The organism is Streptomyces sp. 4F14, from assembly GCF_048159485.1.
Classification (GTDB): Bacteria; Actinomycetota; Actinomycetes; order Streptomycetales; family Streptomycetaceae; genus Streptomyces.
In genome coordinates, this window is record NZ_JBLRVY010000015.1 from 110,482 (window position 1) to 168,152 (window position 57,671).

Annotated in this window: 43 protein-coding genes and 2 pseudogenes (2 of these 45 only partly in view); 24 read left to right on the top strand and 21 right to left on the bottom strand. The window is 71.9% G+C overall.

Annotation, left to right across the window (positions count from 1 at the left end):
• Positions 1–454, bottom strand: partial view of a pyridoxamine 5'-phosphate oxidase gene (gene pdxH / locus ACLZOT_RS25845; protein ID WP_416971449.1) — the 5' portion only. The gene continues 233 nt to the left of window position 1, outside the view; only the first 454 of its 687 coding nucleotides appear in the window; its start codon is at positions 452–454; its stop codon lies off the left edge, out of view.
• A 388-nt stretch (positions 455–842) separates the two neighbouring features.
• Between pdxH and ACLZOT_RS25850 the strand changes: the two genes are divergently transcribed.
• A complete protein-coding gene (locus tag ACLZOT_RS25850; RefSeq protein WP_416971450.1) occupies positions 843–1,940 on the top strand; it encodes a citrate synthase 2 in 1,098 nt (365 codons plus the stop codon).
• Positions 1,941–2,021: 81 nt separating this feature from the next.
• On the opposite strand, the gene ACLZOT_RS25855 is transcribed toward ACLZOT_RS25850, so the two are convergent.
• A complete protein-coding gene (locus ACLZOT_RS25855) occupies positions 2,022–3,038 on the bottom strand; it encodes an isopenicillin N synthase family dioxygenase (protein WP_416971451.1) in 1,017 nt (338 codons plus the stop codon).
• A 657-nt stretch (positions 3,039–3,695) separates the two neighbouring features.
• On the opposite strand from ACLZOT_RS25855, the gene ACLZOT_RS25860 reads away from it, so the two are divergent.
• A complete protein-coding gene (locus ACLZOT_RS25860; RefSeq protein WP_416971452.1) occupies positions 3,696–5,099 on the top strand; it encodes a PAS domain-containing protein in 1,404 nt (467 codons plus the stop codon).
• A 7-nt stretch (positions 5,100–5,106) separates the two neighbouring features.
• Here ACLZOT_RS25860 and ACLZOT_RS25865 read toward each other — a convergent pair whose 3' ends face one another.
• The gene (locus tag ACLZOT_RS25865) at positions 5,107–5,862 is read right to left on the bottom strand and encodes an SIS domain-containing protein (protein ID WP_416971453.1); all 756 of its coding nucleotides are present in this window, start codon (positions 5,860–5,862) and stop codon (positions 5,107–5,109) included.
• Positions 5,863–6,169: 307 nt separating this feature from the next.
• Here ACLZOT_RS25865 and ACLZOT_RS25870 point away from each other — a divergent pair, with 307 nt between their 5' ends.
• On the top strand, positions 6,170–6,862 hold the full coding sequence (locus tag ACLZOT_RS25870) for a metal-dependent transcriptional regulator (protein ID WP_010357798.1): 693 nt from the start codon (positions 6,170–6,172) through the stop codon (positions 6,860–6,862).
• Positions 6,863–8,163: 1,301 nt separating this feature from the next.
• The gene (locus ACLZOT_RS25875; protein WP_416971454.1) at positions 8,164–9,138 is read left to right on the top strand and encodes an alpha/beta fold hydrolase; all 975 of its coding nucleotides are present in this window, start codon (positions 8,164–8,166) and stop codon (positions 9,136–9,138) included.
• 140 nt (positions 9,139–9,278) lie between these two features.
• Here the strand turns inward: ACLZOT_RS25875 and ACLZOT_RS25880 are convergent, their stop codons facing one another.
• The gene (locus tag ACLZOT_RS25880; protein ID WP_355877408.1) at positions 9,279–9,941 is read right to left on the bottom strand and encodes a bifunctional DNA primase/polymerase; all 663 of its coding nucleotides are present in this window, start codon (positions 9,939–9,941) and stop codon (positions 9,279–9,281) included.
• A gap of 424 nt (positions 9,942–10,365) precedes the next feature.
• Between ACLZOT_RS25880 and ACLZOT_RS25885 the strand changes: the two genes are divergently transcribed.
• Both ACLZOT_RS25885 and ACLZOT_RS25890 read left to right on the top strand, forming a co-directional pair.
• Positions 10,366–11,751 carry a transcriptional regulator gene (locus tag ACLZOT_RS25885; protein ID WP_416971455.1) on the top strand — a complete coding sequence of 462 codons (1,386 nt, stop codon included), beginning with the start codon at positions 10,366–10,368 and terminating at the stop codon, positions 11,749–11,751.
• Positions 11,752–11,912: 161 nt separating this feature from the next.
• Positions 11,913–13,601 (top strand): hypothetical protein, encoded by a 1,689-nt coding sequence (locus ACLZOT_RS25890; RefSeq protein ID WP_416971456.1) that lies wholly within the window; start codon positions 11,913–11,915, stop codon positions 13,599–13,601.
• A gap of 3 nt (positions 13,602–13,604) precedes the next feature.
• Here the strand turns inward: ACLZOT_RS25890 and ACLZOT_RS25895 are convergent, their stop codons facing one another.
• Positions 13,605–14,915 (bottom strand): ABC transporter substrate-binding protein, encoded by a 1,311-nt coding sequence (locus ACLZOT_RS25895; RefSeq protein WP_416971457.1) that lies wholly within the window; start codon positions 14,913–14,915, stop codon positions 13,605–13,607.
• 140 nt (positions 14,916–15,055) lie between these two features.
• Between ACLZOT_RS25895 and ACLZOT_RS25900 the strand changes: the two genes are divergently transcribed.
• The gene (locus tag ACLZOT_RS25900) at positions 15,056–15,556 is read left to right on the top strand and encodes an SCO4402 family protein (RefSeq protein ID WP_416971458.1); all 501 of its coding nucleotides are present in this window, start codon (positions 15,056–15,058) and stop codon (positions 15,554–15,556) included.
• Positions 15,557–15,675: 119 nt separating this feature from the next.
• Positions 15,676–16,557, top strand: a complete 882-nt coding sequence (purU, locus tag ACLZOT_RS25905; RefSeq protein ID WP_416971459.1) for a formyltetrahydrofolate deformylase — start codon at positions 15,676–15,678, stop codon at positions 16,555–16,557.
• Positions 16,558–16,723: 166 nt separating this feature from the next.
• On the opposite strand, the gene ACLZOT_RS25910 is transcribed toward purU, so the two are convergent.
• Entirely contained in the window at positions 16,724–18,001 is a 1,278-nt protein-coding gene (locus ACLZOT_RS25910) for a zf-HC2 domain-containing protein (RefSeq protein WP_416971460.1), read from the bottom strand.
• A complete protein-coding gene (locus tag ACLZOT_RS25915; RefSeq protein WP_416971461.1) occupies positions 17,998–18,579 on the bottom strand; it encodes an RNA polymerase sigma factor in 582 nt (193 codons plus the stop codon). Before ACLZOT_RS25915 ends, ACLZOT_RS25910 begins: the two co-directional genes overlap by 4 nt.
• A 371-nt stretch (positions 18,580–18,950) precedes the next feature.
• On the opposite strand from ACLZOT_RS25915, the gene ACLZOT_RS25920 reads away from it, so the two are divergent.
• Positions 18,951–19,334 carry an STAS domain-containing protein gene (locus ACLZOT_RS25920; RefSeq protein ID WP_416971462.1) on the top strand — a complete coding sequence of 128 codons (384 nt, stop codon included), beginning with the start codon at positions 18,951–18,953 and terminating at the stop codon, positions 19,332–19,334.
• A gap of 63 nt (positions 19,335–19,397) precedes the next feature.
• Here ACLZOT_RS25920 and ACLZOT_RS25925 read toward each other — a convergent pair whose 3' ends face one another.
• Both ACLZOT_RS25925 and ACLZOT_RS25930 read right to left on the bottom strand, forming a co-directional pair.
• A complete protein-coding gene (locus ACLZOT_RS25925) occupies positions 19,398–19,862 on the bottom strand; it encodes a hypothetical protein (protein WP_416971463.1) in 465 nt (154 codons plus the stop codon).
• A 28-nt stretch (positions 19,863–19,890) separates the two neighbouring features.
• Complete coding sequence (locus tag ACLZOT_RS25930; RefSeq protein ID WP_416971464.1) at positions 19,891–21,396, bottom strand: class I adenylate-forming enzyme family protein; 1,506 nt, start codon at positions 21,394–21,396, stop codon at positions 19,891–19,893.
• Between the two features lie 133 nt (positions 21,397–21,529).
• On the opposite strand from ACLZOT_RS25930, the gene ACLZOT_RS25935 reads away from it, so the two are divergent.
• From ACLZOT_RS25935 to ACLZOT_RS25950, 4 genes are all read left to right on the top strand, one after another.
• Positions 21,530–22,723, top strand: coding sequence for an amidohydrolase family protein (locus ACLZOT_RS25935; protein ID WP_416971465.1), 1,194 nt, complete (start codon positions 21,530–21,532; stop codon positions 22,721–22,723).
• 5 nt (positions 22,724–22,728) lie between these two features.
• On the top strand, positions 22,729–23,859 hold the full coding sequence (locus ACLZOT_RS25940) for an acyl-CoA dehydrogenase family protein (RefSeq protein ID WP_416971466.1): 1,131 nt from the start codon (positions 22,729–22,731) through the stop codon (positions 23,857–23,859).
• 18 nt (positions 23,860–23,877) lie between these two features.
• Positions 23,878–24,771 (top strand): acyl-CoA dehydrogenase family protein, encoded by an 894-nt coding sequence (locus tag ACLZOT_RS25945; protein WP_416971467.1) that lies wholly within the window; start codon positions 23,878–23,880, stop codon positions 24,769–24,771.
• A 472-nt stretch (positions 24,772–25,243) separates the two neighbouring features.
• The gene (locus ACLZOT_RS25950; RefSeq protein ID WP_416971545.1) at positions 25,244–25,708 is read left to right on the top strand and encodes an ATP-binding protein; all 465 of its coding nucleotides are present in this window, start codon (positions 25,244–25,246) and stop codon (positions 25,706–25,708) included.
• 345 nt (positions 25,709–26,053) lie between these two features.
• Here ACLZOT_RS25950 and ACLZOT_RS25955 read toward each other — a convergent pair whose 3' ends face one another.
• The gene (locus ACLZOT_RS25955; protein WP_416971468.1) at positions 26,054–26,980 is read right to left on the bottom strand and encodes a cyclase family protein; all 927 of its coding nucleotides are present in this window, start codon (positions 26,978–26,980) and stop codon (positions 26,054–26,056) included.
• Positions 26,981–27,065: 85 nt separating this feature from the next.
• Between ACLZOT_RS25955 and ACLZOT_RS25960 the strand changes: the two genes are divergently transcribed.
• From ACLZOT_RS25960 to ACLZOT_RS25970, 3 genes are read left to right on the top strand one after another with little or no spacing between them, the layout of a single operon-like run.
• Positions 27,066–27,977 carry an SDR family oxidoreductase gene (locus ACLZOT_RS25960; protein WP_416971469.1) on the top strand — a complete coding sequence of 304 codons (912 nt, stop codon included), beginning with the start codon at positions 27,066–27,068 and terminating at the stop codon, positions 27,975–27,977.
• 9 nt (positions 27,978–27,986) lie between these two features.
• A complete protein-coding gene (locus ACLZOT_RS25965) occupies positions 27,987–29,126 on the top strand; it encodes an acyl-CoA dehydrogenase family protein (protein ID WP_416971470.1) in 1,140 nt (379 codons plus the stop codon).
• The gene (locus ACLZOT_RS25970; protein WP_416971471.1) at positions 29,123–30,172 is read left to right on the top strand and encodes a Zn-dependent alcohol dehydrogenase; all 1,050 of its coding nucleotides are present in this window, start codon (positions 29,123–29,125) and stop codon (positions 30,170–30,172) included. Before ACLZOT_RS25965 ends, ACLZOT_RS25970 begins: the two co-directional genes overlap by 4 nt.
• A 17-nt stretch (positions 30,173–30,189) precedes the next feature.
• On the opposite strand, the gene ACLZOT_RS25975 is transcribed toward ACLZOT_RS25970, so the two are convergent.
• Complete coding sequence (locus ACLZOT_RS25975) at positions 30,190–31,191, bottom strand: GlxA family transcriptional regulator (RefSeq protein WP_416971472.1); 1,002 nt, start codon at positions 31,189–31,191, stop codon at positions 30,190–30,192.
• Between the two features lie 278 nt (positions 31,192–31,469).
• Here ACLZOT_RS25975 and ACLZOT_RS25980 point away from each other — a divergent pair, with 278 nt between their 5' ends.
• Complete coding sequence (locus ACLZOT_RS25980; protein ID WP_416971473.1) at positions 31,470–32,720, top strand: MFS transporter; 1,251 nt, start codon at positions 31,470–31,472, stop codon at positions 32,718–32,720.
• Positions 32,721–32,739: 19 nt separating this feature from the next.
• On the opposite strand, the pseudogene ACLZOT_RS25985 reads toward ACLZOT_RS25980, so the two are convergent.
• Positions 32,740–34,239, bottom strand: a pseudogene (locus ACLZOT_RS25985) (ATP-binding protein); the annotation flags it as partial.
• 465 nt (positions 34,240–34,704) lie between these two features.
• Between ACLZOT_RS25985 and ACLZOT_RS25990 the strand changes: the two are divergent.
• Positions 34,705–35,145, top strand: a pseudogene (locus ACLZOT_RS25990) (DUF7008 domain-containing protein); the annotation flags it as partial.
• Between the two features lie 206 nt (positions 35,146–35,351).
• On the opposite strand, the gene ACLZOT_RS25995 reads toward ACLZOT_RS25990, so the two are convergent.
• Complete coding sequence (locus ACLZOT_RS25995) at positions 35,352–35,954, bottom strand: flavin reductase family protein (protein ID WP_416971474.1); 603 nt, start codon at positions 35,952–35,954, stop codon at positions 35,352–35,354.
• Positions 35,955–36,037: 83 nt separating this feature from the next.
• Here ACLZOT_RS25995 and ACLZOT_RS26000 point away from each other — a divergent pair, with 83 nt between their 5' ends.
• Entirely contained in the window at positions 36,038–36,973 is a 936-nt protein-coding gene (locus ACLZOT_RS26000; protein WP_416971475.1) for a hypothetical protein, read from the top strand.
• A 99-nt stretch (positions 36,974–37,072) separates the two neighbouring features.
• On the opposite strand, the gene ACLZOT_RS26005 is transcribed toward ACLZOT_RS26000, so the two are convergent.
• The 6 genes from ACLZOT_RS26005 to ACLZOT_RS26030 form a co-directional block, all read right to left on the bottom strand.
• A complete protein-coding gene (locus ACLZOT_RS26005; protein WP_416971546.1) occupies positions 37,073–37,822 on the bottom strand; it encodes an enoyl-CoA hydratase/isomerase family protein in 750 nt (249 codons plus the stop codon).
• Between the two features lie 257 nt (positions 37,823–38,079).
• Positions 38,080–40,305, bottom strand: a complete 2,226-nt coding sequence (locus tag ACLZOT_RS26010; protein WP_416971476.1) for an acetate--CoA ligase family protein — start codon at positions 40,303–40,305, stop codon at positions 38,080–38,082.
• 110 nt (positions 40,306–40,415) lie between these two features.
• Positions 40,416–41,276 (bottom strand): GNAT family N-acetyltransferase, encoded by an 861-nt coding sequence (locus ACLZOT_RS26015; RefSeq protein WP_416971477.1) that lies wholly within the window; start codon positions 41,274–41,276, stop codon positions 40,416–40,418.
• Positions 41,273–41,887: a GNAT family N-acetyltransferase gene (locus ACLZOT_RS26020; RefSeq protein ID WP_416971478.1), complete on the bottom strand. Its 615-nt coding sequence runs from the start codon at positions 41,885–41,887 to the stop codon at positions 41,273–41,275. The genes ACLZOT_RS26015 and ACLZOT_RS26020 overlap by 4 nt, the downstream gene beginning before the upstream one ends.
• 212 nt (positions 41,888–42,099) lie before the next feature.
• Positions 42,100–42,528, bottom strand: a complete 429-nt coding sequence (locus ACLZOT_RS26025; RefSeq protein WP_416971479.1) for a Zn-ribbon domain-containing OB-fold protein — start codon at positions 42,526–42,528, stop codon at positions 42,100–42,102.
• A 1-nt stretch (position 42,529) separates the two neighbouring features.
• On the bottom strand, positions 42,530–42,976 hold the full coding sequence (locus ACLZOT_RS26030; RefSeq protein WP_416971480.1) for a DoxX family membrane protein: 447 nt from the start codon (positions 42,974–42,976) through the stop codon (positions 42,530–42,532).
• A 161-nt stretch (positions 42,977–43,137) separates the two neighbouring features.
• Between ACLZOT_RS26030 and ACLZOT_RS26035 the strand changes: the two genes are divergently transcribed.
• The 4 genes from ACLZOT_RS26035 (at position 43,138) to ACLZOT_RS26050 (ending at position 48,540) form a co-directional block, all read left to right on the top strand.
• Positions 43,138–43,536 (top strand): hypothetical protein, encoded by a 399-nt coding sequence (locus tag ACLZOT_RS26035; protein ID WP_416971481.1) that lies wholly within the window; start codon positions 43,138–43,140, stop codon positions 43,534–43,536.
• A 294-nt stretch (positions 43,537–43,830) separates the two neighbouring features.
• The gene (locus tag ACLZOT_RS26040) at positions 43,831–45,453 is read left to right on the top strand and encodes a subtype B tannase (protein WP_416971482.1); all 1,623 of its coding nucleotides are present in this window, start codon (positions 43,831–43,833) and stop codon (positions 45,451–45,453) included.
• Positions 45,454–45,669: 216 nt separating this feature from the next.
• Positions 45,670–46,866, top strand: coding sequence for a flavin-containing monooxygenase (locus ACLZOT_RS26045; RefSeq protein ID WP_416971483.1), 1,197 nt, complete (start codon positions 45,670–45,672; stop codon positions 46,864–46,866).
• Between the two features lie 267 nt (positions 46,867–47,133).
• Positions 47,134–48,540: a flavin monoamine oxidase family protein gene (locus ACLZOT_RS26050; RefSeq protein ID WP_416971547.1), complete on the top strand. Its 1,407-nt coding sequence runs from the start codon at positions 47,134–47,136 to the stop codon at positions 48,538–48,540.
• A gap of 1 nt (position 48,541) precedes the next feature.
• Here ACLZOT_RS26050 and ACLZOT_RS26055 read toward each other — a convergent pair whose 3' ends face one another.
• Positions 48,542–49,210, bottom strand: a complete 669-nt coding sequence (locus ACLZOT_RS26055; protein ID WP_416971484.1) for a pyridoxine/pyridoxamine 5'-phosphate oxidase — start codon at positions 49,208–49,210, stop codon at positions 48,542–48,544.
• Positions 49,211–49,233: 23 nt separating this feature from the next.
• Positions 49,234–50,241: an expansin EXLX1 family cellulose-binding protein gene (locus ACLZOT_RS26060; protein ID WP_416971485.1), complete on the bottom strand. Its 1,008-nt coding sequence runs from the start codon at positions 50,239–50,241 to the stop codon at positions 49,234–49,236.
• A 219-nt stretch (positions 50,242–50,460) separates the two neighbouring features.
• On the opposite strand from ACLZOT_RS26060, the gene ACLZOT_RS26065 reads away from it, so the two are divergent.
• On the top strand, positions 50,461–57,671 hold the 5' portion of the coding sequence (locus tag ACLZOT_RS26065) for an LPXTG cell wall anchor domain-containing protein (protein WP_416971486.1). Its footprint extends 304 nt past the window's final position; only the first 7,211 of its 7,515 coding nucleotides appear in the window; it begins with the start codon at positions 50,461–50,463; its stop codon lies off the right edge, out of view.

The window sequence follows — 57,671 nt, forward strand, 5'->3', positions numbered from 1 at the left end:
TCGCCCAGGCGCCGAGCTGGGAGCCGTGCGGGCGGGTGCGGAAGTATGCGGCCGTCTCGTCGCGCCCGGTACGCCGGGCGACGCCCTGCACGATGACCTGGCGGGCCATCGGGTGCCAGGGGAACAGGAGCGAGACGTACGGGTTCTCGGCGAGGTCGCGGGCCTTGCGGGAGCCGTAGTTGGTGTAGAAGACGAAGCCCTGCTCGTCGAAGTGCTTCAGCAGCACCGTGCGCGCGCTGGGCCGCCCCTCGGCGTCGGCGGTGGAGACGACCATCGCGTTCGGCTCGAACAACTGCGCCTCCGTGGCGGCCTGCGCGAACCAGCGGGCGAACTGCTCCACCGGGGTCGCGGCAAGGTCGTCCTCGGCGAGGCCCGCCGCCCGGTACTGCGTACGCATCGAGGCGGGATCGGGGGAAGCGGTGTCGTGGTCGTTCACGCGGTCATCCTGCCGCATCCGGGGGCGCGGGCGGGGCGGTCCGCCGTATCGCGCGGGGGCGCGGGACCGTCGTACCGGCCAGGCATGGCCCGGCGCTCCACCGGGCACCCTTTGGATGGCACTCAGTGCCGCACGACCTCCCCAACCGTGACACCCGGGGATATGGTGCTGATGCCGCACCGGTGGGACGTACGCAGCCCTCCGGGGCAAGCCGCACGCATGCGCGTACCGTCCACCGGCACGGGTCCAGGGCCCGGACCGCCCGCCGAGCCGCAAGCCGTCTCGCCGCACCCGAACCGAGCACCGTCCCGAACCGAGCACCGTCCGAACCGGCCCGCACGCGCACGCGGGCCGCACCCGGGAACGACCCCGCACCCGTCCGCCCCACACATCGAGGAGCCGCCTGATGTCCGACTTCGTACCCGGTCTCGAAGGAGTCGTCGCGTTCGAGACGGAGATCGCCGAACCGGACAAGGAGGGCGGCGCCCTGCGGTACCGGGGCGTCGACATCGAGGATCTGGTGGGGCACGTCTCGTTCGGGAACGTGTGGGGTCTGCTGGTCGACGGCGCGTTCGACCCCGGGCTGCCGGCCGCCGAGCCGTTCCCGATCCCCGTGCACTCCGGGGACATCAGGGTCGACGTGCAGTCCGCGCTGGCCATGCTGGCCCCTGTGTGGGGCCTGAAGCCCCTCCTGGACATCGACGAGGGTCAGGCCCGCGACGACCTCGCGCGGGCCGCTGTGATGGCCCTCTCGTACGTCGCGCAGTCCGCCCGCGGGCAGGGCCGGCCGATGGTGCCGCAGCGGGAGATCGACAAGGCACGCTCCGTCGTCGAACGGTTCATGATCCGCTGGCGCGGCGAGCCGGACCCGAAGCACGTCGCGGCCGTCGACGCGTACTGGACGTCCGCCGCCGAGCACGGCATGAACGCGTCGACGTTCACCGCGCGCGTGATCGCCTCCACCGGCGCGGACGTCGCCGCCGCGCTCTCCGGTGCCGTCGGGGCCATGTCCGGCCCCCTGCACGGGGGTGCGCCCTCGCGCGTGCTGGGCATGATCGAGGAGATCGAGCGGACCGGGGACGCCGACGCGTACGTCCGCCAGGCGCTCGACCGGGGTGAGCGGCTCATGGGCTTCGGGCACCGCGTCTACCGCGCCGAGGACCCTCGCGCGCGCGTGCTGCGCCGTACCGCGCGGGAGCTGGGCGCACCCCGGTTCGAGGTCGCCGAGGCACTGGAGAAGGCCGCCCTCACTGAACTGCACGCCCGCCGGCCCGACCGGGTGCTCGCCACCAACGTCGAGTTCTGGGCGGCGATCGTCCTCGACTTCGCGGAGGTCCCGGCGCACATGTTCACGTCGATGTTCACGTGCGCGCGTACGGCGGGGTGGTCGGCGCACATCCTGGAGCAGAAGCGGACAGGGCGGCTGGTGCGGCCCTCCGCGCGGTATGTGGGACCGGGGAGTCGTTCCCCTCGGGACATCGAGGGGTACGACAGCGCCCACTGAAGGGGGAGTTCCGGAGCGCGGGCGGCTGCGGGTTCGTCGTGGCTGGTCGCGCGGTTCCCCGCGCCCCTTGAAGGCAGGCACTCACGCAGGTGACAAGAGCCCTGCGTGGTGCTTCTCCGCCACCAAGGGGTGCGCCCTCAGCTTCCCCTTCAGCTCGTTGAAGCCGTACTCCGCGAACAGCGGGTTCGCGGGGTCCGTCGTCACCCCGCGCGCGGACGCCGCGTGCGGGAAGACCAGCGGCTCCACGCGCGCGTCCAGGCGCGGGTTGTAGAAGAACGGCACGGAGAAACGTTCCACCGCCGTCGGCGGGGACACCACGCGGTGGTTGGTGGCGAGCAGGTAGCCGTCGGTCGCCACCTCCAGCAACTCGCCCAGGTTGACGACGAAAGCGCCCTCCATGGGAGGCACGTCGTGGAAGAGGCCGTCCTCGCGCTGGACCTGGAGGCCGCCCACCCGGTCCTGCAGGAGCAGCGTGAGGAAGCCGTAGTCCTTGTGCGCGCCGACGCCCTGGTCGGCGCCGTTCCCGGCGTTCCCGGGGTAGCGCACGAGCTTCAGGTGCGGGTGCGCGCGGGCCCCGAAGGCCGCGTCGTAGAAGTCGGGCGCGGCGCCTATGGAGGCCAGCAGCTCGCGCAGGAGCTTCGCGGAGACGGCGCTGAGGCGGTCGATCCAGCGCAGCGCGGCGGTCCGCAGCCCGGGCAGCGATGCGGGCCACTGGTTGGGGCCTTCGAGCCACCAGTACGGCGCCTCGCCGGAGCCCGGCACGCGCGCGGGGCGCTCGGCGCCGATGTCGAGCTGGTCGCGCCAGTCCTGGCGGCCCGCGGTGCGTTCGTCGCCCGTGCGCGTGTAGCCGCGGAAGTGCGGCGAGTTCACGTTGTCGAGGGCGAGCCGCTCGGCCTCCGGCAGCGCGAAGAAGCGCCGCATGGCCGTCAGCAGGGCGGCCGTCTCGCCGTCCGGCACGCCGTGGCCGACGAGCTGGAAGAAGCCCACGTCGTGCGCCGCGCTGTGCAGGTCCGCGTGCAGCCGCGCACGCGCGCGGGGGCCCGCGTCCGCCGCGGAGAGGTCGATGATCGGGAGTTGCTGGTACGACGGGTTCGTCATGGTGCGTCCGTAGGTGTACGGGGGCCGACCCGCCGCCGTGGGTGGGGCGCGGGCGCGGGTGCCGGGTGAGCAGGAGGCGAAAGCCGTGTGGGGCGGCCGGGAATGCGGGCTGGAGGCTCAGACGGAGCGTCGACAGCCCATGCTCGTGACGCGGACATAGTCCACGTGGCGGCGTCGAACGAGCGAAAGCATGCCCCCAGGCTACTGCTCGACAGGACATTCGTACGTGGCGCGGATCACTCCCCGGAAATCCTCCGGGAACGCAGGCGACCCGCGAGTCGGGTTCCTCCGTGGAGGAGCCGGCCGGACGTACCGGCGACTCGCGGGTCGGGTGACTGCTTTGGGACTGGGCCGGCGGCGCGCAACGCTCACGCGCGAGTCCGGCACCGCACTGCGGGTGACGGGCGCTAGCCCGCAGTCACCTCACGCGTCCGGTTTCCATACATCTGCCGAACCACCTCCCTTCTCGTGTGCCCCACACCCTAGGAACCACCCCCGGGACGGCTCAACCGGTTTTTCCCGAACGGCCGGCGACGACCGGTGGGCCGATCCGCCGATCACGAATCTCGGGCCGGCTTCCGGGAACACCGTGTGGGCTGAGTCACGTTCAAGTTGAATGAAGGCGAGTGCGCGAACCGACGCTGGCAGGGGGTCCAGGTGAGTGCTTCCCGGCGTAGGGGGACCACCGACGAGCTGGGCCCGGACGAGCCCGGTGGGGACGGGCCGTACGGGTTCGACCTGCTCGCCGCGCTGCTGGACGGCATGGACGCGGCGCTGTGCGCGTTCGACGCCGACGGGGTCGTCACCCACTGGAACCGCGAGGCCGAGCGCATCCTCGGGTGGAGCGCCGAGGAGGCGGTGGGGCGGCACGGCTTCGCGGGCTGGGCGGTGCGCAGCGCGGACGCCGGGGAGGTCGAGGGCCGGCTGATGGCCGCCATGCACGCGGCCGGGCGCCAGGTGCACGAGTTCGCGCTCCTCACCAAGGACGGCGGCCGGGTCCTCGTGCGCACCCAGTCGTCCGCCGTACGCGGGCCCGACGGCAAGCCCGCCGGGCTGTACTGCGCCTTCAGCGAGGTGCACGCGCAGATCGACCTGGAGCGGTCCATCGCGTTCAGCGAGGCCCTGTTCGAGGACGCCTCCTGGGGCGTCGTCCTGATCGACGCCGACCTGCGCCCCGCCGTCGTCAACACGCACGCCGCGCGGGCGCTCGGCACGGGCCGTACGGCCGTCCTGGGCCGCCCCCTGGGCGAGCTGCTCACCCACGGCGTCCGGGAGCTGGAGAGCGCCCTCACGCACGTCCTCGCGGAGGGCGCCCCGCCCGCGCCCGCCGAGATGTGGATCGGCGTGCGCACCCCCGACGGCGAGAAACGGCGCTGCTGGCGCAGCGGCTTCGTACGGCTCGCCTCGCCGCTCGCGGAGGAGCCTGTGCCCCTCGGCGTCGGCTGGCTCTTCCAGGACGTCACGGAGGCCAAGCAGGGCGAGCAGGAGGCGGCCCTGCTGCGCTTCCGCGCCAACCAGCTGCACCGCGCCGCCCGCGCGGCGGCCGAGTGCGAGGACCCCGCCGAGGCGGCCACCGTCCACCTCGACTTCTCGCTCGCCGGATTCGCCGACCACGCCCTCCTGGACCGCCTGCACGGCGCCCCGCGCGCGGACACCGACCCCGCCGCGCCGGTACGGCTCGTCCGCGTCGCCGCCACCCCCGCCGGCGGCCCCGGGCCGAGCGTCCTGAGCGCCCACCCCGGCCTCCCCGTCGGCTACCCCGAGGGCCACCCGGCGCTCCAGTGCGTCGCGCGCGCGGGCACCGTCCGCGCCGGAGCCGGCGGCATCCCCGCCGACCAGGCCCGCGTCTGGGCGCGCACCCGCCAGTGGCCCGAGGACACCGTCCACGCCCTGTCCACCGTCCTGCGCAGCCGGGGCCGCACCCTGGGCGCCGTCACGTTCCTGCGCGGCGGCGGCCGTACGGGCTTCGAGCGCACCGACACGACGTACGCCGAGGACGTCGCCGTACGGATCGCGGCGGCGCTGGACCTGGCGGAGGCGGCGGGGGAGACGCGGGGCTAGGACCGGCTCAGTTCCCGTAGAAGATCCGGTCGCCGTACTCCTCCAGCACGCGGGCGTTCCACTCGTGGCCGCCGTCGACGTTGCCCGAGCGCAGGAGGGGCGGTTCGATGCCGCGGGCCGCCAGGGAGGCCGCGGCGGTCGCTGTCGCCGCCTGGAGGAGGGCGGAGGTGACGATCGTGGAGGCGGGGGCGAAGGGGGCAGGGACGGTGTCGAGGGTCAGCGTGGCGTCGCCGACGGGGATCCTGGAGTCGAGGACCAGGTCGCAGTGGTCCTTGAGGAAGGTGCCCGAGGAGTGGCGGGACGTGGTCTCCTGCGCGTAGGCGACCGAGGTGACGCCGATGACCTTCACGCCGCGCGCACGCGCGTGGAGGGCCATCTCGACCGGGAGGGGGTTGCGGCCGGAGAGGGACACGACGATCAGCGCGTCGCCCGCGCGCAGGGGCGAGGCGTCCAGGACGACCCGCGCGAGGCCGTCCACGCGCTCCAGGGCGGAGCCCAGGGTCGCCGGCCGGACGTCCACACCGACCAGGCCCGGTACGGCCAGCAGGTTCATCACCGCGAGCCCGCCCGCGCGGTAGACCAGGTCCTGCGCGGCGAGCGACGAGTGCCCCGCCCCGAACGCGAACAGCCGCCCGCCCGCGGCGACCGTGTCGGCCAGCAGCTCCCCGGCCGCCTCGACCGCCCCGGCCTCCTCCACGCGCACGCGCTCCAGCAGCGCGACGGCGGCCTCGAAGAACCGCTCGCCGACCCCTGACCCGCCCATCGCCACAACCCCTTCGCACCGTGAGCCCGCCCGTTGTGCGGATCACCGTGCGGTCTGGACCAGTGCGGTGTCAATACGCGGGTGAACGCCGGGGAGCGGTGAGGTGGCGTCCGATGTGCGGGAGGGGGTGCGGGAGGGGGTGCGCCGGGGGCGGGCGGGGCGGCGCGCGCATCCGGCAGGTGCCCCGCGGGCCGGGGGTTTCGTCCGCGCGGCACGGTTGTCAGTGGTATCCGGCAGAATTGGAGGCAGGGCCAGCGCACGCGCCGAGAGCCGTCGAGCCTTCGGCAGAGCAAATCGAGGGGCACGAATGTCCGGACTGATCGACACCACGGAGATGTATCTCCGCACCATCCTTGAGCTGGAGGAGGAAGGTGTGGTCCCCATGCGCGCCCGGATCGCCGAGCGGCTCGACCAGAGCGGACCGACGGTGAGCCAGACCGTCGCGCGCATGGAGCGCGACGGCCTCGTCTCCGTGGCCACCGACCGGCACCTGGAGCTGACCGACGAGGGCCGCCGGCTCGCCACGCGCGTGATGCGCAAGCACCGCCTCGCCGAATGCCTCCTGGTCGACGTGATCGGCCTGGAGTGGGAGCAGGTCCACGCGGAGGCGTGCCGCTGGGAGCACGTGATGAGCGAGGCCGTCGAGCGCCGCGTCCTGGAGCTGCTGCGCCACCCCACGGAGTCGCCCTACGGCAACCCCATCCCCGGCCTGGAGGAGCTCGGCGAGAAGGACGGCGCCGACCCGTTCCTCGACGAGGGCATGGTCTCCCTCGCCGACCTCGACCCCGGTACGGAGGGCAAGACCGTCGTCGTCCGGCGCATCGGCGAGCCCATCCAGACGGACGCGCAGCTGATGTACACGCTGCGGCGCGCGGGCGTACAGCCCGGCTCCGTCGTCAGCGTGACGGAGTCGGCGGGCGGGGTCCTGGTCGGCAGCGGCGGCGAGGCGGCGGAGCTGGAGTCGGACGTCGCGTCGCACGTCTTCGTGGCGAAGCGCTGAGCTGACGCGGGGCTTCTGGGCTCCGGGGCGACGAAGGGGGCGGGCGGCTGCGCTGGCCTCCGGCGCGGCGGACGCCGGACGGTGTGCCGGGCTTCGGGCCGGGGCCGGCGGGCGGTTCTTCGGGGCCGCCGTCGCGTTTCCGGAGCACGTGCGTGTGGAGAAGTCCGGCGCCGGGCGAGCCGCTCGCCGACAGCGTCGCCGCCGGACGCGCGCAGCGCCGGGCCGAGGCCGGGTGCCGGGCCGGTGTCCAGGGCCGAGTGGCGGTGGCCGGGCCCGTGTCGGGTACCGAGTGCCGGGAGCGGCGTCGGCGATGGGTGCCGGGGCGGCGTCGCGTGCCGGGCCGCCGAAAGCGTCGGGTCCGCGCGGGCGTGCCGAGCGCGATCGTGGGGCATGGTCAACTCCTGAGCCGCTCGCGGCGGTTGGGTTCCCTTCGGGTGCCTCGAACCCGAAGATTCCCTGTGCCGAATCGCAGCGCTCGGGCGCCGCGCGTGCGAGGCTGTCGCGTGAGGCATATGACCGGAGGGGGCGGGAAGATGTGCCGCAGACGTGAGAAGGGCCCCGGTGCCGTGAAGCACCGGGGCCTGTCCTCCCCTGTTCCGACCCGGAGCCCCGAGCTCCCAGGGTCGTTCCCCTCGGACCGGTTTCCCCGGCCGGTCCGCCTCCCGCTGAAGATCTCCCCTCGGCAGCGGCGATCATTCCTTGAGCAGGGTCACTCGAACGAGCGGTGTTGCCGCCGGAGACTCCATTTCTCGAATGCGCATTCGATACGCTGCGGGTGAGGGGCCGCGGAAAGCGGAGGCTCGGCTCCGGGAGGGCGGGAGCGGGGCGCGAAGCGGCGGGAGCAGGACACGGCGGTAGTGGTACGACGGCAGACACGAAGCGGTTGACTCGGACCGGTGGGCTTGAGCGGGAGCGGGCGGGCCGAGCGGAGCCAGGGGGGTGCCAGACCGATGGCGCGACGCATCGAGGTGACCGGGGCCGGTGGGGTGCGCCTCGTGGCCTGGGAGTTCGGTGACCCGCCCAAGCCGATTCCGGACCAGCCGGGGGCGCGGGTCCCTTCGGGGAACGGGCGGGGGACATCGCCGGGCGCGGGTTCCTCCGGGGAGGGCCGCTCGGGGGACAGGGCTGAGTGGGGTCCTCTTTCGGGTGGTTCTCGCGAAGGCGGGGGCCGCGAGGGGGGTGGGGCCTGGAGCGGTTCTCGTGGAGGCGGCGGTTCGGCGGACGCCGGCCTTGAGGGCGGTGCGCACCCGGGCGGCGCCCCGCAAGGTGGTACGCCCCAGGGCGGCGTACCCCAGAGCGGCGTGCCCCAGGCCGGCGTACCTCGGAGCGGCGTACCCCAGGCCGGCGTACCCCAGGCCGGCGTACCCCAGAGCGGTCCTCGTGAGGCCGGCGGCCTTGAACACGGTGCTCACCCTGACGGCGTCACCCGCACCGACCCCACCCACGCCCACCCCGACACCGCCCCGCACCACCCCGACGCCACCCCGTCCCGTACGCCCGCCCCCACCACCCCCGGCGTCCTCTTACTCCACGGCCTCATGGGCCGGGCCTCCCACTGGGCCTCCACCGCCCGCTGGCTCTCCGAACGGCACCGCGCGGTGGCGCTGGACCAGCGGGGCCACGGCCAGAGCGAGAAGCCCCCGCAAGCCGCGTTCACGCGCGAGGCGTACGTCGAGGACGCCGAGGCGGCGTTGGAGCAACTGGGCCTCGGACCCGCCGTACTCGTCGGGCACGCGATGGGCGCGCTCACCGGCTGGCAGCTCGCCGCGAAGCGGCCGGACCTCGTGCGGGGGCTCATCGTCTGCGACATGCGGGCGTCGGCGCTCGGCGCGGCGTCCCAGCGGGAGTGGGCCGACTGGTTCAAGTCCTGGCCGGTGCCGTTCGCCACGCTCGCTGACGTCCGCAAGTGGTTCGGTGAGGACGACCCGTGGGTCGAGCGCCCCAACCCCGCGCGCGGGGCCTTCTACGCCGAGGTGATGCACGAGTCCGCGGACGGCTGGCGCCCCGTCTTCGAGCCCGAGCAGATGCTCAAGTCGCGGGAGACGTGGGTGTACGACGCGCACTGGGAGGAACTCGCGCAGGTCCAGTGCCCCTCCCTCGTCGTCCGCGGCCTGGACGGCGAACTCGGCCGCGCGGAGGCCCAGGAGATGGTCCGCGTCCTCCCCCGGGGCCAGTACGCGGAGGTCTCGGACGCCGGCCACCTCGTCCACTACGACCAGCCGGAGGCGTGGCGAGCGGCGATCGAGCCGTTCTTGGAGGGGGTGTTCGGGGAGTGACCGGCACCGGCTTGCACGCGCCTGCCCGCACGCCACCCCTAGGTCGGGCCCCGGCGCCCGGTCACCGGCGGCTGCGCCGCGACCCCCGGCCCCGTCGGGCCCGACCAGTTCGAAATGAACACCCTGTGGACGGACCGGAGTTACCGGTCCCGGCCGCACGCGTAGGCAAGCGGTGAGATCAGCTCCTCCGCGTCGGGGAGCCACCGGTTCGCGGCGGTGGGACGGCACGCCCACTGCACGGCACGCGAGCCGAACCGGGTCGGCGGGGCGGCGACGTACGCGCCCTCCCCGAGGACGTCGAGGTCGAGGGAGCCGATCGACCAGCCGATCCGGCGCAGCAGGTCGGGGACCTTGACCGAGGCCCCGGGCAGGACGAAGAACTGCATGCGTCCGTCCGGCGAGAGGGTCACCGGCCCGAGGGTCAGCTCCATCCGCTCCATCCGCGCGAGCGCGAGGAACCCCGCCGTCTCCGGCACGGAGATCGCGTCGAAGGTCCGCCCGGTGGGCAGCAGGATGGCGGCCGAGGGCTGCTTCTGCCACATCCTGCGGGCGACGGTGGCGCTGCCCGTCGCCTGGGACGCCCAGTCGGGGCGCACGGGATGTGCGCCGGGAGCGGCGCACTTGGCGTCACCGCAGGAGCAGCGCTGTACTCCGTCGACGGCTTCCAGCCAGGTGCCGGAGAACACGTCCCAATGGCGCTCCTCGGCATAGCGAACGGCGGTTTCCAGCAGCGTTTCCCCGCGCTGCTTCGGGATTTGGGTGGCTTCGGCGACGCCGGCAATGGTCTCTTCCACGGTGAGCACAACTCTAGCGGTCACGAGGGGTTACGCGTGCCCGAAAGCTCGGGCGGACACGGGCTCCCGGGCGGCTCTGACGCATGTTCAAGTGCGCGGGGGAGAGCACCGGTTCGGCCTTCGGGGCGCATGGGTGCACGTCCGGGGGCGCGGGGCAGGAAAGCGCCGGGGAACGGGTAGTCACAAACCGGGGGGAACGGGGAGTCACGTCCAGGGCAGCGCTCTGCTCAAGTCCGGCTCGTCACCCCGGCAATCCTCGCAAGTCCCGCATTTTCGTCATGTCCGCGGGGCACTGATCTTCACGGCCGGATTTTTTCGGTGACGGGTCCGGATCGTGGACAGCCGGACCCGAGGACGACCAACCCGGAGCCGACCGGTGGAAGACACGTCAACTCGGTGCGTGGCAGGCACCGCAGCCACAGGGGGTTACACCATGGCCGCAAGGCCGCTTGTCGCGCGGCAGCCGAACGAACGGCTGCAGGCGCTCATCCAGGAGGCGGGGTGCTCGAACGCCGGGCTCGCCCGCCGGGTCAACATGTGCGGGGCGGAGCACGGCCTCGACCTGCGCTACGACAAGACGTCCGTGGCCCGCTGGCTGCGCGGACAGCAACCGCGGGGCAGGGCACCGGCGATCATCGCCGAGGCGCTGGGCCGCAAACTCGGCCGTACGGTCACGATCGACGAGATCGGCATGGCCAACGGCAAGAACCTCGCCTCGGGCGTGGGCCTCCAGTTCTCCCCGACGGTCCTCGGCGCGATCGAGCAGGTCTGCGAGCTGTGGCGCAGCGACGTGGGCCGGCGTGACTTCCTGTCCGGCTCCTCCGTCGCCGCCTCGGCGCTCGTCGAACCCAGCCGCGACTGGCTGATCTCCGCGCCGGACGCGCAGGTCGCCCGCTCGGCGGGCCCGCGCGTGGGGCAGTCCGACGTCGCCGCCGTCCGCGCGATGACGCAGGCCCTCGTCGACCTCGACCACCAGTACGGCAGCGGGCATGTGCGCCCCGTCGTCGTCCACTACCTCAACAGCGTCGTCTCCGGGCTGCTCGCCGGGTCCTACCGGGAGGCGGTGGGGCGGGACTTGTTCGCGGCGGTCGCCCGACTGACCGAGCTGGCGGGGTACATGGCCGTCGACACGGGCCAACCAGGCCTGGCCCAGAGGTACTACATCCAGTCCCTGCGGCTCGCGCAGGCCGCGGGGGACAGAGGCTACGGCGGGTACGTTCTCGCCGCGTCCATGAGCCACCTCGCCGCCCAGCTCGGAAACCCGCGCGAGATCGCCCAGTTGGCGCGCGCCGCGCAGGAAGGGGCGCGCGGACGCGTCACGCCGCGCGCGGAGTCGATGTTCCACGCCGCCGAGGCCCGCGGCCACGCCCTCCTCGGCGACGTACGCGCCGCCCAACTGTCCTCCTCCCGCGCGCTGTCCGCGCTGGAGGCCGCCGACGCCGGCTCCGGGGACGACCCGCCCTGGATCGCCCACTTCGACGAGGCGTACCTCGCCGACGAACTCGCCCACTGCCACCGCGACCTCGCCCAGCCGGAAGCCGCAGCGCGCTGCGCCGAACAGTCCCTCGCCGGCCACCCCGCCACCCGCGCGCGCAGGCGGGCCATCGGGTACGTCCTGCTCGCCACCGCGCAGGTCCAGCAGCGCGAGATCGAGCAGGCGTGCCACACCGGCCTGAAGGCCGTCGAACTCCTGGAGACCCTGCGCTCGAACCGGGGCGCGGAGTACCTCGACGACCTCCAGCACCGCCTGGAGCCCTACCGCGACGAGCCCGTCGTACGGGAGTTCGGGGCCCGCCTCGACCTCCAGACGGCCGCCTGAGCCGGCGCACCGGACCGCCGTACTCACGGGTACGGCGGTCGGCCCTGTTAGCGACGTCACAGGACGCCGGGTCGCGGCCTGAGCTGTGTGGTACGGGATTCCGGGGACCCGGTAGCGTGAGCCGACGACTGTCGTGAAGTCCCCCGTTCGGAGGAGTCCCGGTGACGCAGAGTGGACAGGGCGAGGAGCCCTCGGCGCGGCCCGCGCGCGAAGGCATCGTGCTGCCCTCCGACGGCGGTGAGCCGCTGCTGCCGGGTATGACGGGCGCGGCGGCACCCCTCCCGCCGCCTCCCCGGTACGACCCCCAGCCGGACCCGGCCCCGCCGGTCGCCGGCCACGGCTGGACGCCGCCCCCGGCCCAGCCCTCCCACCCGACGACCCAGAGCTGGCCGCTGCCCCCCGAGGGCGGCGAGTCGCCGGTGACGTACGGACAGGGGGCACCGGTCCCCTCGTACGACCAGCAGGCCCCCTACTACCAGCAGCCGGCCACCTACACCCAGAGCGCCCCGCTGCCGCCCATGGACGACGCCGCGACGCAGTACATCCCGCCGGTGACGGACGGCGGTTACCCGGGCGCGGGAGGTTTCCCCGGGCAGGCGCCGGGTACGGGCGGCATGCCCGGCCAGGCGCCGGGCCCCGGAGCGTTCCCTGGGCAGGCCCCGAACCCCGGCGGCTTCCCCGGCCAGCACCCGAACGCGGGCGGATTCCCGGGCCAGGGTGCCGGATTCCAGGGGTCCGAGGGCGCCACGCAGTACCTGCCGCCGGTCGTCGACGGGCCGAACCCGGCCGCCGGGGGCGGGTACGCGCCGGACGGGGCGACCCAGTACCTCCTGCCCGTCCCCGCCGTCGAGGAGGGCGCCACGCAGGTCCTCCCGCCGGTCACCCCGGGCGCGCTGCCGCCCGAGGCGGGCAACTACCCGGGCGCGATGCCGTCCGCGGGCGCGATGCCGTCCCCCGGCGACTCCGAGGCCACCCAGGTCATTCCGCCCGTGCCCGCGGGCGGCGGTGCCCCCGCCGGGTTCGAGAACCTGTTCCGCGACGGCCCGGCGGCGTCCCCGTCCGGGGGAATCCCGCCCCAGCAGGGTTACGGACAGCCCCAGCAGGGGTACGGCCGCCCGCCGCAGCCCGCGCCGTACGCCGCCCAGCAGCCGCCGTACGCCCAGCAGCCCGCGTACGACTCCTACGACGACGGCGACGGCGGGCGCGGCCGGGGTGGCCGCAGCCGCTCCAAGGTGCCGTTGATCGTCGCGGCGGGCGTCGCGCTCGCGGCCGTCGGGATAGGCGCCGGAGCGCTGATGGGCAGCGGCGGGGACGACGACAAGGCGAACAGCACGAACGTCGCCTCGTCCGCCGACGCCGGTCAGGGCACCGACGCGGCGGCCGGCGACGGCGCCGAGGCGCAGGCGACCGCCCTCGACAAGCTGCTCGCGGACAGCGGGAGCAGCCGGGCGGCGGTGATCGGCGCGGTCGCCGACGTCAAGGCGTGCAACGACCTGGAGAAGGCCGCCGCCGACCTGCGCGACGCGGCCCGGCAGCGCAACGCCCTGGTGACGAAGCTGTCCGCCCTGTCCGTCGACAAGCTCCCCGACCACGCGGCCCTCACCGCCGCCCTCACCAGGGCGTGGCACGCCTCCGCCGCCGCCGACGACCACTACGCCGCCTGGGCCGACCAGGTCGCCGGCGACAAGAAGAAGAGCTGCCGCAAGGGCCAGGCCCGGACGACGCCCGAGACGGCCGCCGGGAACAAGGAGAGCGGCACCGCGACCCAGCAGAAGGCGAAGGCCGCGGCGCTGTGGAACGTCATCGCGAAGCAGTACGGGCTGACGGAGCGCCAGCCCACCCAACTGTGAACCTCACTTGAGGCTGGCCGCCTCCAGCGACTTCGTCACGTCGAGGAAGTCGCCGCGGGCGGCCACCAGCCGTCCCTGGCGCACCACTTGGAGCGTCACGTCCGCGTTGACCATCCGGGGGAAGCCGACGGAGCCGAGGCGGCCGGAGAACTCCCAGTTCAGGGCGGGCGTCAGTCCGCCGGTGTCGACCTTGAGGCCGTCGTCGAGGGCGCTGCGCAGCGAGGTGGAGGACACGTTCCCGCCTTTGAGTGACTCGACGGCCTGTTTGAGGACCGTGAACGCGAGGTACGTCGTCTGCACCCCCGTGTCCTCCGCGTCGATCCGCGTGTCGGAGAACGCCTCCTCCTTGATGATCTCCTTCATCCCGTCCCACCGCCGGTCGCTCGCGACGGGGTACCAGCCGGTGACGTACGACCCCTCGTACGGCCCGCCCGCGCCGCCCGTCGAGTCGATCTCCGTCTGGTCGACGCTGCCCAGCACGGACGCCGTGCGCACCTTCGGGTACTCGTCGCGGACCCGGCGGAAGGAGTCCATGAAGATGCTGGTGCGGTCACCGAGCGCCGGTACGACACACCCCTCCTCGGCCGAGGTGCCGCCGGTCGCCACCTTGAGCGCGGCCTCGGACGCGCCGCTGTACTCGGTCGCGTCCTCCGCGGCCCGCTGGTCCTCCGACGCGGCGTGCCCGCCGGTCTCCAGTCCCGCGTCCAGCATCACCGGCTGCGAGTCGCCCGCGATCGTGTCCGGCCGCACCAGCGCGACCCGCCCGCAGCTCTTCGCCAGCTCCTCGCCGAGCCCCGCGAGCAGGGCCGGCTGACCGCCGTTGACCGGGTACGACAGGGGGCTCGTGAACTCGTTCTCGGTGACGCCGTAGCCGCCTATGTACGGCACGCCCGCGCCCTCCAGCGGCGGGAAGAACGACTTCGAGTACTGGCTGTACGAGCCGACGACCGCGACCGCGCCCTCCTTGACCGCCTGCCGCGCGCACTTCGCAGCGCCGACCGTGTCGTTGTGGTCGTTGCAGGTCAGGACCTTGAGGTCACGGCCGTCCAGACCGCCGTTGTCGTTGATCCAGCGCGCGTACGCCTGCGCGAAGGCCGGCATCCCCGGCTTGTTCGTCGCGCCGGTGTCCTGCGGTGCCCATGTCATCACCACCACGGGCCCGTCCCCGGCACCCCCCGATGTGCCGGGGACGACCCCGCAGCCGGCGATCAGCGACGCACCGGCCATCAAAGTCGCCGTTCTGGCTCTGACGGACCCGGTGAAGCGGCCGGTCCTGGGGAGGAAGGAGCTGCGCGTGCGTCGCCTGCCGGTCATGGGCACACACGCTTCCGTCACATACCCAACTCGGGGGCTACCCGCGGTCGACGTGAAGTGACGCGGAGGTGAATTGCCCGGGCCGGGCGGGGCGGGGGTGGCAGGCGGGGCCGTACGGGGTGTCGGCGATCATAGGATCCATGACCTTGCAAGGACCGGAGAACCCTTCCCGTCGGGGCCGTCGCTCATCCACCATGGGCGTCATGCCACTCAACGACATGCCGTGGTGGCGCTGGCGCAGCAATGTGCGTTCCGCGCTGCACATGCTCTCCGACCCTGCTTTCCAGCGGAGCGTCTGGCTCACCGGTGCCGAGGGGTACGGCGACGTCACCGACGCCGTGTACCGCCTCGTCGAGGACACCTGGCTCGACAACTGGTCCGCCGAGAAATACGTGGGCACGATCTTCCGCGATTCGCAGGAGGCGGCGCTCGTCGACACCGCCGTCCTGCGGGTGCTGCGGATCATGCACCAGGTGGGGCCGGACGCGCCCGTCTCCGCGTACCTCGACCACACCGGGTGGGGAGAGGCGGTGCGGGCGGCGCGGGACGCGCACGTACGGATGGCTGTCGCCGACGGGGAGGATCCGGAGGTGGCGCCGCAGACGCTGGAGGTGCTGCGGATCGTCACGCGGGCGGTTTAGGGGCGGGGGATCTGTACGGGGCTGTCGCGGGCGTTCTTGAGCTGTGGCCGTCTGTGGCCGGGCGTCCGTGTGGCGGACAGCGGGCGGCGTGGACAGGCGCGTGTGGGAACCTGTAGCGCATGAACGCGCAGTCCAGCCCCGCCGCCGCCCCGGCCCAGCAGTACATCCTCACCCTCTCCTGCCCCGACAAGCAGGGCATCGTGCACGCGGTGTCCAGCTACCTGTTCATGACCGGGTGCAACATCGAGGACAGCCAGCAGTTCGGCGACCACGACACGGGCCTGTTCTTCATGCGCGTCCACTTCTCCGCGGAGGAGCCCGTCACCGTCGACAAGCTGCGCGCCAGCTTCGCCGCGATCGGTGACTCGTTCCACATGGACTGGCAGATCAACCGGGCCGACGAGCGGACCCGGATCGTCCTCATGGTCAGCAAGTTCGGGCACTGCCTCAACGACCTGCTGTTCCGCGCGCGGACCGGCGCGCTGCCGGTCGACATCGCGGCCGTCGTCTCCAACCACACGGACTTCGCCGAGCTGGTCGGCTCGTACGGCATCCCCTTCCACCACATCCCGGTGACGAAGGACACGAAGGCCGAGGCCGAGGCCCGCCTCCTGGAGATCGTCCGCGAGGAGAACGTCGAACTGGTCGTCCTCGCGCGCTACATGCAGGTCCTCTCCGACGACCTCTGCAAGCAGCTCAGCGGGCGGATCATCAACATCCACCACTCCTTCCTCCCTAGCTTCAAGGGCGCCAAGCCGTACCACCAGGCCCACACACGCGGCGTGAAGCTGATCGGCGCCACGGCCCACTACGTCACCGCCGACCTCGACGAGGGCCCGATCATCGAGCAGGAGGTCGAACGCGTGGGCCACGACGTCACGCCGGACCAGCTGGTGGCGATCGGCAGGGACGTGGAGTGCCAGGCGCTGGCGCGGGCGGTGAAGTGGCACGCGGAGCGGAGGATCCTCTTGAACGGGCGCCGGACGGTGGTGTTCGCGTAGCAGCTCGGGCGGTGCTGGTGAGTGGGCGGCTGCGGGGTTGTGTGTGGTTGCTCGCGCAGTTCCCCGCGCCCCTAAAACATGGTGCGGGCCAGCTCTTTTAGGGGCGCGGGGAACTGCGCGAACGGCCACGACGCACCCGCAGCCGCCCACTCACCCTCCCCACCTGCTACATCCGGCTCAACGCCGCCGCCGCGAACAGCACATCCCTGATCGCCTCCCGGTCCCCGACCTGCCCCGCGGCCGCGTCGTCCGGCGCGATGTGCCCCGCCGCGAGCTGACAGAACTCGACCCCGTCCAGCGCGACGTGCGCGACCTCGTACTCGGCGGACCCGACGGCCGCGGGCGAGTCGAGCGGGATGAACCACTCACCCCCACCGAGCCCCTCGATCTCCAGCCGGAGGCTACGGCCGGGGTGCCCGGCGGGCACGAGATGCCGGGTGCGCCCAGGAGACGCCAGCCCCGCAAGCCGCCGCTCGGCCAGCGCAGCGGGCAGCATCCGCGTGGCCAGCTCGATCATCGCCCGCAGATGACGCGGCGCGGGCGGATCGTACGGATAGTCCACGGCCTGCGCGATGTCGTCGGCGTGGACCCAGCACTCGAAGGCCCGGTCGAGCAGCGCGTCCCGCAGGGGCAGTTCGAAGTCGCCGTAGGACACCCCGAGCCCCCCGGCGGTGCCGCCCGTGAAGGACGAGGTCCGCACGATGTCGTGGGCCTGCTCCCGCCAGGGCCTGCGCACGGTGCGCGTGTGGGGGAACCGGGAGGTCCGCCAGGAGTACTCGGTCCGGGCGACGGGCCCGCGCCCGGTCTCCCGCGGCCCGCCGCGCAGCGGATCGTCGAGCCCGAGCGCGACGGCGACGAGCCCGTCGACCGCGTGCAGGTGCGCGATGACCCCGGCGACGGTGGTGCGCCGGCTCTCCTGCCGCTCCCCGGCGAACCACCGCAGCCGTACGGGCGCATGCCACTCGGAGTCCCCGAAGTCCTGGAGCAGCGCGTCGAGCCGCGCGGCCTCCGCGTCGTACGGCAGGGCCCACTCCGGCACGGGGATGCGCGGCGGACGCCGTTCGAGGCAGCTCGCGAGGACACGTGTACGCAGCCCCGGGTCGAGGTCGAGCGGTTCGGGCCGCTGGAGCAGCCCGACGGCCTCGCGCAGCCGCCGCGCCTCGTCCGCGCAGGTCCCGCACCCGCCCAGGTGTTCTTCGACGGCCTCGGACTCCTCCGCGGAGCACGCCGCCAGCGCCCACGCGCCGAGCAGTGACTTGAGCACCCGGTGCTCCAGAGGGGGTGTCGGCGGTACGGAGGCGTCGCCCCCGCCTTGCTGGAGGGTGGGGTACGCCTCGTCGTCCTCGGGCGCGGCGCGCGGCAGCGGTATCCGGGGCGGCCGGCCGGGGACGCCGTACCCGTCCGGGTCGAAGGGGTCCTCGGCGTGCCGGTCGGCGCTGCTCATGCCGCACCCCCGTAGCCGGGCGGTGCTCCGGGTGCCGCGCTGTCGTGGGCCGTGGACAGCAGCTGGAGGCCGAGGCGCAGCCGGCGCCTGGCCTCGTCCTCGGTGACGCCGAGGTCGGCGGCGGTCTGGCGGTAGTCGCGGCGCTGGAAGTAGGCGAGTTCGAGGGCGCTGCGCAGGGGTGTCGGCATGGACTGGACGATGTAGTCGGCGCGGGCGGCGACCGAGGCGTGCCGGACGCGGTGTTCGAGGTCCTCGGGGGTGCCGGGGCCGCCGTGCGCGAGGTCGGCGGCGCCGGTGTCGCGCAGGTGCTGGACGGCGAGGCGGTGGGTGAGGGCGGCGATCCAGGTGCGTAGGGGGCCCTGTTTCGGGTCGTACGCGTCGGGGTGCTCCCACACGTGGGTGAACACTTCGCGTGTGATCCGGTCGGCTCCCCGCTCGTCACCGAGCACGCGGTGGGCGAGGCCGTGCACGAGTGAAGCGAACCGGTCGTACAGCTCGCCGAGCGCCGCCGCCTCGCCGCGCGCCAGCCGCTGCTGCATCTTGCGGTCCCAGCGGGGCAGTGCGTCCTTCTTCGCCATGCGGCCCCCTCCACCCGTGTCTGCCGTCACCTCGAATGTAGTCGTCCCCTCTGACATCGCACGCTCGTTTGTCGCATTGTGCTCCCCGGACCCGTCATGAGGTGATAAGGGGGCTGTTCCGTCCGGCGCCTACCCCGTCATGGCGTGATCACGCCATGATCGAAACGGATCGTTTGCGACCGATCGTGCGCGGATCGTGCACCGATGGTGCCCGGACATGACTCGACGGGAACCGGCCTCCTTCGGTCGGTGTCCGTTTCCCGCCCGGTGTTTCGGGGAACGGCCGCTGGGCAGCCGCGCTGCAGGAAACGAGGGGAAGCGAAGGGACCGCTTCCGGGGAACGTCCGTTTCCGGACCGGCGAGCGAAGGGCGTGGTGGTGGCGATCAAAGTGACCGGTGAGGAACGGGGCCGCTGGGCCGTGCTCCAGGTGTCGGGCGAACTGGACCTGGTCACCTCGACCAGCCTGCGCCGGCGGGTCCACGACGAGGTTGCGGAGGGCCGTCACCTCCTCGTCCTGGACCTCTCCGGGGTCCGTTTCTGCGACTCCAGCGGCGTCGGCGTCCTCATCGCCGCGCGCCGCCTCCTGCGCTCCTGCGGGGGCCGGCTGCGGCTGGTCCTCCCGGCGGGCGGCGGCCAGGACGCGCACGTCAACAAGGTCTTCGGGGCGCTGGGGGTGCGCCGGCTGTTCGACGTGTACGCGAGCCTCGACGAGGCGACGACGGAGGAGGAGCAGCCGAGCCAGGTCTCGGCGTAGCGCCTCCGCCGCGGGGTCATGCCGTCCACGGCCCCGGTGTCCCGGTGCGTGTCCTCTGCGGCGCTACAGCGTCCGCCCGGCCTCGGTCACGAAGGCCGTCACCGCCGCGCGGGTGAGGTCGCGGCGTCTGTCCAGCTCGGTCCGGTCGGGGGCCCTGTGCAGCTGGTCGGTCAGTTCCAGGGCCTCGCGCGCCCGCGCGACCAGCGCCTCGTCCGGCGTGAGCATCTGGACGCGGAACAGCGCCTCCTGGACCGTCGTCCGCAGCGCGTACCCCTCCAGGCGGGCCCGGTGCGACTCCTCCGGCTGGTTGTCCGCGTGCAGCCGGAACCACCGGTCCAGCAGCACCCGCCGGTAGGTGACCAGCGCCCCCGCGTACGCGGAGTACGCCTCCATCCGCTCCTGCCGCAGCCGCTCCTCGCGCGTGAAGCGCTCCGCGCGCTCGGCGGCCCGTGCCTGGAACCGGTGGGTGAGCCCCGCCCCGAGCAGGGTCCCCAGCACCGCCACGAGACTCGCCGTCAACGTCTCCACGCCGGACAGTTGATCACACCACCCCTGTTCAGCTTCCCGAATAGCGCTCCCGCAGCTTGTACTTGAGCACCTTGCGCAGCGTCTCGTTGCGCGGCAGCGCCTCGACCACCTCCAGCCGCTCGGGCAGCTTGTGCGGCGCGAGCCCCTGTCCGCGGAGGTAGGCGACGACGCCCGCGAGGTCCAGCCCGCCGTCCGGGGAGGCCGGTTCCACCACCGCGCACACCAGCTCCCCGCGCTCCGCGTCCGGCAGCCCCACCACCGCGGCCTCCCCGACGCCCGGGTGCGCCGCGAGGAGGTCCTCGATCTCCTTCGCGGAGACGTTCTCGCCCTTGCGGATGATGACGTCCTTCAGCCGGCCGGTGAGGACGAGGTGCCCGGTGGGGGTGACGTACCCGAGGTCGCCGGTGCGCAGGAACCCGTCCGCGTCGAACGCCTCGGCACTCTGCGCGGGGTCCAGGTACCCCTGGCAGACGGCCTCGCCGCGCAGCCGGACCTCGCCGTCGACGATCCGTATCTCCATGCCCTCGGGGGGCCTCCCCTCCGTCGTCGCCAGGTTCTCCGGGGTGTCGTCCGGCGAACCCATCGTGATCATCGGTACCTCGGTCATGCCGTATCCGTGGGTCAACTGCACCTCCAGCTCGCGCACCACCGCGTGGTACACCTCCGGCGGCTTCGGCGCCCCGCCGCCCGCGAGGAGCCTGAGGGTCGGGATCGCCTTCGTCCCCGGCGGCTGTTTGCGCTGCTCCGCGAGGAACATCGAGTAGAACGCCGTCGACCCGCCCGCCACCGTCACGCCGTGGCGCCGGAACTCGTCGAGCGCCTCGGGGAGGGCGAACCGCTCGAACATCACGGCCGGGAAGCCGTAGAGCAGGAGCATCACGGTGTAGTCGGGGCCCGCGATGTGGGCGTACGGGAAGGCCATCGACCCCACGTCCGTCTCCGACAGGCGCAGTGCGTGGGCGAGGCAGGCACCCCCGGCGATGAGCGAGCGGTCTGTGTGGAGAACGCCCTTGGGGTCCGAGGTCGTTCCCGAGGTCCAGTAGATCCACCGAACGGAGTAACCGTCCCCCGGCGGAGCTGGCAGAACGGCCGGATCGCCGGCCGGCAGTTCGTCGTACGCCTCGAAGATCCCCTTCGCGCCGAGCCGCCGTGCCATGCCGGTGTGGTCGAAGTCCCGCCAGACGCCCGGCACGGCGAAGAACTCGGCCTTGGACTCGCGCAGGGCGAAGCCGACCTCGCGGTCCCGGTAGAACGGGATCACCGGGCTCTGCACGGCGCCCAGGCGCGCGAGCGCGAAGGTCAGGACGGCCGTCTCGATGCGGGTGGGGAGCTGCCAGGCGACGACCGTGCCGGGGCGCACGCCCATGCCGTACAGGCCGGCCGCCGTGCGCTCGGCGCCGTCGCGCAGCCCGCCGAACGTCAGGGTGCGGTCGCCCTGGAGGAGGACCGGGCGGTCGGGGGTGAGGGCGGCACGGCGGTCGAGGAGTTCCCAGAGGGTGCGGGCGGAGCTCAGCGCGTGCGCGGTGTCGGTCACTTCGGGCCCCCTGCGTCTCTGATGGGTCGTCAGATCGTAGGGGTGCGCGCCTTGTCGGTCCAGGGGTGCGGGGCTAGTCTGCGCGGTGACGACTGGATCTGACGGTCCATCAGATATCGGGAGTGGGGGCCTCATGGGCGAGCTGCCGCGCATCGTCAGCGTCGACGACCACGTGATCGAACCGGCGCACCTCTTCGAGACCTGGCTGCCGGCGAAGTACCGGGAGCTCGGGCCGAAGCCGCTGACCGCCGGAATCGGCGAACTGGCCTACATCGGCGGCAAGTACCAGATCACGATGGACCCCGACGGGCCGCCCGCCGACTGGTGGATCTACGAGGGCCTCAAGTTCCCCTACAAGCGCGTCATCGCCGCCGTCGGCTTCGACCGCGACGACATGACCCTGGAGGGCATCACGCGCGCGGAGATGCGCCCCGGGTGCTACGACCCGGTCGAACGGCTCAAGGACATGGACCTCAACCACGTCGAGGCGAGCCTCTGCTTCCCGTCCTTCCCGCGTTTCTGCGGGCAGACCTTCGCGGAGGCCCAGGACAAGGACGTCGCCCTCGCGTGCGTGCGCGCCTACAACGACTGGATGGTCGAGGAGTGGTGCGGCTCCAGCGGCGGACGGCTCATCCCGCTGTGCCTGATCCCCCTGTGGGACGTCGGCCTCGCCGTAGAGGAGATCCGGCGCAACGCCGCGCGCGGGGTGCGCGCCGTGACGTTCTCCGAGATCCCCACCCACCTCGGCCTGCCGTCCATCCACTCCGGCTACTGGGACCCCTTCTTCGCCGCCTGCCAGGACACCGGCACGGTCGTCAACATGCACATCGGGTCCTCCTCCCAGATGCCCGCCGCCTCCCCCGACGCGCCCCCCGCCGTCCAGGCGTCGCTGTCCTTCAACAACGCCATGGCCTCGATGATGGACTTCCTCTTCAGCGGCGTCCTGGTGCGCTTCCCACGCCTCAAACTCGCCTACTCCGAAGGGCAGATGGGCTGGATCCCGTACGCCCTGGAGCGCGCCGACGACGTCTGGGAGGAGCACCGCGCGTGGGGCGGCGTCCGCGACCTGATCCCCGAACCGCCCTCCACGTACTACTACCGGCAGATCTTCTGCTGCTTCTTCCGCGACAAGCACGGCGTCGCCTCCATCGACGTCGTCGGCCGCGACAACGCCACCTTCGAGACGGACTACCCGCACGTCGACTCGACGTTCCCGCACACCAAACAGATCGCCCTGGAGCACGTCGAGGGACTCGACGAGGAGACGACCTACAAGCTGATGCGCGGCAACGCGATCCGCATGCTCGACCTGGACCTCGACAAGTAGCGCGCATGGACCTCGCCCACACGCCCGAGGAGGACGAGTTCCGCGCGCGCCTGCGCGAGTGGCTCACGAAGACGCTGCCCCTGCTGCCGCCGAAGCCGTCCCCCGACGACTGGCCCGCCCGGCGCGCGTACGACCTCGGCTGGCAGCGCCGGCTCTACGACGCCGGCTACGCGCACGTGCACTGGGACGCCTCCCCGACGGTCCGGCTGATCTTCCTGGAGGAGACCGAGCGGGCCGCGGCGCCCTACGTGGGCGCCGGGTTCGTGGGCCTCCTGCACGCGGGCCCGACGATCGCCGCCGAGGGCACCGCCGCCCAGCGCGAACGCTGGCTGGAGCCGATCCTGCGCGGCGAGGAGGTCTGGTGCCAGGGGTTCAGCGAACCGGACGCGGGCTCCGACCTCGCCTCCCTGCGCACCCGCGCGCGACGCGACGGCGACGTCTACCGGGTCACCGGCTCCAAGATCTGGACGTCCCACGCGGAGGTCGCCGACTGGTGCGAACTCCTCGTGCGCACCGACCCGGACGCCCCGAAGCACCGGGGCATCACCTGGCTCGCGCTGCCCATGGACGCGCCGGGCATCACCGTACGGCCGCTGCGCACGCTCGCCGGGTCCGCCGAGTTCGCCGAGGTGTTCCTCGACGACGTGGAGGTGCCGGTCGCCAACCGGGTCGGCGACGAGAACGACGGCTGGCGCGTCACCATGGTCACGCTCTCCTTCGAGCGCGGCACCGCCTTCGCCGGCGAGGTGGTCGCCTGTCGCCGCGTGCTGGCCGAACTCGCCCGCGAGGCCCTGGCGGCCGGCCGCTGGGACGATCCGGCCCTACGGCGCCGTCTGGGCCGCCTGGACGCCGAGTTCCGGGCCCTGTGGCGGCTCATCCAGTGGAACGTCTCCGAGGCGACCGCGAACGGCGTCCCCGGCGCCGGGGGCTCGGTCTTCAAGCTGCGCTACTCGCACGCCCGCCAGGAGCTGTACGACACCGCCGCCGAGGTCCTCGGCGACGCCGCGCTCGACCTCGACCGGCCGTGGGTCCTCGACCGGCTGTCCTCGCTGTCGTACACGATCGCCGCGGGGACGTCGCAGATCCAGCGGACCATCGTCGCGGAACGCGTGCTGGGGCTGCCCAAGGGGCGCTGAACGGGAGGGACTTGTGCTGTGCGATTCCGGCTGACCGACGATCAGCGTGCCCTGCGCGCGGGCGTGCGCGAGGTGCTCGACCGGCGCTTCGGGGCCGACGCGCTGCGGGCCGCCGTGGCGAAACCCGTGCTGGACCGGGGGCTGTGGCGGGCCCTCGGGGAGGCCGGGTTCTTCGCGCTGCGGCTGCCCGAGGCGGACGGCGGCGTCGGACTCGGGCTCCCGGAGGCGGTGTTGGCGTTCGAGGAGGCCGGACGGGCCTTGCTGCCGGGGCCGTTGATCGCCACGTGCCTTGCGGCGGGGACGGTGCCGGGGGCGGCGGAGGGCGAGACCGTCGTCGCGATGGCCGACGGGGGGCTCGTGGAGTGGTGGGGGGCGGCGGATGTCGTGCTGGGGGGTGACGGTTCGGGGGCCGCTGTCCCGATGAGGTCCGTCGATCCGCTCACGCCGCTGCACCGGGTCTCCGGTGTCTCTGGTACCGCCCCGCGCGCGAGTGACCCCGTAGCCTCCCTGTTCACCGCCGCCGAACAGCTCGGGACCGCCGCGCGCGCCTGTGAGTTGGCCGTCGGGCACGCGCGTACGCGGGAGCAGTTCGGGCGTCCCATAGGGGCGTTCCAGGCGGTGCAGCACCTGTGTGCCGAGGCGCTGGTCCGGGTGGAGGTCGCGCGGGTGGCCGTGTACGCGGCGTCGGTCACCGGGGACGCCGCCGACATCGCGGGCGCGCGCCTGCTCGCCGACGAGGCCGCCGTACAAGGCGCGCGGGACTGCCTCCAGGTGTTCGGCGGGATGGGGTTCACCTGGGAGGCGGAAGTACATCTGCTGCTCAAGCGCGCGTGGGTGCGCGCGAGGCGGGCCGGCGGTGGGCCGCAGGGCGCGGAACTGCTCGCGCGGGAGCTGCTCTCCGGGGCCGGCTGACACCGCCGTGGCCTGCGAGGACGACGCCGGACGCGGCAGCGCGCGTACGGATGTCGACGATTGTGGCAAACGGCGATGACGGAGTGTCGATACCGGGTTGTGTCCCGCACGTGACCCGTCACGGTGCGGAGTCGGTGATCCGCTCCGGTACCTTCGGGGGATGCGAGTGGTTCCGGGTGTGAGCCGCCCCGGTGTCGCCTGTCCGACTCCCGCAGAGGGGGGTCGCACAGTATGCCGCACGGGTACTCCTTCGCGCGGGAATATGCCGGAAGCGCTCGCCGGGGTGACAGAACGTCGATCAAGCTGTCCTGCAAGGGATTCACGTTCCGTCACGACGCCTCTGGCCCTTGTCCGGGTCACGCGGGAAATGGCTACGATCGTGGCCCTCGTCGTCATGGTGGGCACGTCGCCGTCGTGGCGCGCGGGGTCGTGTCCGCCGGTTCGGATGGTGTGAGCGGTGCAGGTGCTTCAAGTGCAGTTGGAGATCCGGCCCGACCCCGCGGAGGTGGGGCGGGCCCGCAGATGGGCCTGCGCGCGCCTGGCCGGGTCACCCCTGGCCGACGACGACGCGCTCGCCGAGACGCTCGCCCTGATCGTCTCCGAACTGGTCACCAACGCCGTCGTGCACACGGGCCGTCCGGCCGTCCTGAGCCTGTGTCTGCCCGGTGAGGCCGCCGAGGCGGCCACGGTGCGCCTGGAGGTCGCCGACGGCAGCGAGCGGGCTCCTGTGCCCCGCTGCGCGGGCGACGAGGCCACGGGCGGGCGGGGCCTGGCCCTCGTCGACGGGCTCGCCGACCGCTGGGGGTGGGCCGCCGAGGGGGCCGGCAAACGGATCTGGTGCGAACTCGACCGTCCCGCGCGGGCGCAGGGGCGTGCGGCGGCGGAGTGCGGGCGGGCGCTGGGCATCTTCGAGGGGCTGGCCTACGGGGCCGTGTGACCCGCGTGCGCGGACGTGTGCCGGGCTCGCTCTGCGGGGGCCGGCGGTGCGCCCGCCCGTGCTTCTGTGCGCGCCCGGCGCGAAGCGGGCGTACAACCACAAAACTCCGAGAGGGTGTTGACGCGACGTGTCCGTTTGATCACGCTTGTGGTCAGCGATTCGCCGCGAGGGGACGGCGAGGGCTCCGGTGGTGGAAGTCCTCGGCGAGTGTGGGTCGTTGATTCGGCGTCGGTTCCCTCTCGGGGCGAGGGGGTGCGGGGCGGGCACGCCGAGTCCGGACGGCGGTGCGCGGTGCCGTGCTCGGGGCGGGCGCGGCGTGCCGCCGTCCGGTGCCGTACGGGAGGCTCAGAGGACCGCCACGGGCGCCACGGGCGTGCCGGTGGCGCCGACGAACGGCTCCGGCATCGCCGACAGCAGGAACGCGTACCGCCCGCTTTCTCCACAGGCTGTGGACAACTCCTCCAGGTTCCAGTTCTGCCCCTGGAGCATCCCCATCTCGACCAGGTCGAGCGCGTGCACCGGCAGCCACAGGTCCTCGATCTCCGGCGGGAAGATCTCGAAGGTCAGCGTGTCGTTCGCGACGGCGGCGACGTCCCGCGCGTGGAACCACTCCGGCGTGCGCACCGACAGCCCCGGCGACGGGTACGCGTACGCGTGCCGGTCCCCCGAGAGGTAGACCCGCACCTGCCCGGTCCGCACCAGGACGACGTCCCCCGCGCGCACGCGCACCTTGCCGAACTCCTCGGCCGCGGCGAGGTCTTCCGGCGTCACCGCGTGCCCGCCCGCCAGCTGCTCGACGCCCCGCGCGCGGGCGACGTCGAGCAGCACGCCCCGTGAGACGACGTGCCGCGCGGTGGCGATGCCGCTGAAGGCGGCGCCCGCGTGCGCGGTGACCGTGTCCGCCGGGCGCCCGTTGTAGATCCGCCCGGAGTGCGAGACGTGCGTCAGGGCGTCCCAGTGGGTGCCGGCCTGCAGGCCCATGGTCACCGCGTCGTCGCTGCACGCGACCGTGCCGGGGCCGAAGATCTCCTGGTTGAGCTGCGTCATCGCGTGCAGCGGGTTGACCCGCCCCGGGATCGCCCCGGTCTGCACGCCGTCCTCCTTGAGGGGCAGCGCGAGCGGGACCCGGCGCCCGTCGCGCACCTCGGCGGCGGCCCGGCGTACGACGTCGTCGGTGATCAGGTTGAGCGTGCCGATCTCGTCGTCCGCGCCCCAACGCCCCCAGTTGTTCACGTGTTTCGCGATCTCGTGGAACTCCTCCGGCAGTGCCATCCGGTGCCTCCCCGGGGCTTGTCCTCGACGGTCGACCGCGCCATAAAATCTAACGGTCCGTCAGAAACCGTGGAAGGGGCGGGTCGTGGGGAACTTCTTGGCCGGCAAGGTCGTCGCGGTCACGGGCGCGGGACGGGGGATCGGGCGGGCCGTCGCGCTGGCCGCCGCCGCCGAGGGCGCGCGCGTCGTCGTCAACGACTACGGCGTGGCCGTGGACGGGGCCTCGCCCACGAGCGAGGTCGCCGAGGGCGTCGTCAAGGAGATCGTCGCCGCGGGCGGGGAGGCCGTCGCCGTCGCCGACGACATCTCGACGATGGCCGGCGGGCAGCGGGTCGTCGACGTCGCGCTGGAGACGTACGGGCGCCTCGACGGGGTCGTGTGCGTCGCCGGGATCCTGCGCGAGCGGATGCTGTTCAACATGACCGAGGACGAGTGGGACCCGGTCGTCGCGACGCATCTGAAGGGCACGTTCACCGTGTTCCGGGCCGCCTCCGCCGTCATGCGGAAGCAGGGCGGCGGCTCGCTCATCGGGTTCACCAGCGGCAACCACCAGGGCTCCGTATCGCAGGCCAACTACAGCGCCGCGAAGGGCGGGATCATCTCGCTGGTGCGCAGCGCCGCGCTCGGACTGCACAAGTACGGGGTGATCGCGAACGCCGTCGCCCCCGTCGCCCGGACCCGGATGTCGGCCGGGGTGCCGATGGAGCTCGCGGAGATGGGGGAGCCCGAGGACGTCGCCGCGATGGTGATCTTCCTTTTGTCGGACCGGGCGCGCGACCTGTGGATAACCGGCCAGGTCTATACGGTCGCCGGTGCCAGGATTGCGGTGTGGGCGCAGCCGAGGGAAGTCCGGGCGGCGTTCAGCGAAAGCGGCTGGACACCGGAGCGGATCGCCGAGGTGCTGCCGGGAAGCGTGGGGGTGGAGCCGATGCCCCTGCTGGAGAAATTGGCGGAGATGAGGAAAGCGGCGGCGGAGGGAAACCGCCCCAACGCCTGAGGAGGGGTCGTGGATTTCGATTTCGGTGCCGACGATTTCCGTACCGAGGTGCGTGCGTGGCTCGCGGCGCACGTCCCGTCGGCCGTGGACCGGCGCTCCTGGGAGCGCACACTCGGCGCCGCCGGATGGATCGGGATCGGCTGGGGCGAGGACGGGTACGGCAACCGCCCCGAATCCCTGCCCCGGCAGGTCGTGTGGGCCGAGGAGTACGCCCGCTGCGGCGCCCCCGCGCGCTCCGGCCACATCGGGGAGAACCTCCTCGCGCCGACGCTCCTCGCGCACGGAACTCCCGGACAGAAAGCCAGATTCCTCCCCCCGATAGCCGCCGGCGAGGAACTGTGGTGCCAGGGCTACAGCGAACCCGGCGCGGGATCCGACCTCGCCGGAATCCGCACCCGCGCCGAACCGCACGCGGGCGGATTCCGGATCACCGGCCAGAAGATCTGGACCTCCCTCGCGCACGACGCCGACTGGTGTTTCGTCCTCGCCCGCAGCGACCCGGAATCCGCCCGCCACAAAGGGCTCACGTTCCTGCTGGTCCCCATGGACCAGCCGGGCCGGATCGAGGTGCGGCCCATCCGCCAGATGACCGGCACCAGCGAGTTCAACGAGGTGTTCTTCGACGGGGCCTCCGCCGCCGGGGAGCACGTCGTGGGGGCCGTCGGCGACGGCTGGCGGGTCGCGATGAGCCTGCTCGGCTTCGAGCGCGGCGTCTCCACCCTCGCCCAGCAGATCGGGTTCGCCGAGGAGCTGGCGCGGATCCTTCGGACGGCGGCCGAGACGGGCGCCGACGCCGATCCCGTCGTCCGCGAGCGGCTCGTGCGCGCCTGGGCCGAGCTGCGGGTCATGCGGTGGAACGCGCTGCGCACGCTCGGCGGCGCGCAGGAGGCGGGCGCCACCAGCGTCGCCAAGCTGCTGTGGGGCGGCTGGCACCAGCGGCTCGGGGAGCTGGGGATGCTCGTGCGGGGCGCCGGGGCGGCCGTCGGGCCCGGCGCGTGGACGCCCGAGGCGCCGTACGGACTGGACGAGGGACAGCGGGAGTTCCTGTTCTCGCGGGCCGACACGATCTACGGCGGCTCCGACGAGGTGCAGCGCACGGTCATCGCCGAGCGGGTGCTCGGTCTGCCGAAGAGGGGAGCGGTGCGATGAGGGGCGTCGTGTTCGACGGGAGCCGGGTCGAGGTCGTGCGGGACCTCGACGTACGGGAGCCGGGGCCCGGGGAGGTGCTGGTCGCGATCGCCGCCGCCGGGCTGTGCCACAGCGACCTGTCCGTCGTCGACGGCACGATCCCCTTCCCCGCGCCGGTCGTCCTCGGGCACGAGGGCGCAGGAGTCGTCGAGGCGGTCGGCGCCGGGGTGACGCACGTGGCGCCCGGTGACCACGTCGCGCTCTCGACGCTCGCCAACTGCGGGGCCTGCGCGGAGTGCGACCGGGGCCGGCCCACCATGTGCCGGCACTCCATCGGGCGCCCGAAACGCCCCTTCACCCGCGCGGGCACGCCGGTCCACCAGTTCGCCGCGAACTCGGCGTTCGCCGAACGGACCGTCGTCAAGGCCGTCCAGGCGGTCCGCGTCCCGAAGGACGTCCCCCTCACCTCGGCCGCCCTCATCGGCTGCGGCGTCCTCACCGGCGTCGGCGCCGTCCTCAACCGCGCCCGTGTCGACCGGGGCGAGAGCGTCGTCGTCATCGGCACCGGCGGCATCGGCCTCAACGTCCTCCAGGGCGCCCGTATCGCCGGCGCGCTGCGGATCGTCGCCGTCGACACGAACCCGGCGAAGGAGGAGGTCGCCCGCACCTTCGGCGCGACGGACTTCGTGCCGTCGGTGGACGCCGTACGGGAGCTGCTGCCCACCGGCGCCGACCACGTCTTCGAGTGCGTCGGCCGGGTCGAACTGGTCCGCGCGGCGATCGGCCTGCTCGACCGGCACGGGCAGGCGGTCCTGCTCGGCACCCCGCCGCCCACCGCCGAGGCGTCCTTCCCGGTGACCTCCCTCTTCCTCGACAAGTCCGTCCTCGGCTGCCGGTACGGCTCCTCGCGCCCCCAGCGGGACATCCCGCTCTACGCCGAGCTGTACCGCTCCGGGCGGCTGCTGCTGGACGAGCTGGTCACCCGGACGTACCCGGTCGAGGACTTCGAGAAGGCGCGGGCGGACGCGGAGGAGGGGAGGGTGGCGCGGGCGGTGCTGACGTTCTGACGTTCCGGCCGGGGCCCTCAGGTCCTGGCACCGACCCGGAACGTACGGCGGTACGCGGTCGGGGTGACGCCCAGGGCGGCCTGGAGGTGCTGGCGCATCGACTGGGCGGTGCCGAAGCCGGCGTCCTGGGCGATGCGGTCGATGGAGAGATCGGTTGATTCGAGGAGGTGACGGGCGTGTTCGACGCGTTGGGAGGTCAGCCACTGGCCGGGGCTGACGCCGGATTCCTCACGGAAGCGGCGGGTGAAGGTCCGCACGGACATCGCCTCCTGGGCGGCCATGTCGCGCAGCTGGATCGGCTCGTGCAGGCGGGCCAGCGCCCAGGCGCGGGCGGCGGTCGTGCCGGCCTGGCGGGCGTCGGGGACGGGGCGCGCGATGTACTGGGCCTGGCCGCCGTCGCGGTGCGGGGGGACGACGGTGCGCCGGGCGACCTCGTTGGCGACGGTGGTGCCGTGGTCGCGGCGCACCATGTGCAGGCACAGGTCGATCCCGGCGGCGACACCGGCCGAGGTGAGGATGTCGCCGTCGTCGATGAACAGGACGTTCGGATCGACGTCCACCTTCGGGAAGAGGCGCTGCATGTGGTCGGCGTCCACCCAGTGCGTCGTCGCGGGGCGCCCGTCGAGACGGCCGGCGGCGGCCAGGACGTACACGCCCGTGCAGATCGACGCGATCCGGGTGCCGGGCCTGATCCGGGCGAGCGCGGACTCCAGCTCGGGCGTCAGGACGCCGTCCTCGAAGACCGGGCCCAGCTCGTAGGAGGCCGGGACGATGACGGTGTCGGCTTCGGCGAGCGCCTCGGGGCCGTGCTCGACCATGATCGAGAAGTCGGCGCTCGCCTGGACCGGGCCGGGCGGGCGGACCGAGCAGGTGACGACCTTGTACAGGTGGCGGCCCTGCGCGTCCCGGGGCATGCCGAAGATCCGGTGGGGGATGCCGAGTTCGAACGGGATGATGCCGTCGAGGGCGAGGACGACGACGTGGTGCGGGCGGAAGGGCCGTTCACTGCCGAGGCTCATGGCCCGATCCTAGCGAACCGTGTCCTTCGGGCCAATCGTTGTGCGGGGCGGGAGGGCCGAAGCTGAGGGGCGTGATCCAGACAACCGAGACTCCAGAGGCCGGACGCCCGGAGGCAGGGGCGGGGGCGTCCGCGGCCTCGCCTTCCGCGGCCTCACCCTCCGCGGCCGGGCCTGCTGCCGCCGGACCCGCCGCCGGACCCGCCACCGGACCCGCCACCGGGCCTTCCGCCGGGCCTTCCGCCGCCGGGCAGGCGCAGACGCCGCGCGGGAGACGGCGTGTGCACCGTGCGTGGTTCGTGGCGGCCGTCACCTTCGTCACGATCATCGGCGCGGCGGCGTTCCGCTCCCTGCCGAGCCTGCTGATCGACCCCCTGCACGACGAGTTCGGCTGGTCGCGCGGGACGATCGGCGCGGCCGTCTCCGTCAACCTCGCGCTGTACGGCCTGACCGCGCCGTTCGCCGCGGCGCTGATGGACCGCTTCGGCATCCGGCGCGTCGTCGCCGTCGCGCTGACCGTCATAGCGATCGGCTCCGGGCTCACCGTATGGATGACGGCCGCCTGGCAACTCATGCTGTACTGGGGCCTGTTGGTCGGCCTCGGCTCCGGCTCGATGGCGCTGGCGTTCGCGGCGACCGTCACCGACCGGTGGTTCACCGAACGCCGCGGCCTGGTCAGCGGCATCCTCACCGCCGCGTCCGCCTCCGGGCAGCTGATCTTCCTGCCGCTGCTGTCCTGGATGGTGACCCGCTACGACTGGCGCCCGGCCGCGGTGACCGTCGCCCTCGCCGCCCTGGCCGTCGTCCCCTTCGTCTGGCTGCTGCTGCGCGACCACCCGGCGGACGTCGGCCTCAAGCCGTACGGCGCGAAGGAGTTCACCGAGAAGCCGCCGCCCGTCACGGGCGCCGCGCGCCGAGCGGTGACCGTCCTGTTCGAGGCGGCCCGCACCGGCCCGTTCTGGCTGCTCGCCGGCACCTTCGCGATCTGCGGCGCCTCCACCAACGGCCTGGTCCAGACCCACTTCGTGCCCGCCGCGCACGACCACGGCATGCCCGTCACCGCCGCCGCCTCGCTCCTCGCGGTGATCGGCGTCTTCGACGTCGTCGGCACGATCGCCTCCGGCTGGTTCACCGACCGCTTCGACGCGCGCCGCCTCCTCGCCGTCTACTACGCCCTGCGCGGCATCTCGCTGCTCTTCCTCCCGATGCTGCTCGCCGCCACCGTCCACCCCCCGATGATCTTCTTCATCGTCTTCTACGGCCTCGACTGGGTCGCCACCGTCCCGCCCACCCTCGCCCTGTGCCGCGAGCACTACGGCGACGACTCCGCCATCGTCTTCGGCTGGGTCCTCGCCTCCCACCAGGTCGGCGCGGCCCTCGTCGCCTTCGCCGGCGGAGTCGCGCGGGACGTCTTCGGCTCGTACGACGTCGTCTGGTACGCGTCGGGCGCGCTGTGCGCGGCGGCGGCGCTGATGGCGCTGGTGATACGGAGGCAGGGGGGAGGGGCGCAGGCGGGGCTTGCGGTGGCGTGAGTTTCGGGGCGGGCGCCGTTCAGATCAGGAAGCCGACCGGTGCCGCCCGCCCGTACAACTCGTCGAGCCCGACCAGCAGCACGCCGCCCCGGGCGGCTTCGGCCCTCAGTGCTTCGCTGAAACCCGCCGCGCTGAAGCACGCCAGCCCGCAGTGCGACGTATCCATGCCGCGTGCGGTGAGCAGTTCCCTCGCGTGCGTCAGCCGGTCGAGGTGGGAACGGCCCATGACGGTGCCCCACTTCACCTCGCCGAGCAGGGCGACCGCCGGGCGGTTACCGCCGGTGCCCTGCTCGACGACGGCCACGTCGATCTCGATCTGCCGGCGCTCCCTGGGGTCGGCGACGATGCCGCACCCCACCTCTCCCAGGTCCGTGCCGAGCAGTGACCGCCCGGGACCCAGGACGTACTCGCGGCACATCGCCTCGAAGTGCGGCCCGATCACCTGCGCCGCGAAGCGCTCACCGGACCGCGCCCACACGTCCGTCGCCTGGCCGCTCTCCAGCCGGGCCCAGGCCGGACGCATGACAGCCTCGTAGAAATTGATCAGGGGTTCGGTGATGCGGTACTGCGACTTCCCGGCCCGGAAGACGTCGGCCTCCCGCGCCAGGAGGCGGCTGTCCTCCAGGACGTTGAGCGGATGGGAGATGTCCACGGACTTGCGGCCGATGTAGCCCGCGATGCCGCCGCGCGTCGAATTGCCCTGGGCCACGGCGGCGAGCACCGAGTGGTACAGCGCGGTGTCACGGATGTCGGCCTCCTCCGCGAGGAGATACCGGGCCTCCCGGAAGAGTGGGCTGAACGGCGACAGGACGGTACGGCAGAGCCAGTCGTCGAAGTCGTCCGGACCGGCGGGAACGTCATCCGCCAGGAACTGCCGACGGTACGCCGGGGTACCACCGAGGACCGCGTGCAGCCGGACGGCGAGGGCAGGCTCCGCCGCGACGCCCCAGAAGTCCGCCGCCGCCCGGTACCCGAAGGGACGTACCACGAGTTCGAGCTGAGCCCGGCCAGGCAGTGGTGCGGTGCTGGCCAGCAGCCCGCCCATCACGGACATCGCCGAGCCGCACAGCAGCAACCGCATCCGGCTCTCTTCGCTCTGGAAGCGGTCGATCAGCCGCTGGACGAGGGACGGCAGCTCCGGTGCGGCCTTCACCAGGTACGGGAACTCGTCGATGACGGCGAGCGCCGGGCCGTCGCCGGGCCGTGCCCCGGGCGCCGCGAGCCCGAAGAGGTACGCCATGGCGTCGTCCCAGGTGGCGAAGGAGAACGGCACGGGGGAACCGGCGTACTCGGCCAGCGCGGTGCTGAACTGGCGGAGGGATTCCGCCTCGGTCGCGTCGGTGGCCGCGAAGTAGAAGCCGCCGTACTGCTCGACGAGCGCTCGCAGCAGGTATGTCTTTCCCATGCGCCGGCGTCCGCTGACGACACCTAGCGCGGCGTGGGGCAGCGGGCGGCCGACGAACGAGGTGAGGGCGTCCCATTCGCGTGCTCGGTCGAAGACGCGTGATGGCTTGGGCGGCCTTGAGGGGGCACGGTCACTCCCTGGATTTCATTAGAGGTGTATGCCTTAGGGGTGCGGCTTCGTCAACTCAGGAACACGGCTACGGCGATTCCCAGGCCGGCCGCGCCGAGGACACGAGTTTCCTGGCAGATCTGCCCTCGCTGCTCGACGCGAGCGCGTGGAAGTCCTGCGGCCAGGTCGCGACACCCGGCTTCAGATTCGTCGACCCCGCCTGCGGGACGGGCGCGTTCCTTCTGGGGGCCTATCACCGTCTCCTGCGAGGCTGGTCCGAGATCAGGCCGGACATGAGCCCTTGGCAGCGGGCGGCGAGGGAGCCGCGATCCGTACACGGCTGCGACATCGATCCGTGTGTCGTGCTCGTCGCCCGATTCCGTCTGCTGATGGCCGCGCTGAACAGCGTCGGCGGGACGAGGCGGTTGGACGACGTCCCGAACCTCAAGATCGTCGTGGCCGGGGGAGCGGTCCTTCGAGATCGTGCCGGCCAGGAAGACCGTGGCGGGAGAGACGGAAACCACCTGGTTCGACCGGCACGATGCGCTCCCGATGACCGAGATCCCGGACCACTGGCCCTCGGACTACCGGCGTCTGGTGGAGCGCCGGGTGGCGGCCGTTCAGGAGAACCCGTTGCCGGCACTGCTGGAGCGGCCCGAACACAAGCGGCGTTGGGCGACAGAGAGCTGGGACGCTCTGGTGCACGGGATCCTTCAGGACCGTCTGCTCGGCCTCTGCGAGTCTTCTCGGCTGTGGTACGAGACGTTCCCACGAGGCCGCCGCCCTGTCGTCCGTTCCGTGGGGCAGCTAGCCGAACTGCTGTCGGAGGACGAGGATTTCGTACAGCTGGCGGAACTCCATTCACCGGCCTCCACCACGACGGAACTGCTGGTGAAGCTGCTGGCCGACGAGCACGTTCCCCAGAGGCGGGCCCGCTTCGGTACAGGGCGTCGGGCCTTGCCAAGAGGTCGCGCTGGGAGGAGCTGTGGGAGGCGCAGCGAGGGGACGGCAGACGCGGGCTCGCCGACGCCGGCGCCTCGGCCTGTCGGAGCAGGATGTGTACGACTGGCGGCCACCCGCTCCGAGAAGGGGCAGACCACGCCGCGACGCTTGACCGGTCAGACGAACCGTCCCCGATGGAACAGCAGCGGTTTCCGCTCTCCGCCCGTCGTCCCCAGCGCGTCCACCCTGCCTACGACGATGAGGTGGTCGCCGCCCGTGTGGACCGCGTGGATCGTGCAGTCCACCCACGCGAGGGTGCCGGTGAGGCGGGGGGAGCCGGTGGTGGGGGCGGGGTCGTACGGCACCCCGGCGAACTTGTCCGTGCCGCTGCGGGCGAAGGCGCGGCACAGCTCCGACTGGTCCTCGGCGAGGATGTTGACGCAGAAGACGCCGGCGCGGGCGATCCGGGGCCAGGTCGCCGACGTGCGGGCCACCATGAAGACGACGAGGGGCGGGTCGAGGGAGAGGGAGGCGAAGGACTGGCAGGCGAACCCGGCGGGGGACGCTCCTTCCGTGAGTGCCGGTGCCGTGACAACGGTCACCCCGCTCGCGAAGTTCCCGAGCACCCGCCGGAACATCTCCTGGTCGACCGGCGCGGCCTCGCCGTCCCGTACGCACCGCAGGTCCGGGCGCGGTACCAGCGGCCCTTCGGCCGTCCCGCCGCCCGGCAGGGCTCTCAGATAGCGGACTGCGGCTGCCGCAGCGCCTGCGTGTCCCATCACCCCTCCATTGAAGCTGACGGAGCGTCAGGTCGGAAGGGGTGGTGAACCCTTCTTTGCGCGCCCCGCATACGCTCCCCCTCATGAGGCGGGGGACTTTCCGGGCGGCGCGGCTGAGCTGGGCGCCTGTCGACACACAGGTGGCCGCGGCGACGGCTGCGGCGCAGATACCGGCCGCCTTCGTGGTCTGGCTCGCCCGGTCCTCGGGCCAGGACGACTACGGGATCTCCCCGCCCGCCCTCGGGTGGACCTGCGTCCTCCTGTTCGCCCCGCTGTGGGTGCCGTTCACCGGCCTCCTCCAGGCGGCCCTGGTCACCCGCCCCGCCGGAACGCTCGCCGCGCTCCTCAGGGGTGGTGGCCGTCCGGCAGGGGTGTACTACCTGGGAGCTACGGCGCTCGTGAGCGCGCTGTGGGCGGCGCCGGCTGCCCTGGCCCTGGACGTTCCTTTTCTGTCGGCCGCCGCTGCCCTGACCGTGCTCGGCTTCCTCCCGATGCTCGCGGTCCTGGTACTACGCCGCAGGAGCCACCCATGGTCCACCGGAGGCGTGTGGTGGCGCTCGGTCCCTGCCTCGGTGGCCCTGTTCGGCGTAGTACTCACGGGGGTGTTCGCGGCTGATACGGCAGGTCTAGTACCTCAGTACGAGCCGCCCCGGCTCTCCGCCGACCGCCTCACCGGCGTCTGGCGCGGCGCGGACGGCGCGGAACTGACCCTGCGCCCCGGAGGCCGTGCCGAGGCGAACGCCCTGCCCGCGCAGACCCAGGAGGGCGTCGAGGACTGGTCCGCGGACAAGGTCTACGACCTCTGCGACGCCACCGGCACCTGGTTCCTCGACACCGAGGGGCGCCACGACCGCTTCGCCGGCGAGGGATCCGAGGAACGCGACGGGGCCGTCGTACGCCTTGAGGGCTGCGGGGCGGACACGTACTGGGTCATCGGCGGTACGGCTGACTCGCCGGAGTTGTTCGTGCTGTTCGGTGACCCCGATGCGGGTGATCTGCGTATCCTCAGGCACGCCTGACAGGGTGTCCGGGGTCTTCTGGAGGGCTGGAGGGCTGGAGGGCTGGAGGGCTGGAGGGCTGGAGGGCTTGGGGTTGGGGTTGGGGTTGGGGGTTTGGGGTCAACGCCCCCTGAAAACGGGGCTCCTGCGCTCCACGAACGCCCGCAGCCCTTCCCGCGCGTCCGCCGTCGTCATGTTGATCTCCTGGGCCGCGGCCTCGGCGGCGAACGCGGTGGTCCGGTCGGAGTCGAGGGAGGCGTTCAGGAGTTGCTTGGTGAGGGCGAGGGAGCGGGTGGGGGCGGTGGCCAGGCGGGCCGCCCACTCCTGCGCCGCCTTCGCCAACTCCCCGTCCGGTACGACCCTGTTGACCAGCCCGAGCCGCTCGGCCTCCGGCGCCGCGAGCGAATCCCCGAAGAACATCAGCTCCTTGGCGCGATGCGGCCCGATCAGCCGGGGCAGCAGATAGGCACCGCCCGCGTCCGGCACGAGCCCCCGCCGCACGAACACCTCGATAAAACGCGCCGATTCGGCGGCGAGCACGAGATCGCAGGCGAAGGCGAGATGCGCCCCCAGTCCGGCCGCCGTCCCGTTCACGGCCGCGATCACCGGCTTCTCACAGTCGAGCACGGCGGCGACGAGCCGCTGCGCCCCCACCCGCAGGGTCCGCGACACGTCCCCGGGCAGCACCTCCTTCGTGGGGCCACCTCGCAGATCGGCACCCGCGCAGAAGCCGCGGCCGGTGCCGGTCAGGACGACCACACGTACGGCGGGGTCGGCGGACGCGTCCTCCAACCGGCCGATGATCGCGTCCCGTTGGGACGGTGTCAGGGCGTTGAGGGCCTCGGGGCGGTTGAGGGTGAGGCGGGTGATGCCGTGGTCGTCGGTGGAGTGGAGGAGGGGGGATTCGGTGGCGGGGGCGGCCTCGGGGTCGGCGTGGGCTTTGGGGGCGGCGCCGGTTCCGGGCGCGGTGTCGGCCTTGGAAGCGGTGTGGGTTCCGGGCGCGGCGTGGGTCTTGGAGGCGGTGTGGGTTTGGGGCGTGGCGTCGGTTCCGGGCGCTGCGTCGGCCTGGGAAGCGGCGTTGGCTTCAGGCGTGGCGTCGGCTCCGGACCCGGTCGGCCGAGGCGTGCTCACCGGCACACCGCCAGCGCGTCCAGCGCCACCGCCCCCTGCCCCCGAGGCAGCACGATCAGCGGGTTGATGTCCAACTCCGCGATGTCATCGACGAGTTCGAGCGACATCCGCTGCACCCGCAGGATCACCTCCACCAGCGCGTCCAGATCCGCCGGGGGGCGCCCCCGCACTCCGTCCAGCAGCGCCCGCCCCCGCAGATCCGTCAGCATGTCCCGCGCCTGCGTCTCCCCGAAGGGCGGTACGCGGACGGCGGTGTCGTGCAGCACCTCGACGAGGACCCCGCCGAGCCCGACCGTCACCGTCGGCCCGAACAGGTCATCGTGACTGACGCCGACGACCATCTCCACGCCCTGCGCGACCATCTGGCAGACCAGGACACCGTCCAGCGCGACGTCCTCGTACCGCGCGATGTCCGTCAACTCGCGGTAGGCGTCCCGGACTTGGCTGGCCGAGGTGAGGCCGATCTTCACCAGCCCGAGTTCCGTCTTGTGGGCGATGTCCGCGCCGGACGCCTTCATCACGACCGGGTAGCCGACGAGGCTCGCGGCCCGTACGGCTCCGGCCGCGCTGGTCACCAACTGCTCGCGCGGCACCCGGATCCCGTACGCGCGCAGCAGTTGCTTGGCCGCGTGCTCGCTCAACTGCTGCCCGGGCCGCATGAGTTCACGGGCCTTGCGGAAGGAGGGCGAGGGGGTGCGGGGGGCCTGGTCGAAGGGTGAGCGGTAGTCGCTGGTGAAGCGGTGGTGGTCGAGGTAAGCCCGCACCGCCGCTAGGCAGTTGGGGACCGTACGGAACGTCGCGACCCGGCGCGAGCCCAACAGCACCTCCCGGTAGGCGGGTTCGGTGCCGACCGGTGAACCCCACACCACGCACACCAGTTTGTCCGTCTCCTCGGCCGCCGCCACCAGGTCCTCGACCAGACGGTCGCTGAGCGGCGGGAACGGCCCGGTGATCGGGCAGATCAGCACCCCGACGGACGGATCGGCGAGGATCGCGTCGATGATCCTGCGGCCCCGGTGGTCGCCGACGGGGTGTCCGCCGTTGTCGATCGGGTTCGCGACACTGAGGAACTCCGGTATCCACTGGTGGAGTTCGGCCTGCTTGGCGGCGGAGAGGGGCGGCAGAGCGAGACCGGCCGCCGTCGCGAGGTCGGCGACGTGGGCGCCGGTGCCGCCCGAGATCGCGTACACCGCGACGCCGTTCGCCACCGGAGGCTTCGCCCGGGCCAACAGGGTTGCCGTGTCCTGGAGTTCGTCCAGCGCGTCGACGCGGATCACGCCGTACTGGCGCATCGCGGCGTCCACCACGTCGTCCGCGCCGGTGAGTTTGCCGGTGTGGGAGGCCGCCGTGCGAGCGCCGGTCTCGGTGCGGCCGACCTTCACCGCGACGACCGGGACCTTGCGGCGGGCGGCGCGGTCGGCGGCGAGCAGGAACGCGCGGCCGTCCTTGAGGCCCTCGACGTAGCACGCGATGGCGCCGGTCTCCGGCCGCTCGGCGAAGTACGAGATGAAGTCGGCCGTTTCGAGGTCCGCCTCGTTCCCGGTGGGCGCCCAGTGGGACAGGCGCACGCCCAACTCCTGGAGGGAGAACACCGGTCGGCCCTGATGGCCGGACTGGGTGATGAGCGCGATCGCCGGTCCGTCGAGATCCTCGCGGAACTCCTCGAACGCGTTCAGGTTGGTGTTCGGACCCAGCAGGCGCAGGCCCGCGCGCTCCACGGCCGCCGCCAGCCCCGCCTGCGCGGCGGCCCCCTCCTCGCCGGTCTCGGCGAAACCGGACGCGAAGGCGACCGCGAACTTCACCTTCGTCTCCGCGAGTTGCTCGATCACCGGCAGCGGGTCCGACACCAACAGCACGGCCAGATCGACCTGTTCGGGAAGGTCCGTGACCGACGCGACGCACGGGATGCCGAAGACCGCAGCACGGGTGGGGTGCACCGGGTGCAGCCGGGCCCCCACCCGCTTCGACCAGGCCAGCAACTGCCTGGTGATCCCGGTGTTGGGCCGTCCCTCGGCGTCCGAGGCGCCGACGACCGCGACCGACTCGGGCCGGAAGAACCGCTCCAGATCCGGCACGTCCGCGTACAGCGGGCGTCCGCTGACGTCCATACCGTCCACATCGGCCGGCCTGCCGTGCACAGCCGGTCCGGGCTGCTCGCCGCACGCGATGACCCGGGCCCGGCGGGAGTCGGTGGTGAGGGTGCCGTGGGTTGATCCAAGCATCGGTCCGCCCGTCTCCTTGGCTTAGCTGACGCACTGTCAGATTACATAACTGATGGTGTGTCAGGAATGGGGGTGCGGTGAAAGCTTGGAGAGGGTCCGGGCGCGGGCGGTCAGTCCTGGAAGCCGTACGCGGTGAAGTCCTCGACCGGCCGGTAACCGATGCGCTGGTACAGGGCGTTGCTCGTCCGGTTCGCCAAGTCCGCGAAGAGCAGCACCTCCTGGGCTCCGGCCTCGCGGGCGCGACGGCTCGCCTCGGCGGTGGCGGCGCCCGCGTAACCCCGGGCGCGGTGCTCGGGCGGGGTGTAGACCGTCACGATCCGGATCTGGCCGGCGATCAGGCCGGTGGCTGCCGCCATGGACACCGGGGTGCCGTCCGGGGTCTCCCAGAGAGTGAAGCCGCCGGCGGCGATGCGGGAGGCCAGCAGGGAGTCGGCCGCTGGGCGGGGAAAGCCGAGTTCGGCCGCGAAGGCGCTGTTCCAGGCTTGGAGTCGGGCGTGGTCCGCCGAGGTCGCGATACGCGGGCGGCCCGGCGGGGCGGGCTCGGGCGGGGTCAACTCACCCAGGCGGTAGAGGCGTTCACCGCGGATGACGGTCGCCGTGGTGTTCGTCCGGTGCCTCCAGCTCTCCACGAACGCCGCCGCCGTCGTCTTGTCCGAGGTGATCCCGAGGAGCTGGTGATCGTGGGACAGGAGGGCGTCGGCAAGCGACTGCGCCTGGTGCGGGGCGAGTCGGGTGACGTTGAGCGGGTGGGGCGGGGTGTGGAAGAAGGCCGCCACCACCTGGCCGTCGGCGTCGGTGAGGGCGCCGAAGACGGGGTGGCGGTCGCCGTAGAGGGACGTGCCCTGGGTGCGCAGGTTCTCCAGCACGGACAGGGAGACCGTGTGGCGGACCGGGCGCGAGCGCAGGAACGGGCCTGCCTCGTCCAGGAATTCGGTCAGGTCGGTGATCAACCGCCAGTGGTCGTCACTCATTTGTGCTCCCAGGTCGGTTCGGGGTCCGAGGACAGGCGGGCGTGCAGGTGCATGTCGCGGAAAGCGTCGTGGCGGCCCGCGGCGAAGGTGGCGTCACGGAGAGTGCCCTCGTGACGGAAACCGCAGCGGACGGCGATGCGGCAGGACACGTCGTGCCCGTCCGCATGGTCCAACTCCAGCCGGTGCAGACCGAATTCGGTGAGCGACCAGCGGGCTACGACGATCAGGGCGCGCGTCGCGACACCCCGGCCCCGCGCCTCGGGCAGCACCCAGTAGCCGACCCGCGCGCTCCGGGTGACCCGGTTGACGAGGTTCAGCCCGATCTGTCCCAGCGTCTCGCCGGTAGCGGTGTCGGTGAGGCGGAACGGCATGGCCGTGCCCTGGGCGGCGCCCGCCACCTTCGACCGCAGGTGGGCACGGGCCGAGACGTGGTCGGTCACCGGCATGAGCGGGGTGTTCCACCGCCGGAACTCGTCATCGGACTGACCGCGCAGCCAGGCGTCCACGTCCGCGTCGGAGGTGGGGTCCCAGGAACGCAGGGTGAGGCCGTGGCCGTGCAGGAGGGGGGTGGGGGCTGAGGGGAGGGGGACGGGGTCGGTCGCTGGGGGCATGGGGCCATTGAAACCGGGTCACTCTGGAGGGGCACCCCATTTGATCTACCTCTGCGGGGCTACCTCTCTGGGGGTACCTCTGCGGGGCTACCTCTGCGGGGCTACCTCTCTGGGGGTACCCCTGGGGAGCTACCTCTCCGGAGCTACCTCCCGAGGCTTACCCGCCAGAACTACCTCCGCCGGACTACCCCTCCGGAGCTACCCTTCCCGACCTACCTCCCAGGTAGCCCGAACACCGGCACACCCTCCCGGAACCTCACCGCCAGCTCCATCCCCGCGTACAGCTCCGCAGCCGTGCACCCCACCAGCTCCGTCATCATCCGGGGCCCTTCCTCCAGGTCCACCACCGCCGCGAGGTAGGGCGTGCGGTCGCGGAACGGGGGGAGGTCGTTGCGGTGGACGGTCGACCAGGTGTAGAGGCCGGCCCGCCCGCACGCCTCCTCCCAGACGACGTCCTCGCTCCAGCAGTGGGGGCAGAACTCGCGGGGGTAGTGGTGGGGGCGCGAGCAGGCCGTGCAGCGCCGGATCAGCAGGCGGCCCCGGGCGGCGGCATCCCAGTAGGGGAGGGTGAGGGCATCGGCCTCAGGTATGCCGTACGCAGGTACGTCGTACTTCTGAGGGACCCCCGGAGTCTCGGCCATCTCAGAACCACCCCAGCGCGCTGTCCACGGACCAGCTCTGCCATGACATCCCGAACAGCCCCACCACGGACATCAGCCCCATCATCGAGTTCTGCCCCTGCTCCGCCCAGTCGTGGATCATGAGGACGAAGTAGAGGGCGTTCAGGAGCAGTCCGCCGATCAGGGCTACGGGTGTGAGGAACCCCAGGATGAGGCCGAGCCCGAGGGCGAGTTCGGCGTAGGCGACGACGTACGCCATCACCCGGGGCCGCGGCGTGACGGTGACCGCGAAACCACTGCGCACGGCGGACCACCGGTGCTTGGCGGCGATGTCCGCGGCCCACCGGATCCCCCCGCCCTGGAACCACGTCTTCTTGTCCTTGTGCCGCCAGCTCTCCAGCCACCACAGCCCGAGCCCGATCCGCAACACGGCCAGCCACTGCGCACCGTCGAGCCAGATCGTGTCCATGAGACTCCCTGCGGGGTCGGGCGAACGGGGCCGCACATCTGACGATGCGTCAGTTCTAGGGGTGGGGGCGGGGTTTGGCAAGGGGCGTGGGCGGCGGCTCCGGCGTCGCGGGTTCGCCCCAATAGGATCGCGAGTTCGGATCACGGAAACCGGAGGGTGGGATGGAACAGCCGCGGATACGCCTCGGCAGTGACGGCGCGTGGCTGGAGCTGGCCCGGACCGGGGTCAACACCTGGCAGGTCAGCGCGGATTGGGCTTCCTGGCTGACGGCCGACTTCACCGCGGACCTCGACGCCGAGGAGGTCGTGGACTTCACGGAGCAGATGCTCCTTCGCCTCAACGACCCCTGGACCGGCCGCTTTTCGGAGGCGGTGACCCCTGGCCGCAACAACCCGCTGACGCTGAAGGCGGAGCGGGCTGGGGAGGGGTTCGCGCTCTTCGTCCGCCTGACCCCCAACGGCGACGACGACGTGTGCCACTTGCAGATGGAGATCGACCCGATCGCCACGTCGGAACTCCGTGAGGCGTTCGGCGCGTTGCACGCGGCGCTGGTGGGCTGACCGCCGGGGGCGCACCCCGCCCCGGCCTCACACGGCTGCGACCGGTCGCACCGCGCCACCTCCGGCATGCCGGACGCCTTCGGTGAGGTCGCTCCGGCGCTCTGGCCCGCGCCCGCCCCTGTCCCCCAGCTGTGAATCTTTGCGTCCCCCCATGAATGCCAGACATATTGTTGACGATTTTGTCGGCGTAGAACTACGTTCGTTCGCGAGAGCAAGGTGCCGCAGGTCGGAAGCAGGGAACCGCGGCTCGGGAGCCGGACGAGAGGCAGCGTCGTGAAGCACAGGTCAGGGTCAGTGAAGCGCAGGACGGTGGTCCTGGGGATCGGCGCGACCGCGGGTGCGGCGGCTGTCGGCGGTATCGCCTACAGCGCGCAGGCCGACGACTCGACCACATCCCCCTCGGGAGGGACCGCCGCCACTGGCTCCCTGGTATTCGACCCCGAGGGCTACACGAAGCTGACGACCACCGTCACGGACACCGAGGGCGCCGAGCACGCGGTGACGTACCACTTCTGGAAGGCGATCACGTACGTCGCCAAGCCGGTCGACGCCACCTACCAGAGCCTCAATGTGAGCGTCCCGGTCGAGATCGACGGTGTCGCGGTCGACGCGAAGAACGCGCCGATCCTGTTCGCGAACTCGATCGGCGGCTACATGCCGTCGTCCGTCGCGGACGCGACCGGCGTAGGGGGCGGCGGCATGACACCGGGCGGCGGAGGCGGCGCCCCCAGCGGAGCTCCGACAGCTTCCCCCAGCAGCGCGACAAGCACCGCCCCCGGCGCCAACGGCAACACCAACGCCACCGGCGGAGCCCTCGCGTCCAACCAACTCCTCGCCCTGGCCGCCGGTTTCGTGATCGTGGAGCCGGGCGCGCGCGGCCGTACGCTGAAGAACTCCGCCGGTGAGTACTACGGCGTCGCCCCCGCCGCGATCGTCGACCTCAAGGCGGCCGTGCGGTACGTCCGCGCCAACAAGGGCCGCATCCCCGGCAATACGGACCGCATCGTGTCGGCCGGCACCAGCGCGGGCGGCGCGCTCTCCGCGCTGCTCGGCGCGTCCGGCGACAGCCCGCTGTACGCGAAGCTCCTCAAGGACCTCGGGGCGGCGGACGCGAGCGACGCGATCTTCGCGACCGGGGCCTGGTGCCCGATCACCGACCTGGAGCACGCGGACGGCGCGTACGAGTGGAACTGGGGTGACAGCGCGACGAGTTCGGGCGCGAAGGTCGACCAGGCACTGTCGAAGGAACTGCGCGGACAGTTCGCCGAGTACCAAGCGTCCTTGAAACTCAAGGGACTTGGCGGCTTCGGCAACCTCAACGCCCGTAACTACGACGAGTACTTGGTACGCCAGTACCTGGAGCCGTCGGCGACCGCTCACCTCGCCGCCCTCACCGACTCCGCGCGCACCACGTACCTCGCCGCGAACACCTTCATCACCTGGAAGAACGGCAAGGCGTCCTTCTCCTGGGCGGACTTCCTCACGCACGTCGGCGCGCGCAAGAAGCCGGTGCCGTCCTTCGACGCGTTCGACCTGTCGACGGGGGAGAACAACCTCTTCGGCAAGGGGACGACGATCGCCCGCCACTTCACGGCGTTCGGCGCGAAGAACGACACGACGGGCCTGTCGAGCAAGCGCGTTGCGAGCGACCTCCCCGAGACGCTGCGCCTGATGAACCCGATGACCTTCCTCACCGGCAAGGCCAACCCGGGCCGCACCAGGCACTGGTGGATCCGCCTCGGTACGAAGGACTCCGACACCTCGCACACGGTCTCGGCCAATCTCGCCGCCGCCGCGAACGGCCTCGGTGACGAGGTCAGCCACAAGTACTACTGGGACGAGGGCCACGGCGCGAACACCGACCCCGGCGACTTCATCGCCTGGATCGCGAAGATCTCGGGCCACAAGGCGAGGTAGCTCCCGGGTGGTCCCCGGGTAGTACTCGCGGACCACCCCCTCGGTCCGCCCCCGATCGTGGTGACCGGCGCTTCCCGTCATGCGGCGCCGGTCACCACCCGTATCGACCGCCGGTGCACATGACTTCGCACACCTCTTTACATCCGTGATCAATCCGCAACCAATTCCGGTCTTGACCGATACCCATCAACCCGGCGCGTGATTACGCTCGCGACTATGGCCCAGCCCAGCGAATCCACAGCGCCGATACAGTCCCGGCACACCGCCCCCACCCCGACCGACCGCCCGGTCTACATCATCGGCGGCGGACCGGGCGGCCTCGCCGCGGCGTACGCGCTCAAGCGCAAGGGCATCCGGGCGGTCGTGCTGGAGAAGGCCGACCGCGTGGGCAGTTCCTGGCGCCGCCACTACGACCGTCTGCATCTGCACACGACCCGGCGCCTGTCGGCCCTGCCCGGCCTGCCGATGCCGCGCAAGTTCGGCCGCTGGGTGGCCCGCGCGGACGTCGTCCGGTACCTGGAGAAGTACGTCGAGCACCACGAACTGGACATCGTCACCGGCGTCGAGGTCTCCGGCGTGGAGCGCGCCCCCGACGGCACCGGCTGGCTCCTGAGAGCTACCGGGGGACGCGAGCTGACCGGCTCGGCCGTGATCGTCGCGACCGGCTACAACCACACCCCGTACCTCCCGGGATGGACAGGACGGGAGTCGTACGACGGCCCGCTGACGCACGCCGTCGAGTACCGCAACGGCGCCCGCTACAAGGGCAAGGACATCCTCGTCGTCGGCGTCGGCAACACGGGCGCCGAGATCGCCGTGGACCTGGTGGAGAATGGCGCGGCCCGGGTGCTGCTCGCGGTCAGGACGGTCCCGCACATCGTGCGCCGCTCGACGGCCGGCTGGGCGGCGCAGTACACGGGCATCCTCGTCCGCCGCCTGCCCGCCCCCGTGGTCGACCGACTCGCCCGCCCCATGGCCAAGTTGAGCATCCCCGACCTCTCGGAGCACGGCCTGCCCCGGCCCGACACCGGGCTCTACAGCCGGGCCAAGGCGGGCGCGATCCCCGTCCAGGACGTCGGGCTGATCAGCGCGATCCGCAAGGGCAAGGTCGAAGTCGTGGGCGCCGTCGAGGGGTTCGAGGAGGGCGAGGTGCTGCTCGCCGGAGGGCAGCGGGTGCGGGTCGACGCCGTCATCGCCGCGACCGGGTACTCCCGCGCGCTGGAAGGGCTCGTCGGCCCGCTCGACGTGCTCGACGAGGCCGGGCGGCCGGTGGTGAACGGCGCGCGGACGCCGAAGAACGCGGCGGGGCTGTACTTCACCGGGTTCGTCACGCCGATCAGCGGGACGTTCCGCGAGGTGGGGATGGACGCGGAGCGCATCGCCCGCCGGATCGCCCGGGACCTGCGAGCGTAGAGAACCTCAACTCATCGCAGTAGTGCGGGTGTTGTACATGTGTCGGATGTGACAGGTGGGCCGGGCCGCAGAGCTGTCGCGCGGCGGCGCGAGTCGCCAGAATGCGCGCTGGAACGTGAACATTTCTCAGCTTTCCCGTTCCGGCAAGTTGCGCCGAGCTCTGCCGACCACCCCCGGAGGCCGCACGTGGCAAGCGAAAGACCCTTCTCCCGCCGCAAGTTGATCGGGGGCGCGGGCGCCCTCACCCTGGCCGCGACGGCCGCAGGTATGGCCTCCGCGCAGGCCGCGACCGCCACCCGTGACGTCGACGTCGCGATCGTCGGCGCCGGGCTCGCCGGACTGACGGCGGCCCGCGACCTGGTGGCGGCCGGCAAGTCCGTCCTCGTCCTGGAGGCCCGCGACCGGGTCGGCGGCCGGGTGCTGAACCTGAAGCTCGCGAACGGCGGAGTCACCGAAGGCGGCGGCGAGTTCATCGGCCCGACCCAGACCCGGATGAAGGCGCTCGCCGACTCCCTCGGCGTCGAGACCTTCGCGACCTACAACACCGGCAACAACCTCCTCTACAAGGACGGCAAGAAGACCCCGTACGCCACCGACGGCGCCCTCGGCTCGGTCCCGCCCGTCGACCTCGCCGGACTCGCCAACGCGGCCATCGTGCAAGCCTCGTTGAACGACATGGCCAAGCAGGTCCCCGTCGACGCCCCCTGGACCGCGCCCAAGGCCGACGAATGGGACCGCCAGACCTTCGAGACCTGGCTGCGCGCCAACGCGGTCGTCCCGTCCGCCAAGTTCCTGCTGGACGTGGCCTGTACGTCGATCTTCTCGGCCGAACCCCGCGAACTCTCCCTGCTCTTCGTCCTCTACTACATCGCCGGCGCGGGCGACGCGAACAACCCCGGCACCCTGGAGCGCCTCACCGAAACAGCCAAGGGCGCCCAGGAGTTGAGGTTCGTCGGCGGCTCCCAAGAGGTCCCGATCAAGCTGGCCGCCACCCTCGGCAACCGCGTCCTGCTCAACGCGCCGGTCCGCTCGATCGCCAAGTCCGGTTCCCGGTACGTCGTTTCGGCGGACGGCACGACGGTCACCGCGTCCCGCGTCATCGTCGCCGTACCCCCGCCGCTCGCCGCGCGCATCACGTACGACCCCCTGATGCCCGCCGCCCGCGACCAGTTGACGCAGCGCCTGCCGATGGCCTCGGTCGCCAAGGCGATCGCGATCTACGACACGCCCTTCTGGCGGGCCGACGGTCTCAACGGCCAAGTCGTCAGCGACAGCGGGGTGATCAGCTCGACGTTCGACAACTCCCCGCCGGACGCCTCCTTCGGTGCCCTCATGGGCTTCATCGAGGCTGACAAGGCACGGCAGTTGGACGCGGCGAGCGAGGCCGAGGTGCGTACGGCGGTCCTCAAGGACTTCACCACCTACTTCGGTGCCAAGGCCGCCACGCCGACCTCCTTCGCCCTGCACCGCTGGAACAACGAGCAGTACACGCGCGGCGGCCCCGTCTCCATCGCCGCGCCGGGCGTACTCACCCAGTACGGACGGTCGTTGAGGACCCCGGTCGGCGGCATCCACTGGGCCGGGACGGAGACGTCCGTCTACTGGATGGGGTTCATGGACGGGGCCGTACGGTCGGGGGAGCGGGTCGCGCGGGAGGTCCTGGCAGCGCTCTGAATCAGGGCCAGAGCAACGCCTTGTCCCAACTCCCCTCGCTCCAGCGGTACTCCAGCCGTACATGCCTGCGTCGCTCGTCGCCCTGGAAGAACTCCACGGTGTCCGGGGCGAGTTGGTACAGCGTCCAGGTCGGGGAGGGGGATTCGGGATCCCGCACAGCCCGCTCCCAGGCTTCCTCGGAGGCGGTCGCCAACTCGCCCGGTGACGACAGGACTTGACTCTGCCGTCCGGTGAGCGCGGCGGCCAGCGCGCCCGTCGAGCGGGCGTGCAGATCCGCCTGGGACTCCGTGTCCGGGGCCGCCGTCACCCGGCCCCGGACACGGACCTGCCGACCGAGCGACGGCCAGTAGAAGGCGAGGGCCGCGTACGGCCGTTCGGCGAGTTGGCGGCCCTTTCTGCTGGTCGCGTGCGAGGCGAACGACCAGCCGTGCCGCTCGTCGGCGCCGTGCAGCATGACGATCCGCACGTCCGGAGTGCCGTCCGCGTCGGCCGTCGCCAGCGACATGGTGTGCGGCTCGCGCTCACCCGCCGCCACCGCCTCGGCGAACCAGTCCGAGAACAGGGGCAGCGGCGTGGCGGGCGCGGTGTCCGGGTCGAACGCCGGGAGGCGGGTGGCCTCGGGCGCCCAGACCCGGAGCGTGCGCAGGAGTTGGGGGAGATCGCTGGTCATGGCCTGATTATGGAACGTGGCCCTCAGCGTTGCCGGAACTGCACGCCGGTCGGCTGGACGACGTTCGCCTTCACGGGGAGGCCGTCCACGACGAGCTGCTCGCCGTAGATGTCGGTGATCCGGATCGACCCTCCGCAGCCGCCGCCCTGCTCGGAGAGGAAGTAGTTGTACTCGGCGCGGGGCAGCCGGGTCCAGGCACCTCCGGCACGAACTTCCAGGCGGGCGACGGGATTTCGGTGCCCCAGCACCTGGATCCCGCACCAGTACTGCGAGGAACCGGTCTTGTACCGCACGGACACGTTCCCGTCGACCGCCGGGCTCACCAGGCTCCACGAGATCGGGATCCGCCCCTTGACCAGCGGCGCCAGCTTCGCGAACGCCTGCTGACTCAGGTCGAGTTGACCGGGCGCGCAAGGCGCCGGGCACTCGTTGGTGATCCGTACGGTGATGGCGGCGCCGCCCGCGCTGACCCGCACGTACGCTCCGCATGCCCTGGACGTCTCGTAGTCGGCGGTGTTCATCGCGGCCGTCATGGTGTCGCCGGTCGGCCCGAAGGTGCAGGCGCCGTCGCCGTTGCCGACGTCGTACGACGTGGCGACGCCCCGGTACGTCCGGCCGGGCTCGATACGGCCGGCGAGCGGGGCGTCGCCACTGCCCGTGGCCGCGACGCTGCCCGAGCCGCCTGCGGCCTGGGGGCGGGCGGGCGCGGCGGACGCGGGTCCGGGAGAGGGCTTGGCGGAGGGAGAGGTCCTGGCCGGTGACGGCGAGGGGGAACCCGAAGGACTGGGGGTAGGGGATACCGGCGTACTGGGGGAGGGCGTAGTACCTGAGGGGGACGATCCGCCGGACTGCTCCTCGACGACGGTCCCCGCCCCGGCCCGCGCCTTCGCGTCGTCCCCACCGTTCCCGCTGCCGGGACGGAAGGCGACGACCAGCGACACGATCAGGGCGACACCCGCCACGGCGATGACGGACATGAGGATGCCGGGCCGGCGCCGGGGCTGCCTGCGCCGGTGGGATGAGGTTGCCACGCGTAGTCCTTAGGTCGGGTGGGGCTGCTCATCAGTGGCCACAGGCCCCGGAAAGGTTGCCGCGCTGTTCGTGCACCTATACGTCCGCTCGCCGGGGACCGTTCGATGGAATCCCAAAAGACACATATTTATGTCTGTCTGGTTAATTAAATCCCGATGGTAAGAGATAACGAACGTGATGGGAGTTTTCGCCGGTCAGGCGAGAGGCGGGAGTGGTTGATGAGGCGTCAGAGCGGAACGGCGCGCTGGAGGGGCGGTGGACTGGCCGCGCTCCTGGCCGTCCTCGCGTTGCTCCTGTCCTGGCTGCCTCCGATGTGGGCACCGACGGCGGCGGCCGTGCCGGCGGGGTCGGAGTACCCGGCGAGCTGGTCGATCAGCGGGAACACGGCTACGGGTACTACGCCCAGTGGGGTAGTGGTGACCGCGGCCTTCTCCGGTGGCACCAGCCTCTTGGGGCAGGGCGGCATCATGTACGTCGACTCCCCGCCGTCGTATCTCCCCAACGCGGGCAGCGCGGCACTGAAGCCGGGTATCACGAACTGCACGAACACCGCGACGAACGGCTGCGGCTCGGTCACCTACACGTTCTCCCGGCCGGTGAGGACGCCGGTCCTCTACGTGGCCGACGTCGGCGCCAACGCGGGCAGCTCGACCATCGGCAGCTACCACGACCACCCGATCACCCTCGCGTCCGGCACGTTCAGCCTGGACTCGTCCGGTTCCCAGAGCGGTCGCATGGGGATGTGGAACAGCGGTCGGACCGTGGGGATCGTCAATCCGAACCAGTACGTCAACAGCGCCGGCGTGGGCTCCGGGAGCTGTACCGCTTTCGGCTGCGGCGCGTACGACGTGAGTACGACGACGTCGACGATCACCAGCCTGACGATGTACTACGGCTACGAGGGCAGTGGCACCAACATCGACGGCTGGGGCCAGATCCTCGGTATCACCCCGGCGAAGACCTCCCTGTCCCTCACCAAGTCCGCCTCCCCGGGCCAGATCTCCAGGGCCGGGGACACGGTGACGTACTCCTACCAGGTGACCAATACCGGAGAGGTGGACGTCTCCAACCCGAGGATCAACGAGTCGTCGTTCTCAGGTACGGGTACCAGGCCCTCGGTCTCCTGCCCCGCCGGCAGCGTCGCACCGGGCGCCTCGGTGACCTGCTCCGTCACCTACACGGCGACCCAGGGGGACGTCGACGCGGGCAGGGTCACCAACACCGCGACGGCCACGGCGACTCCGCCGAGCGGTATGACCGCGCCGACGTCGAACTCCTCGACGGCAACGGTGAACGTCTCCCAGAACCCGGCGCTGTCGGTGCAGAAGACGGTCGCCGAGACGGGTGACCTGAACGCCGGGCAGACCCTGCACTACTCGTTCAAGGTCACCAACACCGGTAACGTCACGCTGAGTTCGACGCGGATCAACGAGACCGCGTTCACCGGCAGCGGCGGCACCCCGTCCGTCTCCTGCGACAACGTGGCGCTGGCGCCCGGGACTTCGCTGACCTGTACGGCGACCTACACCGTCACCCAGGCGGACGTCGACGCCGGGTCGATCTCCAACACCGCCACAGCGACCGGGAATCCGCCGAACAACGGCACGCCGGTCACCTCCACCCCGTCGACCGCCGTCGTGCCGTTCACCGCGAAGCCCGCGCTGACGGTCGCGAAGTCGGCGGACAGGACGAAGGTCGTCGTCGGCGACACGATCACCTACTCGATCAAGGTGACGAACACCGGCAACGTGACGATGCGGAACGTCGCCGCGCAGGAGGGCAACTTCTCGGGCAGCGGCGGCACCCCCGCCGTCTCCTGCCCGAGCGGGGCGAGTTCGCTCGCGCCGGGCGCGTCCGTGACGTGCACGGCGACCTACCGCGTGACGCAGGCGGACGTGGACGCCGGGAAGATCACCAACACGGCGACGGCGACCGGCGTACCGCCGAACACCAGCACCCCCGTCACGTCGCCGCCGAGCCCGGCGACGACGGTGACGACGACCCAGACCCCGGCGCTGACGGTGACGAAGAGCGCCGACCGTACGGACCTGGTCGTCGGCCAGACGATCACGTACACCTACAGAGCCACGAACACCGGCAACGTCACCCTCACGGGGGTCACGGTGAAGGAGACGAGCTTCTCCGGCAGCGGCGGCACCCCCGCCGTCTCCTGCCCGGGCGGCTCGCTGGCGCCGGGCGCGTCCGTGACGTGTACGGCGACGTACACGGTCACCCAGGCCGACGTGGACGCCGGGAAGGTCACCAACTCCGGTACGGCGACCGGGATTCCGCCGGGCACGACCACGCCGGTCTCGTCGCCGCCGAGCCCCGTCACCACGGTGACCGGGACACAGAAACCCTCTTTGACGGTCGCCAAGTCGGCCGACCGGACGGACCTGGTGGCCGGCCAGACGGTGACGTACTCCTACAGAGCTACGAACACCGGCAACGTCACCATCACGAACCTCACCGTCAAGGACAGCGGGTTCTCCGGCTCCGGGACGCTGTCGGCGATCACCTGCCCCAGCAACTGGCTCGCGCCGGGTACGTCGACGACGTGTACGGCGACCTACACGGTCACCCAGGCCGACGTGGACGCCGGGAAGCTCACCAACTCGGCGACGGTGTCGGGTACACCGCCCCATACCTCCACGCCGATCACCTCACCCCCGGGTACTACGACGGTGACGGGGACGCAGAAGCCCGCGCTGACCGTCGTGAAGTCGGCGGACAAGACCTCGCTGGTCCTGGGTGACACGATCACCTACTCCTTCAAGGTGACGAACACCGGCAACGTCACGATGAAGAACATCGCCGTGAAGGACAGCGACTTCACGGGTACGGGGACGCTGTCGGCGATCACCTGCCCGAGCACGACGCTGGCGCCGAACGCGACGACGACCTGTACGGCGACGTACAAGGTCACGCAGGACGACGTGGACGCGGGCCGGCTCTCCAACTCCGCGACCGTGACCGGCGTCCCGCCGCAGGGCACGACGCCCGTCCCCTCCTCGCCGTCCACGACGACGATCCCCGGGACGCGGACGCCGTCGCTCACAGTGGAGAAGTCGGCCGACCGGACGGACCTGGTGGTCGGGCAGACGGTGACGTACTCGTTCAAGGCCACCAACACCGGGAACGTCACCCTCAAGAACGTTGCCGTGCAGGAGGGTTCGTTCTCCGGGACGGGGACCATGTCGGCCATCTCCTGCCCTGCCGGGGCGAGTTCGCTGGCGCCGGGGGCGGCGGTGACGTGTACTGCGACGTACGTGGTCACCCAAGCGGACGTGGATTCCGGCAAGTTGACCAACACGGCGACCGCGACCGGCGTACCGCCGGGGACGACCACGCCGGTCACCTCGCCGCCCAGCCCGCCGAACACGGTCACCGGCACGCGGACGCCGGGGCTGACGACGACGAAGGCCGCCGACAAGACGACGGTGGTCCTCGGGGACGTCATCACCTACACGTTCACGGTGAAGAACATCGGCAACGTCACGCTGACCGATGTCGGCGTGGACGAAGGGGAGTTCAGCGGTACGGGGACGATGTCCGCGCCCGTCTGCTCGGACGGCGCGAAGTCGCTGGCGCCGGGCTCGTCCGTGACGTGTACGGCGACCTACACGGTGACGCAGGCCGACGTGGACGCCGGGAAGATCACCAACTCCGCGACCAGCAAGGGAGTTCCGCCGGGGACGACCACGCCGAGCACCTCGCCGCCGGGGACGACCACGGTGACCGTGGACCAGAAGCCGGCGCTGAAGCTGGAGAAGTCGGCCGACCGCACGGATCTGGTCGTCGGGCAGACGGTGACGTACTCCTTCAAGGTCACCAACACCGGGAACGTCACGATGAAGGACGTGTCGGTGAAGGAGGGCACCTTCAGCGGTACGGGGACCATGTCGGCGATCACCTGCCCGGGTGGTTCGCTGGCGCCGGGTGCCTCGGTGACCTGCACGGCCACCTACGTCGTCACCCAGGCGGACGTGGACGCGGGCAAGGTCACCAACTCGGCGACCCCCACGGGCACACCCCCTGGTGGTACGACACCTCAGGACTACCCCCCAGGTACGACGACCCTGACCGGTACCCGGACGCCGGGGCTCACGGTCGTCAAGACCGCCGACCGTACGGACCTGGTGCTCGGGCAGACGATCACGTACTCCTTCAAGGCGACCAACACGGGCAACGTGACGATCAAGGGCGTCACGATCGAGGAGGGGGACTTCAGCGGTACGGGTACCCTCTCCGCGCCCACCTGCCCCGACGCTGCGAAGTCGCTCGCGCCCGGCGCCTCGGTGACCTGTACGGCGACGTACACCGTCACGCAGGCCGACGTGGACGCGGGGACGATCTCCAACACGGCGACGGGCAGCGGGACTCCGCCGAACAGCACGACTCCGATCACCACGACGCCGTCCACGGCGAAGGTGCCGGGGACGCAGACGCCGGCGCTGACGGTCGCCAAGTCGGCCGACCGTACGGACCTGGTGGCCGGGCAGACGGTGACGTACTCCTTCAAGGTCACCAACACCGGGAACGTCACGCTGAAGAGCGTCGCCGTCAAGGAGGGCGACTTCAGCGGGACGGGGACGATGTCGGCGGTCACCTGCCCGAGCGGTTCGCTGGCGCCGGGTGCCTCGGTGACCTGCACCGCCACCTACGTCGTCACCCAAGCCGACGTGGACGCGGGCAAGTTGACCAACACCGCGACCGCGACCGGCGTGCCGCCGAACACGACCACGCCCGTCGAGTCGCCGCCCAGCCCGCCCAACACCGTCACCGGGACGCAGACGCCCGCGCTCAAGGTCGAGAAGGCGGCCGACAAGACGCTGGTGGTCCTCGGGGACGAGGTGACGTACACCTTCACGGTCACCAACACCGGGAACGTCACGGTCAAGGACGTGTCGGTGAAGGAGGGGGACTTCAGCGGTACGGGTACCCTCTCGGCGATCGTGTGCGCGGACGGCGCGAAGTCGTTGGCGCCGGGTGCGGTGGTGACGTGTACGGCGACGTACACGGTGACGCAGGCCGATGTGGACGCGGGGAAGATCACCAACTCGGCTACCACCACTGGCGTACCTCCGCAGGGGGACACTCCGGTGACCTCGCCGCCGGGGACGACCACGGTGAACGTGGACCAGAAACCCGGCCTCAAGGTGGAGAAGTCGGCGGACCGCACGGACCTGGTCGTCGGGCAGACGGTGACGTACTCCTTCAAGGTCACGAACACCGGGAACGTCACGATGAAGGACGTCGCGGTGCAGGAGGGCGAGTTCAGCGGTACGGGGAAGCTGTCGGCGATCACGTGTCCGGACGGGGCGAAGTCGTTGGCGCCGGGTGCGGTGGTGACGTGTACGGCGACGTACACGGTGACGCAGGCCGATGTGGACGCGGGGAAGATCACCAACTCGGCCACCACGACCGGCGTACCTCCGAAGGGGGACACGCCCCTCACCTCGCCGCCGAGCACCCCCAACACCGTCACCGGTACGCAGACGCCGGGACTGAAGGTCGACAAGGTGGCCGACCGGACGGATCTGGTGGTCGGTGAGACCGTCACGTACTCGTTCAAGGTGACCAACACCGGGAACGTCACGATGAAGGACGTCTCGGTGAAGGAGGGCGACTTCAGCGGTACCGGTGAGCTGTCGGCGATCACCTGCCCGGACGGGGCCGAGTCGCTGGCGCCGGGGGCGGTGGTGACCTGTACCGCCACGTACGTCGTCACGCAGGCGGATGTGGACGCCGGGAAGATCACCAACTCGGCTGTCCCGACGGGCACACCCCCGGGGACGACGACTCCGCAGGACTACCCCCCAGGTACGACAACCCTGACGGGTACACCGAAGCCGGGGCTCACGGTCGCCAAGGTGGCCGACCGGACGACCCTCGTCGCGAGGGAGACGGTGACGTACTCCTTCAGGGTGACCAATACGGGCAACGTGACGCTGAAGAACGTCACGGTCCAGGAGGGTGCCTTCAGCGGGACGGGGACCATGTCGGCGATCACCTGCCCGCCCGGGGCGAGTTCGGTGGCGCCGGGCGACTCGGTGACGTGCAAGGCGACGTACGCCGTCACGCAGGCCGATGTCGACTCGGGCAAGCTGACCAACACCGCGACCGCGACCGGGGTTCCGCCGAACACGACGACGCCGGTCACCTCGCCGCCGTCGCCGCCCACCACGGTCACGGCGAGGCACACGCCGACGCTGGTGCTGGAGAAGACGGCCGACACGACCGACCTCGTGGTCGGGGACACGGTGACGCACTCGTTCAAGGCGACCAACACGGGCAACGTCACGATGACGAACATCGCCGTCCGGGAGGAGCACTTCAGCGGGACGGGCAGCATCTCCGACCCCGTCTGTCCGGACGGGGCCGGGAGCCTCGCGCCCGGGGAGTCCGTGGTCTGCACGACCACGTACACCGTCACCCAGGCCGACGTCGACGCCAAGCACCTCACCAACACCGCGCACGTCGGAGGTATGCCGCCGATCGGGGACGACGAGGTGCCCTCGCCCCCGGACACGGCGAAGGTGACCGGTACGCACAGGCCCGGGCTGAAGGTCGAGAAGTCGGCCGACAAGAAGGAGCTGGTGGCCGGGGAGACGATCACCTTCTCCTTCAAGGTGACCAACACGGGCAATGTGACGCTGGATCAGGTCAAGGTCGACGAGGGCGAGTTCAACGGTACTGGCACCCTCTCGACGCCGACCTGTCCGCGCGGTCCGCTTCTGCCGGGGGCGGTGGTGACCTGCACCGCCACGTACGTCGTCACCCAAGCCGACGTCGACGCCGGGCAGTTGGAGAACTCCGCGACCGTCACCGCCATGCCGCCCCTCGGTGGCGACCCCGTCACCTCGCCGCCGGGCACCACCAAGGTGCCGACGGAGGTGAAGCCGGGGCTGAAGGTCGTGAAGTCGGCGGACAAGGTGAAGCTGGTGCTGGGCGAGACGATCACGTACTCGTTCGTCGTCACCAACACCGGCAACGTCACGGTGAAGGAAGTCGCGGTTCAGGAAGGGGAGTTCACCGGGTCCGGTCAGCTCTCCGAGGTGTCCTGCCCGGACGAGGCCGGGTCTCTCGCGCCGGGTGCGTCGGTGACCTGCACCGCCACGTACGTCATCACCCAGGACGACGTGGACGCCGGGAAGATCTCCAACTCCGCGACGGTGACCGGGGTTCCGCCGGTCGGGCCCAACACGCCGGTCACGTCACCGCCGGGTACGACCACGGTTCCCACCCAGCTCAAGCCGGGGCTGTCCGTGGAGAAGACCGCGTCGCCCGACCGGGCCGTCAAGGCCGGGGAGACGATCACGTACTCGTTCCTGCTGGTCAACACGGGGAATGTGACGCTGGCCGAGGTCCGGCCCGTGGAGACCGAGTTCAGCGGAACGGGCAAGGTATCGCCGATCAACTGCCCCGA

Coding starts and splice junctions, on each gene's coding strand:
- purU (WP_416971459.1), top strand. CDS start 15,676: ATGAACGCGCAGTCCAGCCCCGCCGCCGCCCCGGCCCAGCAGTACATC.
- ACLZOT_RS26045 (WP_416971483.1), top strand. CDS start 45,670: ATGGCCCAGCCCAGCGAATCCACAGCGCCGATACAGTCCCGGCACACC.
- ACLZOT_RS26010 (WP_416971476.1), bottom strand. CDS start 40,305: ATGCTTGGATCAACCCACGGCACCCTCACCACCGACTCCCGCCGGGCC.
- ACLZOT_RS26020 (WP_416971478.1), bottom strand. CDS start 41,887: ATGCCCCCAGCGACCGACCCCGTCCCCCTCCCCTCAGCCCCCACCCCC.
- ACLZOT_RS25940 (WP_416971466.1), top strand. CDS start 22,729: ATGGACCTCGCCCACACGCCCGAGGAGGACGAGTTCCGCGCGCGCCTG.
- ACLZOT_RS26035 (WP_416971481.1), top strand. CDS start 43,138: ATGGAACAGCCGCGGATACGCCTCGGCAGTGACGGCGCGTGGCTGGAG.
- ACLZOT_RS26050 (WP_416971547.1), top strand. CDS start 47,134: ATGGCCTCCGCGCAGGCCGCGACCGCCACCCGTGACGTCGACGTCGCG.
- ACLZOT_RS25870 (WP_010357798.1), top strand. CDS start 6,170: ATGTCCGGACTGATCGACACCACGGAGATGTATCTCCGCACCATCCTT.
- ACLZOT_RS25935 (WP_416971465.1), top strand. CDS start 21,530: ATGGGCGAGCTGCCGCGCATCGTCAGCGTCGACGACCACGTGATCGAA.
- ACLZOT_RS25900 (WP_416971458.1), top strand. CDS start 15,056: ATGACCTTGCAAGGACCGGAGAACCCTTCCCGTCGGGGCCGTCGCTCA.
- ACLZOT_RS25895 (WP_416971457.1), bottom strand. CDS start 14,915: ATGACCGGCAGGCGACGCACGCGCAGCTCCTTCCTCCCCAGGACCGGC.
- ACLZOT_RS25975 (WP_416971472.1), bottom strand. CDS start 31,191: ATGAGCCTCGGCAGTGAACGGCCCTTCCGCCCGCACCACGTCGTCGTC.
- ACLZOT_RS25970 (WP_416971471.1), top strand. CDS start 29,123: ATGAGGGGCGTCGTGTTCGACGGGAGCCGGGTCGAGGTCGTGCGGGAC.
- ACLZOT_RS25915 (WP_416971461.1), bottom strand. CDS start 18,579: ATGGCGAAGAAGGACGCACTGCCCCGCTGGGACCGCAAGATGCAGCAG.
- ACLZOT_RS25850 (WP_416971450.1), top strand. CDS start 843: ATGTCCGACTTCGTACCCGGTCTCGAAGGAGTCGTCGCGTTCGAGACG.
- ACLZOT_RS25955 (WP_416971468.1), bottom strand. CDS start 26,980: ATGGCACTGCCGGAGGAGTTCCACGAGATCGCGAAACACGTGAACAAC.
- ACLZOT_RS25885 (WP_416971455.1), top strand. CDS start 10,366: ATGGCCGCAAGGCCGCTTGTCGCGCGGCAGCCGAACGAACGGCTGCAG.
- ACLZOT_RS26055 (WP_416971484.1), bottom strand. CDS start 49,210: ATGACCAGCGATCTCCCCCAACTCCTGCGCACGCTCCGGGTCTGGGCG.
- ACLZOT_RS26025 (WP_416971479.1), bottom strand. CDS start 42,528: ATGGCCGAGACTCCGGGGGTCCCTCAGAAGTACGACGTACCTGCGTAC.
- ACLZOT_RS25855 (WP_416971451.1), bottom strand. CDS start 3,038: ATGACGAACCCGTCGTACCAGCAACTCCCGATCATCGACCTCTCCGCG.
- ACLZOT_RS25995 (WP_416971474.1), bottom strand. CDS start 35,954: ATGGGACACGCAGGCGCTGCGGCAGCCGCAGTCCGCTATCTGAGAGCC.
- ACLZOT_RS26000 (WP_416971475.1), top strand. CDS start 36,038: ATGAGGCGGGGGACTTTCCGGGCGGCGCGGCTGAGCTGGGCGCCTGTC.
- ACLZOT_RS25865 (WP_416971453.1), bottom strand. CDS start 5,862: ATGGGCGGGTCAGGGGTCGGCGAGCGGTTCTTCGAGGCCGCCGTCGCG.
- ACLZOT_RS26015 (WP_416971477.1), bottom strand. CDS start 41,276: ATGAGTGACGACCACTGGCGGTTGATCACCGACCTGACCGAATTCCTG.
- ACLZOT_RS25910 (WP_416971460.1), bottom strand. CDS start 18,001: ATGAGCAGCGCCGACCGGCACGCCGAGGACCCCTTCGACCCGGACGGG.
- ACLZOT_RS26030 (WP_416971480.1), bottom strand. CDS start 42,976: ATGGACACGATCTGGCTCGACGGTGCGCAGTGGCTGGCCGTGTTGCGG.